This is a genomic window from Mesorhizobium sp. 01N446 (genome assembly GCF_056399285.1).
In genome coordinates this window covers 1,296,240-1,351,716 of record NZ_JBFTRA010000001.1, presented here as the reverse complement: position 1 = coordinate 1,351,716, position 55,477 = coordinate 1,296,240, and the positions used below count along the sequence as shown (strand labels likewise).

54 protein-coding genes and 1 tRNA gene (2 of these 55 only partly in view) are annotated in these 55,477 nt (G+C 64.3%); 30 read left to right on the top strand and 25 right to left on the bottom strand.

All coding sequences use genetic code 11. The annotated features are described in order from the left end of the window. Together acs and AC1DPX_RS06440 are read left to right on the top strand one after the other, a co-directional pair. Positions 1-1,380, top strand: partial view of an acetate--CoA ligase gene (acs, locus tag AC1DPX_RS06445; protein WP_477235312.1) — the 3' portion only. 576 nt of this gene lie to the left of the window's left edge; the window shows 1,380 of its 1,956 coding nt (coding positions 577-1,956); its start codon lies beyond the left edge, outside the window; the stop codon is at positions 1,378-1,380. Further along, complete coding sequence (locus AC1DPX_RS06440) at positions 1,380-2,129, top strand: MOSC domain-containing protein (protein WP_477235310.1); 750 nt, start codon at positions 1,380-1,382, stop codon at positions 2,127-2,129. Before acs ends, AC1DPX_RS06440 begins: the two co-directional genes overlap by 1 nt. Here AC1DPX_RS06440 and AC1DPX_RS06435 read toward each other — a convergent pair whose 3' ends face one another. The 3 genes from AC1DPX_RS06435 to AC1DPX_RS06425 all read right to left on the bottom strand — a co-directional run bounded on the left by AC1DPX_RS06435 (position 2,130) and on the right by AC1DPX_RS06425 (position 6,309). Then, positions 2,130-3,392: a class I SAM-dependent methyltransferase gene (locus tag AC1DPX_RS06435; protein ID WP_477235308.1), complete on the bottom strand. Its 1,263-nt coding sequence runs from the start codon at positions 3,390-3,392 to the stop codon at positions 2,130-2,132. A 374-nt stretch (positions 3,393-3,766) separates the two neighbouring features. Further along, positions 3,767-5,128: a pilus assembly protein TadG-related protein gene (locus AC1DPX_RS06430; protein ID WP_477235306.1), complete on the bottom strand. Its 1,362-nt coding sequence runs from the start codon at positions 5,126-5,128 to the stop codon at positions 3,767-3,769. Positions 5,129-5,439: 311 nt separating this feature from the next. Next, complete coding sequence (locus AC1DPX_RS06425) at positions 5,440-6,309, bottom strand: transglutaminase-like domain-containing protein (RefSeq protein ID WP_202357335.1); 870 nt, start codon at positions 6,307-6,309, stop codon at positions 5,440-5,442. 167 nt (positions 6,310-6,476) lie between these two features. Between AC1DPX_RS06425 and AC1DPX_RS06420 the strand changes: the two genes are divergently transcribed. Further along, positions 6,477-7,142 carry an HAD-IA family hydrolase gene (locus AC1DPX_RS06420; protein ID WP_477235304.1) on the top strand — a complete coding sequence of 222 codons (666 nt, stop codon included), beginning with the start codon at positions 6,477-6,479 and terminating at the stop codon, positions 7,140-7,142. A gap of 189 nt (positions 7,143-7,331) precedes the next feature. On the opposite strand, the gene AC1DPX_RS06415 is transcribed toward AC1DPX_RS06420, so the two are convergent. Beyond that, positions 7,332-7,553: a DUF1674 domain-containing protein gene (locus AC1DPX_RS06415; protein WP_477235302.1), complete on the bottom strand. Its 222-nt coding sequence runs from the start codon at positions 7,551-7,553 to the stop codon at positions 7,332-7,334. A 105-nt stretch (positions 7,554-7,658) separates the two neighbouring features. Between AC1DPX_RS06415 and htpX the strand changes: the two genes are divergently transcribed. Further along, positions 7,659-8,678 carry a zinc metalloprotease HtpX gene (gene htpX / locus AC1DPX_RS06410; RefSeq protein ID WP_477235300.1) on the top strand — a complete coding sequence of 340 codons (1,020 nt, stop codon included), beginning with the start codon at positions 7,659-7,661 and terminating at the stop codon, positions 8,676-8,678. Continuing rightward, positions 8,669-10,054: an RsmB/NOP family class I SAM-dependent RNA methyltransferase gene (locus AC1DPX_RS06405; RefSeq protein WP_477235771.1), complete on the top strand. Its 1,386-nt coding sequence runs from the start codon at positions 8,669-8,671 to the stop codon at positions 10,052-10,054. The genes htpX and AC1DPX_RS06405 overlap by 10 nt, the downstream gene beginning before the upstream one ends. Before the next feature lie 173 nt (positions 10,055-10,227). On the opposite strand, the gene AC1DPX_RS06400 is transcribed toward AC1DPX_RS06405, so the two are convergent. Next, the gene (locus tag AC1DPX_RS06400) at positions 10,228-11,160 is read right to left on the bottom strand and encodes a phytanoyl-CoA dioxygenase family protein (RefSeq protein WP_477235769.1); all 933 of its coding nucleotides are present in this window, start codon (positions 11,158-11,160) and stop codon (positions 10,228-10,230) included. Positions 11,161-11,254: 94 nt separating this feature from the next. Here AC1DPX_RS06400 and AC1DPX_RS06395 point away from each other — a divergent pair, with 94 nt between their 5' ends. From AC1DPX_RS06395 to purH, 3 genes are all read left to right on the top strand, one after another. After that, entirely contained in the window at positions 11,255-12,079 is an 825-nt protein-coding gene (locus tag AC1DPX_RS06395) for a helix-turn-helix domain-containing protein (RefSeq protein WP_477235298.1), read from the top strand. A 138-nt stretch (positions 12,080-12,217) separates the two neighbouring features. Beyond that, positions 12,218-13,942 carry a heparinase II/III family protein gene (locus AC1DPX_RS06390; protein ID WP_202357330.1) on the top strand — a complete coding sequence of 575 codons (1,725 nt, stop codon included), beginning with the start codon at positions 12,218-12,220 and terminating at the stop codon, positions 13,940-13,942. Positions 13,943-14,036: 94 nt separating this feature from the next. Next, a complete protein-coding gene (gene purH, locus AC1DPX_RS06385; RefSeq protein WP_477235296.1) occupies positions 14,037-15,653 on the top strand; it encodes a bifunctional phosphoribosylaminoimidazolecarboxamide formyltransferase/IMP cyclohydrolase in 1,617 nt (538 codons plus the stop codon). Between the two features lie 131 nt (positions 15,654-15,784). Here purH and AC1DPX_RS06380 read toward each other — a convergent pair whose 3' ends face one another. Beyond that, positions 15,785-17,161 (bottom strand): MFS transporter, encoded by a 1,377-nt coding sequence (locus AC1DPX_RS06380; RefSeq protein WP_202357328.1) that lies wholly within the window; start codon positions 17,159-17,161, stop codon positions 15,785-15,787. A 274-nt stretch (positions 17,162-17,435) separates the two neighbouring features. After that, the gene (locus AC1DPX_RS06375) at positions 17,436-22,226 is read right to left on the bottom strand and encodes an NAD-glutamate dehydrogenase (RefSeq protein ID WP_477235294.1); all 4,791 of its coding nucleotides are present in this window, start codon (positions 22,224-22,226) and stop codon (positions 17,436-17,438) included. Between the two features lie 137 nt (positions 22,227-22,363). Here AC1DPX_RS06375 and AC1DPX_RS06370 point away from each other — a divergent pair, with 137 nt between their 5' ends. Both AC1DPX_RS06370 and AC1DPX_RS06365 read left to right on the top strand, forming a co-directional pair. Next, on the top strand, positions 22,364-22,927 hold the full coding sequence (locus tag AC1DPX_RS06370; RefSeq protein ID WP_202357326.1) for a peroxidase-related enzyme: 564 nt from the start codon (positions 22,364-22,366) through the stop codon (positions 22,925-22,927). 132 nt (positions 22,928-23,059) lie between these two features. After that, positions 23,060-23,386, top strand: a complete 327-nt coding sequence (locus AC1DPX_RS06365; protein ID WP_202357325.1) for a YciI family protein — start codon at positions 23,060-23,062, stop codon at positions 23,384-23,386. Positions 23,387-23,395: 9 nt separating this feature from the next. Here the strand turns inward: AC1DPX_RS06365 and AC1DPX_RS06360 are convergent, their stop codons facing one another. Continuing rightward, positions 23,396-24,010: a LysE family translocator gene (locus tag AC1DPX_RS06360; RefSeq protein WP_202357324.1), complete on the bottom strand. Its 615-nt coding sequence runs from the start codon at positions 24,008-24,010 to the stop codon at positions 23,396-23,398. 213 nt (positions 24,011-24,223) lie between these two features. Between AC1DPX_RS06360 and AC1DPX_RS06355 the strand changes: the two genes are divergently transcribed. Together AC1DPX_RS06355 and AC1DPX_RS06350 are read left to right on the top strand one after the other, a co-directional pair. After that, a complete protein-coding gene (locus tag AC1DPX_RS06355; protein WP_477235291.1) occupies positions 24,224-25,009 on the top strand; it encodes an alkaline phosphatase family protein in 786 nt (261 codons plus the stop codon). A gap of 440 nt (positions 25,010-25,449) precedes the next feature. Beyond that, entirely contained in the window at positions 25,450-26,076 is a 627-nt protein-coding gene (locus AC1DPX_RS06350; protein ID WP_202357323.1) for a DUF1062 domain-containing protein, read from the top strand. Positions 26,077-26,136: 60 nt separating this feature from the next. Here AC1DPX_RS06350 and typA read toward each other — a convergent pair whose 3' ends face one another. Then, entirely contained in the window at positions 26,137-27,966 is a 1,830-nt protein-coding gene (gene typA, locus AC1DPX_RS06345; protein ID WP_202357322.1) for a translational GTPase TypA, read from the bottom strand. A 143-nt stretch (positions 27,967-28,109) separates the two neighbouring features. Between typA and AC1DPX_RS06340 the strand changes: the two genes are divergently transcribed. Further along, on the top strand, positions 28,110-28,448 hold the full coding sequence (locus AC1DPX_RS06340) for a hypothetical protein (RefSeq protein ID WP_202357321.1): 339 nt from the start codon (positions 28,110-28,112) through the stop codon (positions 28,446-28,448). 112 nt (positions 28,449-28,560) lie between these two features. Here AC1DPX_RS06340 and AC1DPX_RS06335 read toward each other — a convergent pair whose 3' ends face one another. Next, positions 28,561-29,844 carry an MFS transporter gene (locus AC1DPX_RS06335; RefSeq protein WP_477235289.1) on the bottom strand — a complete coding sequence of 428 codons (1,284 nt, stop codon included), beginning with the start codon at positions 29,842-29,844 and terminating at the stop codon, positions 28,561-28,563. Between the two features lie 74 nt (positions 29,845-29,918). Here AC1DPX_RS06335 and AC1DPX_RS06330 point away from each other — a divergent pair, with 74 nt between their 5' ends. Further along, complete coding sequence (locus AC1DPX_RS06330) at positions 29,919-30,536, top strand: TetR/AcrR family transcriptional regulator (RefSeq protein ID WP_477235287.1); 618 nt, start codon at positions 29,919-29,921, stop codon at positions 30,534-30,536. Between the two features lie 44 nt (positions 30,537-30,580). Then, positions 30,581-31,174, top strand: coding sequence for a hypothetical protein (locus AC1DPX_RS06325; protein WP_202357318.1), 594 nt, complete (start codon positions 30,581-30,583; stop codon positions 31,172-31,174). On the opposite strand, the gene ppa is transcribed toward AC1DPX_RS06325, so the two are convergent. The 6 genes from ppa to AC1DPX_RS06295 all read right to left on the bottom strand — a co-directional run bounded on the left by ppa (position 31,175) and on the right by AC1DPX_RS06295 (position 35,590). Further along, positions 31,175-31,708 (bottom strand): inorganic diphosphatase, encoded by a 534-nt coding sequence (gene ppa / locus AC1DPX_RS06320; protein WP_202357317.1) that lies wholly within the window; start codon positions 31,706-31,708, stop codon positions 31,175-31,177. It abuts the gene before it with no gap. A gap of 200 nt (positions 31,709-31,908) precedes the next feature. Further along, complete coding sequence (locus AC1DPX_RS06315; RefSeq protein ID WP_010912199.1) at positions 31,909-32,415, bottom strand: GNAT family N-acetyltransferase; 507 nt, start codon at positions 32,413-32,415, stop codon at positions 31,909-31,911. A gap of 152 nt (positions 32,416-32,567) precedes the next feature. Beyond that, a complete protein-coding gene (locus AC1DPX_RS06310) occupies positions 32,568-33,206 on the bottom strand; it encodes a TPM domain-containing protein (RefSeq protein ID WP_477235285.1) in 639 nt (212 codons plus the stop codon). A 4-nt stretch (positions 33,207-33,210) separates the two neighbouring features. Continuing rightward, entirely contained in the window at positions 33,211-34,098 is an 888-nt protein-coding gene (locus AC1DPX_RS06305; protein ID WP_477235283.1) for a TPM domain-containing protein, read from the bottom strand. A 4-nt stretch (positions 34,099-34,102) separates the two neighbouring features. After that, positions 34,103-34,924: a TPM domain-containing protein gene (locus AC1DPX_RS06300; protein ID WP_446721204.1), complete on the bottom strand. Its 822-nt coding sequence runs from the start codon at positions 34,922-34,924 to the stop codon at positions 34,103-34,105. A 27-nt stretch (positions 34,925-34,951) separates the two neighbouring features. Beyond that, the gene (locus AC1DPX_RS06295; protein WP_115140015.1) at positions 34,952-35,590 is read right to left on the bottom strand and encodes a LemA family protein; all 639 of its coding nucleotides are present in this window, start codon (positions 35,588-35,590) and stop codon (positions 34,952-34,954) included. A gap of 164 nt (positions 35,591-35,754) precedes the next feature. On the opposite strand from AC1DPX_RS06295, the gene AC1DPX_RS06290 reads away from it, so the two are divergent. From AC1DPX_RS06290 to AC1DPX_RS06265, 6 genes are all read left to right on the top strand, one after another. After that, positions 35,755-36,006, top strand: coding sequence for a hypothetical protein (locus AC1DPX_RS06290; protein WP_202357313.1), 252 nt, complete (start codon positions 35,755-35,757; stop codon positions 36,004-36,006). A 13-nt stretch (positions 36,007-36,019) separates the two neighbouring features. Beyond that, positions 36,020-36,904 (top strand): pyridoxal kinase PdxY, encoded by an 885-nt coding sequence (gene pdxY, locus AC1DPX_RS06285; protein ID WP_477235281.1) that lies wholly within the window; start codon positions 36,020-36,022, stop codon positions 36,902-36,904. Beyond that, positions 36,901-37,671: a DUF429 domain-containing protein gene (locus tag AC1DPX_RS06280; RefSeq protein ID WP_202357311.1), complete on the top strand. Its 771-nt coding sequence runs from the start codon at positions 36,901-36,903 to the stop codon at positions 37,669-37,671. Before pdxY ends, AC1DPX_RS06280 begins: the two co-directional genes overlap by 4 nt. Positions 37,672-37,818: 147 nt before the next feature. Then, the gene (locus tag AC1DPX_RS06275) at positions 37,819-38,463 is read left to right on the top strand and encodes a carbonic anhydrase (RefSeq protein WP_202357310.1); all 645 of its coding nucleotides are present in this window, start codon (positions 37,819-37,821) and stop codon (positions 38,461-38,463) included. After that, complete coding sequence (locus AC1DPX_RS06270) at positions 38,460-38,894, top strand: nuclear transport factor 2 family protein (protein ID WP_202357309.1); 435 nt, start codon at positions 38,460-38,462, stop codon at positions 38,892-38,894. The genes AC1DPX_RS06275 and AC1DPX_RS06270 overlap by 4 nt, the downstream gene beginning before the upstream one ends. Before the next feature lie 91 nt (positions 38,895-38,985). Then, positions 38,986-41,040 (top strand): M3 family metallopeptidase, encoded by a 2,055-nt coding sequence (locus tag AC1DPX_RS06265; protein ID WP_477235279.1) that lies wholly within the window; start codon positions 38,986-38,988, stop codon positions 41,038-41,040. 161 nt (positions 41,041-41,201) lie between these two features. Here the strand turns inward: AC1DPX_RS06265 and AC1DPX_RS06260 are convergent, their stop codons facing one another. The 4 genes from AC1DPX_RS06260 to AC1DPX_RS06245 form a co-directional block, all read right to left on the bottom strand. Next, the gene (locus AC1DPX_RS06260; RefSeq protein ID WP_477235277.1) at positions 41,202-42,674 is read right to left on the bottom strand and encodes a M81 family metallopeptidase; all 1,473 of its coding nucleotides are present in this window, start codon (positions 42,672-42,674) and stop codon (positions 41,202-41,204) included. Positions 42,675-42,696: 22 nt separating this feature from the next. Next, a complete protein-coding gene (locus AC1DPX_RS06255) occupies positions 42,697-43,521 on the bottom strand; it encodes a carbohydrate ABC transporter permease (RefSeq protein ID WP_202357306.1) in 825 nt (274 codons plus the stop codon). Next, positions 43,518-44,387: a carbohydrate ABC transporter permease gene (locus tag AC1DPX_RS06250; protein ID WP_056574965.1), complete on the bottom strand. Its 870-nt coding sequence runs from the start codon at positions 44,385-44,387 to the stop codon at positions 43,518-43,520. The genes AC1DPX_RS06255 and AC1DPX_RS06250 overlap by 4 nt, the downstream gene beginning before the upstream one ends. Before the next feature lie 445 nt (positions 44,388-44,832). Continuing rightward, a complete protein-coding gene (locus AC1DPX_RS06245) occupies positions 44,833-46,065 on the bottom strand; it encodes an ABC transporter substrate-binding protein (protein WP_202357305.1) in 1,233 nt (410 codons plus the stop codon). 181 nt (positions 46,066-46,246) lie between these two features. On the opposite strand from AC1DPX_RS06245, the gene AC1DPX_RS06240 reads away from it, so the two are divergent. Genes AC1DPX_RS06240 through AC1DPX_RS06230 form a run of 3 tightly spaced genes read left to right on the top strand, consistent with a single transcriptional unit; the run spans position 46,247 to position 49,019 of the window. Then, positions 46,247-47,017, top strand: a complete 771-nt coding sequence (locus tag AC1DPX_RS06240) for an SDR family NAD(P)-dependent oxidoreductase (RefSeq protein ID WP_477235275.1) — start codon at positions 46,247-46,249, stop codon at positions 47,015-47,017. Between the two features lie 2 nt (positions 47,018-47,019). Further along, positions 47,020-48,087 carry an ABC transporter ATP-binding protein gene (locus tag AC1DPX_RS06235; RefSeq protein ID WP_477235273.1) on the top strand — a complete coding sequence of 356 codons (1,068 nt, stop codon included), beginning with the start codon at positions 47,020-47,022 and terminating at the stop codon, positions 48,085-48,087. A gap of 50 nt (positions 48,088-48,137) precedes the next feature. Continuing rightward, positions 48,138-49,019 (top strand): MurR/RpiR family transcriptional regulator, encoded by an 882-nt coding sequence (locus AC1DPX_RS06230; RefSeq protein WP_477235271.1) that lies wholly within the window; start codon positions 48,138-48,140, stop codon positions 49,017-49,019. A 199-nt stretch (positions 49,020-49,218) separates the two neighbouring features. Here AC1DPX_RS06230 and AC1DPX_RS06225 read toward each other — a convergent pair whose 3' ends face one another. Continuing rightward, the gene (locus AC1DPX_RS06225) at positions 49,219-49,530 is read right to left on the bottom strand and encodes a DUF167 family protein (RefSeq protein ID WP_477235269.1); all 312 of its coding nucleotides are present in this window, start codon (positions 49,528-49,530) and stop codon (positions 49,219-49,221) included. 13 nt (positions 49,531-49,543) lie between these two features. Continuing rightward, positions 49,544-49,834, bottom strand: a complete 291-nt coding sequence (locus tag AC1DPX_RS06220) for a YggT family protein (protein ID WP_284277297.1) — start codon at positions 49,832-49,834, stop codon at positions 49,544-49,546. A gap of 146 nt (positions 49,835-49,980) precedes the next feature. On the opposite strand from AC1DPX_RS06220, the gene AC1DPX_RS06215 reads away from it, so the two are divergent. From AC1DPX_RS06215 to AC1DPX_RS06190, 6 genes are all read left to right on the top strand, one after another. Further along, a tRNA-Ala gene (locus AC1DPX_RS06215) sits at positions 49,981-50,056 on the top strand. 328 nt (positions 50,057-50,384) lie between these two features. Next, positions 50,385-51,134, top strand: coding sequence for a helix-turn-helix domain-containing protein (locus AC1DPX_RS06210; protein ID WP_477235267.1), 750 nt, complete (start codon positions 50,385-50,387; stop codon positions 51,132-51,134). 514 nt (positions 51,135-51,648) lie between these two features. Next, entirely contained in the window at positions 51,649-52,707 is a 1,059-nt protein-coding gene (locus tag AC1DPX_RS06205) for a SagB/ThcOx family dehydrogenase (RefSeq protein ID WP_477235265.1), read from the top strand. A gap of 67 nt (positions 52,708-52,774) precedes the next feature. Beyond that, positions 52,775-53,020 carry a hypothetical protein gene (locus tag AC1DPX_RS06200; RefSeq protein ID WP_202357298.1) on the top strand — a complete coding sequence of 82 codons (246 nt, stop codon included), beginning with the start codon at positions 52,775-52,777 and terminating at the stop codon, positions 53,018-53,020. A 3-nt stretch (positions 53,021-53,023) separates the two neighbouring features. Then, positions 53,024-53,263, top strand: a complete 240-nt coding sequence (locus AC1DPX_RS06195; protein WP_477235264.1) for a hypothetical protein — start codon at positions 53,024-53,026, stop codon at positions 53,261-53,263. Positions 53,264-53,284: 21 nt separating this feature from the next. Continuing rightward, positions 53,285-53,605 (top strand): hypothetical protein, encoded by a 321-nt coding sequence (locus AC1DPX_RS06190; RefSeq protein WP_477235262.1) that lies wholly within the window; start codon positions 53,285-53,287, stop codon positions 53,603-53,605. 40 nt (positions 53,606-53,645) lie between these two features. Here the strand turns inward: AC1DPX_RS06190 and AC1DPX_RS06185 are convergent, their stop codons facing one another. The 3 genes in view from AC1DPX_RS06185 to exbB are tightly spaced (at most 7 nt apart) and all read right to left on the bottom strand, a layout consistent with a single transcriptional unit that may run on beyond the window. Next, complete coding sequence (locus tag AC1DPX_RS06185) at positions 53,646-54,596, bottom strand: TonB family protein (RefSeq protein ID WP_477235261.1); 951 nt, start codon at positions 54,594-54,596, stop codon at positions 53,646-53,648. Beyond that, entirely contained in the window at positions 54,593-55,060 is a 468-nt protein-coding gene (exbD, locus tag AC1DPX_RS06180) for a TonB system transport protein ExbD (protein WP_477235259.1), read from the bottom strand. The genes AC1DPX_RS06185 and exbD overlap by 4 nt, the downstream gene beginning before the upstream one ends. Positions 55,061-55,067: 7 nt before the next feature. Further along, positions 55,068-55,477 carry the 3' portion of a tonB-system energizer ExbB gene (exbB, locus tag AC1DPX_RS06175; RefSeq protein WP_477235257.1) on the bottom strand. The gene runs 517 nt beyond the window's last position, so the window shows 410 of its 927 coding nt (coding positions 518-927); the start codon falls outside the window, past its right edge — the gene reads right to left on this strand; it ends in the stop codon at positions 55,068-55,070.

Here is a 55,477-nt window from a genome sequence, read left to right as displayed (position 1 = left end):
AAGTCCATCCCGCTGAAGGAGAACACCGACAAGGCGATCGACATCGCCGCGAAGAACTTCGTCATGGTGAAGAATGTCCTCGTCGTGCGCCGCACCGGCGGCAAGATCGGCTGGGCGCCCGGCCGCGACGTCTGGTATCACGACGAAGTCGCGACGGTGAAGGCGGAGTGCAAACCCGAGAAGATGAAGGCGGAAGACCCGCTGTTCATCCTCTACACCTCGGGTTCGACCGGCAAGCCGAAGGGTGTGCTGCACACCACCGCCGGCTATCTCGTCTATGCCTCGATGACGCACCAATATGTCTTCGACTACCATGACGGCGACATCTACTGGTGCACCGCCGATGTCGGCTGGGTCACCGGCCACAGCTACATCGTCTACGGTCCGCTCGCCAACGGCGCAACCACGCTGATGTTCGAGGGCGTGCCGAACTACCCGTCGCAGTCGCGCTTCTGGGAAGTCATCGACAAGCACAAGGTCAACATCTTCTACACCGCGCCGACCGCGCTGCGCGCGCTGATGGGCGCCGGCAACGACCCGGTGAAGAAGACCTCGCGCAAATCGCTGCGCGTGCTGGGTTCGGTCGGCGAGCCGATCAATCCGGAAGCCTGGGAGTGGTATTTCAACGTCGTCGGCAACGGCAAGGTGCCGATCGTCGACACATGGTGGCAGACCGAGACCGGCGGCATCCTGATCACCCCGCTGCCGGGCGCCACCGATCTCAAGGCAGGCTCGGCAACGCGGCCCTTCTTCGGCGTCAAGCCGCAGCTGGTCGACGGCGAAGGCAAGGTGCTGGAAGGGGCGGYCGACGGCAATCTCTGCATCACCGATTCCTGGCCCGGCCAGATGCGCACCGTCTATGGCGATCACGACCGTTTCGTGCAGACCTATTTTTCGACGTACAAGGGCAAGTATTTCACCGGTGACGGCTGCCGTCGCGACGCCGACGGCTATTACTGGATCACCGGCCGCGTCGACGACGTCATCAACGTATCCGGTCACCGCATGGGCACGGCCGAAGTCGAATCGGCGCTGGTCAGCCATGACAAGGTTTCCGAGGCCGCCGTCGTCGGCTATCCACACGACATCAAGGGCCAGGGCATCTACAGCTACGTCACCCTGATGAGGGGAGAGGAGCCGACGGAAGAACTGCGCAAGGAGCTCATCGCCCATGTCCGCAAGGAGATCGGCGCCATCGCTTCGCCCGACAAGATCCAGTTCGCGCCCGGCCTGCCCAAGACGCGCTCCGGCAAGATCATGCGCCGCATCCTGCGCAAGATCGCCGAGGATGATTTTGCAGCCCTTGGCGACACCTCGACGCTCGCCGATCCGGCCGTCGTCGACGACCTCATCGCCAACCGGCAGAACAAGAAGGGCTGATGGCAGGCGAAGCGGCATTGGGCTCTGTCAGCCAGCTCTGGCGTTACCCGGCGAGTTCGCTCGCCGGCGAGCGCCAGGACGCCATCCTGGTCGGACCGGCGGGCATGGCGGGCGACCGCATGTTCGGCCTCGTCGATACCTCGGACAATGAGATCGCGCGGCCCGATCGCGAGGCGAAATGGCACAAGGTGCCGCGCATCCGCACCCGGCTGGCCAATGATCGCGACCTGGAGATCGCCATCCCCGGCGGCGACTGGCTGAGCGCACCCGGCGCCGAATGCGACCGAGCCCTATCGACCTATCTCGGCTTCACCGCCTCGATCCGGCCGTTTGGCCGAGAGAATGCGCCGCCAGCCTATGCCGGCCCCGTCACCGCGGCCCGCTACGCAAAGGCGCCGATCCATCTTCTGACCACGGCCTCGCTGGCGCGGCTGAAAGCGCTGCATCCGGAAGGCGCCGCCGACCCGCGCCGCTTCCGCCCCAACATCGTTGTCGACATGGCAGCGGTCGAAGGCTCGTTTCCCGAAACCGAATGGATCGGCCGCAAGCTCGCCATCGGCGACTTGCTCCTGACGATTTCCGAACCCTGCCGCCGCTGCGGCTTCACCATCATCAGCCAGGACGGCTTCGACCACGATCCCGGTATCCTGCGCAATCTGGTCCGCCACAACGCGCACAACCTTGGCGTCTACTGCACGGTGGACAGGCCGGCCGGCATTAAGGTCGGCGACGCGATGCGCTTTCTGTAGCTACCGATAAAGGTCGGCCCGCGTCGGCGGCAGGCCGCTTGGCCCCCGCGCGCGCTTGGTGACGACGGTCTGGAAAATCTGCGCCGAGCCGCGATCGAAGGTGATCGAACAGCCGGTGAGATAAAGCAGCCATAGCCGTGCCTTGGGCTCGCCGACCTCGGCGATCGCCTCGTCGAAGCGCGCCTGCAGGCGCTCGGCCCACAGCCTGCAGGTGCGGGCATAGTGTTCGCGCAGATTCTCGACGTCGGCGATGACAAAGCCATGCGCCTCGAGATTGCCTGATGTCATGCCGATCGTGTCGACCTCGCCGCCGGGGAAGATGTATTTGACCAACGCCTTGTATTCCGCGCCCTTGCGCAAAGTCTTGCGCGTGCCGCCCTTGCCGCGCCTCGTGATGGCATGATGCAGATAGATGCCGCCTGGCTTCAACAGCCGGTGGACGGTCGAGAAATAGGTGGCGTGATTGGCGAGGCCGACCGCCTCGAACATGCCGATGGACGAGATCTTGTCGTAGCTGCCGTCGAGCTCGGTGTAGGACTTGATGTCGATGGTGATCTTGTCCTCCAGCCCCTCGGCGCGGATGCGCTCGCGCGCCAGCCGGGTCTGCTCCTCCGACAGCGACACACCATGGCCGATGGCGCCATAGTGCTTGGCGGCATGGATCAGCATCGCGCCCCAGCCGCAGCCAATGTCGAGCAGCCGGTCACCCGGCTTCAGCCTCAGCTTGCGGCAGATATGGTCGAGCTTGTCCTTCTGCGCCTGGTCGATGCCGTTGGCGAAATCGGTGAAGTAGGCGCAGGTATAGACCATGCGCTCGTCGAGGAAGAGCCGGTAGAAGGCGTTGGAAATGTCGTAGTGATGTTCGATCGCTTGCTTGTTCGAACCGCTGACAAAGGGGTTGTGCCCGGCAAGATCGGCCCGCTTCGTCATCTGCCGTCGCGAAAACAAGACGGCGGGCAGGTCGCGCAGGATCGCCAGTTTCGGCAGCGCCTTCAGCCTCAGCTTGCCCTGTGACGGCAGGGCGTAGAGATCGAACAGCGAGCCGTCCTCGACGTCGATCGTCCTGGAAATCCACATTTCGAGCAGCGTCGAGAAATTCGGCCGGCGGGCCAGTTGCCGGACGATATCCTGATCGTTGATGGCAAGCACCGGGCCGCCGGCTGGGCCGATCCGTTCCCCGGTCCACAGCCTGACGGCAAAACCCGGCTTCAGCGCCTCGATCACCGTTCGAACGATGCGCGCGGCCCTCTCGGTGGCGTCCATGGTCCCTCCCGTGACCTGATGACGCCATGTTGTCCATTTGAGCCGTGGATCGCAAGCCTAAGCACGCAGACCGGACTGGGCGGCATTTTCCGGCAGGACGCCTTTTTCAGCCCGGCACTTGTCATTTCCCGCGACGCACCCCATCATGTCTGTGTGTTCAACAAATCGAAAGGAGGTGATCCGATGTCGAGTGATTTCGTTTTCCAGAACGTGGCCTCAGCGGATTGCACTTTCGGGAAGCAGTCTTCCCGTTAAGGCGCGAGATGCGCGGCAGGTGACCCGAAGGGGTTGCCGCCACAGGCCGCGCCATGGACGGAAACACGGAAGGCCGCCGGCTTCCAAAGAAGCGGCGGCCTTTTCCTTTGGGCCAAGCCCTATTTCGTCAACGCCAGGGTCTCGATGTTGCGGGCGATGGTCTGAAAGGCCGTATCCAGTTCGACGCCGTCGGCGGCCTGGTAGAAGTGCTTGGCTGAACCCGTATCGGGGCTGGCACAGGTCTGCAGCGTCGTGACCGCATTCGCCTCATCGAGCTTGAAGCCGATCGTGAAGATTTCTATGCCCTTGTCGCGCATGGCGGCACAGAGCTTTGTCGCCGCCGTGCGGGTCGTCTCCTTGCCGGCGTCGTTGTAGACCCCGTCAACGCCGGTGGCGTCGAAATAGGACAGGTTGAATTCGCCGTCCGTCATCAGGATTGCGTACTTGCCGACTTTTTTCGGATCGAACTTGGCTGGCCGCTGCGAAGCGTTGAGCACGCTGCCCCACCTTTCCGAGAGCATATACCAGGTCCACTGGACGCCGATATGGCCGGCGGTACCGCCCGAGGCGACAAGATCCTTGATGACATTCTTGAGTGTGGCAGCGTCGGCTGTCAGAGGCACGAGCGCGGCGACCGGGCAAGCGGCGGTGCCTGTTTTCGTGGCAAAGCCCGACAAAAGATAGTCGCGATTGACCATGCTGGAGTCGGGACCCGCGTCCGAATACTGATCGACCCCCTTGCGTTCGGTGGCGCAATTGTCCGGACGCGGCGACGCCGAGGCAAGCTGAGGGCTCGCATTGCCGGGCGCCTGCTTGCGCTGGCCGGCGTTGGTTTCAACATAGACGCTGCTGGCTGCCAACTGGCCGGCATTGACCGAGTTGGCATAGGGCACGATGGACACCCGCACCCGCGGCCTGTTCGGGTCCTGGCCGCCCAGGAAACTATCCACCGCATTGGCCGCGGCGGTCTTCAGGTCCTGGATTTTCTGACCGGCCATCGATCCCGTCACATCGAGCATCATCGCCACTTCGATGGTCTTGTCCGAATAAAGCGATGTCGTCGACGCGGTGACGCGCTTCGTATTGCCCATGCCGAAAACCGGGAAGAACAGGGCGACATCGACATGGACATCCGCCTGCACCGTTTTGGCGGTCCTGTCGACGACCAGTCTGTCGAGCACGATCTGGTCGGGCTGCAGGATGCCCGCCGTATTGTTGGCCACGAGAAAGTTCTGCACCGCCTTGTTGGCGTCGGCCTCCTTGATGACGCCGGTCGTCAGGTCGCGCGCCGTCGATGTCACCGCGGCGTCGACCACGCCCTGCAGGCTCGACCGGGCGTTGTAGAGCTGCGAGATGTCGACCGAGAAGCCGGCGGCCAGCGCCAGGACCGAGGCAGCGAAGCCGAACAGGATTGTGAAATTTCCACCGCTGTGTCTGGCGAACCCGCCGACCGCGTGAACAAGACCCCCGTAATTTCGCATCCAACAGCCTCCGCATGCCTCGGCCTCGTCGCCGCAACAGGGGCAATGCAGGATTCCAGCCGGAAGCCGCCCGCCGAGCGCCGGAACCGAGCCGTGAACCATCAATCTGTTGTTTTTGTTTGATTTCCCTCTTAACAAGGGTCAACGAACGGTAAACGCGAACAACGTGGCCCCAGTCGCGTTTACGAACCGCTTACCATGCTCAACCTGAAGCAGCCGCTGAGTGTTCCGAGACGTGCTATTGCGGCACAGGCTCTCTGTGCCGAACCGAACCAACTGTCCCGGGATTGCGACACTAACAGCGCGAAGGACTACGCCAACGTCTGTGCGCTGACCGTCCTGTCGATGCCGTGATAGGGCGGATTGAACAGATTGCCCTCCTGCTCATAGGTCCACACCTTGAACAGGCTGAGCCGGTGCGGACCAAAGCTGTGCAGCAAGGGCACGTCGGTGGCGTCGCGGCCGCGCGCGATGACGACGCGGCCGGTCCGAGGCCGGTTGTGGCGCGGATCGAACGTGTACCACTTGCCGTCGAGGAACACTTCCATCCAGGCCGAGAAATCCATCGGCGCCGGATCGAGCGGCACGCCGATGTCGCCGAGATAGCCATTCACATAGCGCGCAGGAATGTTCATGCAGCGGCAGAGCGTGATCGCCAGATGGGCGAAGTCGCGGCAGACGCCGACCCGTTCCTCATGCGCCTGCGCCGCCGTGCGGGTTGAACGCGCGTAGCCATAGCCGAACGACAGCCGGTTGTGGACATAGTCGACGATCGCCTGCACCCGCGCCCAGCCGGAGGGCAGATGGCCAAACAGTTGCCAGGCGAGACTGCTGAGATGATCGGTCTCGCAATAGCGGCTGCCAAGAAGATAGCCAAGCACCTCGTCGGGCAATTCAGCCACCGGCATTTCCCGGGCAAGCGTGTTGACCTCATCCGTCTCGCCGCTGTCCTCGACGACCGCATCGTACAGGATGCGGAAGGTGCCGGCGGGCGCAATGAAGCGGCGGCAGCCATTGCCATGCAGGTCCTGATAGAGCCTCGTCGGCACCGAAGGTGAAGTCAGGACGCGCGTCTGCCGCTTGATGTCGGCTTGCCTGTCCTTGTGGATCTCGAGCAGCGAAATCACCGGAGTGGCCTCGGCGCATTCAATGGCGATTTCGTAGCCGAGCCGGATCAGCATCGCACGTCCCCTTCGATCGTCATGGAAAACAATGCCGTTGCAACGTCGCGAGGTGGCTGTGGTTCCCTGGACCGTCGCAAAATATGCCCCCGTGCCTTTCCAGGTCCGCGCCTTCACGTTACGGTTGCGCCCTCCCTCGACACGCACCCCGGACTTCAAGGAAAATCATGTTTGCTGGCAGAAAATTCGCGGCCTTCCTTTTCGACATGGACGGCACGCTCATCAATTCCATCGCCTCGGCGGAGCGGGTGTGGAGCGACTGGGCGCGCCGCCATGGCCTCGACGTCGCGGCCTTCCTGCCGACGATCCACGGCGTGCGGGCGATCGAGACCATCACCAACCTTGCCCTGCCAGGCGTCGACCCGGCGCATGAGGCCGACCTGCTGCTGAAGGCCGAAGCCGCCGATCTGGACGGCATTGTCCCGATTGCCGGCGCCGTGGCCTTTCTCAAGGCGCTGCCGGGCGAAAGCTGGGCGGTCGTCACCTCGGCGCCGCGCTCCCTGGCGCTGGCACGCATGGAGGCTGCCGGCATTCCTGTCCCGGCGATCATCGTTGCGGCCGAAGACGTTTCCCGCGGCAAGCCGGCCCCCGACTGCTTCCGGCTTGGCGCAGAACGGCTCGGCTTCGATGCGCGCGACTGCCTTGTGTTCGAGGATGCTCCGGCTGGCATCGCAGCAGCCGAGGCCGCGCAAGCCGCGGTCATGGTGATCAGCGCCACGCATTCGCACCCGATGCAAACACCGCATGCCGCGATCGCCGGTTATGACGGCGTCGGCATCACCATCGACGAACGCGGCTGGCTGGCACTTGAGGCTCAGCGCAACGCTGCATAACGATGTGACACGACGTCCGCCTAACGGTGTGTTGAGATTCAGGTCAGGCCGATTCGAAAGCGATGGTTTCCGAGAACGGGAGCGGAGCGTACTAAAGTACGTGAGCTCAGTTCTACTGCGACGCAGTAGAACGGGGAAGCGCAGGGAACCATCGCTTGCAGGCCGGCCTCACCTGAATATCAGCATACCTTAGAAGTCGCTGGTCAGGCCTTTGACTTCCCAGTCGCCGTAGCGGCCGGGTTCCCTGCCGCCGCGCCCGCCGATCTCCTTCGGCAGGGCGGCTTCCTTCTCGCGATACGCGGTGCGTCGAGCCTCGGCCTCGGCCAGCGCTCGGCGGGCCGCCAGCGTCAGCTCTTTTGGCGGCGCATCATCATCCGGGCCGGCAGGCGTTTTACTGGTTTCGTCGGTCATGCGATATTCCACGCGGATTGAAACAGCGGCAGGCGTTTCCCATCATATAGCCATGAACCCACGACAATCGATCCCTCTTCACCATCATCCGGACAGGAGCAGACGATGAACACCATTCGCACCGCCATGCTTCTTGCCGCGATGACGGCGCTGTTCATGGGCGTCGGCTTCCTGATCGGCGGAACGGGCGGCATGATGATCGCTTTGCTGGTCGCCGCCGGCACCAATCTGTTCAGCTACTGGAACGCCGACAAGATGGTGCTGTCGATGAACCGTGCCGTCGAGGTCGACGAGAAGAACGCGCCGGAATATTACGCCATCGTCCAGGCGCTGGCCAAGCAGGCCGGCCTGCCGATGCCGAAAACCTATCTGATCGACAATCCGCAGCCCAACGCCTTCGCCACCGGCCGCAACCCGCAGAACGCGGCGGTCGCCGCCTCTACCGGCCTGTTGCAGCGGCTAACCCATGAAGAGGTCGCGGCGGTGATGGCGCACGAGCTCGCCCACGTCCAGCACCGCGACACGCTGACCATGACCATCGTCGCCACCTTTGCCGGCGCCATCTCGATGCTCGGCAATTTCGCCTTTTTCCTCGGCGGCAACCGCGACAACAACCCGTTCGGCTTTGTCGGCGTGCTGGCGGCGATGATCGTCGCGCCCTTTGCCGCCATGATCGTGCAGATGGCGGTCAGCCGCACCCGCGAATACGAGGCCGACCGGCGCGGCGCCGAAATCTGTGGACACCCGCTGTGGCTGGCTTCCGCCCTTGACAAGATCGCCCGCGGCGCCGAACGCATTCCCAACCCCGATGCGGAGCGCAATCCGGCGATGGCGCATCTCTTCATCATCAATCCCCTGCATGGCGAGCGCATGGACAATCTGTTCTCCACCCACCCGAGCACCGACAACCGCATCGCCGCGTTGCAGGAGATGGCGCGGCAGATGGCAGGCGGCGGCACCCAGGCCGCTTCGCGCCAGGCGCCGGCGTCCCGGCAGGCGGAGCAACAACAGTCGTCCGGCCCGTGGGGCCAGGCCCCGCAAGCGGAACAGCCGGCTGAGCCCGAAAGGCCGAAGGCCAATCCATGGGGTCGCAATCCGACCGGGCCCAAAGGCCGATGGTCGTGAGCGTGGCGGGACCTCGGCGCGCAGGCTCAGGCAGTCAGGATCATGGAGACGGCGAATTCGTCGCCGGTCTCGCCGCCCGCAAGGCGGCGGCACGGCTGCTTGCCGCCGTCATCGATGCCCGGACGCCGCTCGACGGGCTGACCGACCATGAGAACGGCCACCCGCAATACAAGGCGCTCGATTTGCGCGACCGTGGCCTGGTGCGCGCCATCCTGGTCACCGCGCTGCGCTTCCGCATGACCATCACCGGGCTGCTGGCGCGCAGGCTGGAAAAGCCGCTGCCACCCAACGCCACGGCACTGTCGCACATACTGCATGTAGCGGCCGCGCAGATCCTGTTCCTCGACATTCCCGACAGCGCCGCTGTCGACCTCGCGGTCACCCACGCCAAGTCCGATCCGCGCACGCAGCGCTTCTCCGGTCTCGTTAACGGCGTGCTGCGCACGCTGGCGCGGGCCAAGGAAACCGAGCTGCCCGCCGCCCTTGCGGCCACCGATGAAGCGCCAAAATGGTTCTCCGACCGGCTGAAAGCAGCCTACGGCGCCGACAAGGCGAAGCTCATTCTCGCTGCGCACCGTTACGAGGCGCCCGTCGACTTCTCGGTCAAGGCCGATCCCGAACTCTGGGCCGAAAAGCTTGGCGGCATCGTGCTGCCCACCGGCACGGTGCGCGTGGAAAATCTTGCCGGAGCCGTCACCGACCTGCCCGGCTTCGCGGAAGGCGCCTGGTGGGTCCAGGATGCCGCGGCCAGCCTGCCGGCGCGGCTCTTCGGTGACGTCGGGGGATTGCGCATCGCCGACCTCTGCGCCGCGCCCGGCGGCAAGACCGCGCAATTGATCCTGGCCGGCGCCAGGGTCACCGCCGTCGACACCTCGAAGAACCGGCTGGTCCGGCTGGCGCAGAATCTCGACCGCCTCGGCCTGTCGGCCGAGATCGTCCAGGCCGACCTCCTCAAATATGAGCCGAAGGAACTGTTCGACGCCGTGCTGCTCGACGCGCCCTGCTCGTCGACCGGCACGGTGCGCCGGCATCCCGACGTGCCGTGGACCAAGACGGCGGCCGATGTCGAAAAGCTCGCCGACCTGCAAGGGCGGTTGCTTGCCCGCGCCGTCACGCTGGTCAGGCCCGGCGGCCGGATCGTCTTTTCCAACTGTTCGCTCGACCCGCTGGAAGGCGAAGACCTGCATCGTGCCTTTCTCAAGGACACGGCCACGGTCGTCGACGATCCGCTGCGGCAAGGCGAGGTCGCCGGCATCGACCCTTTCCTGACGCCGCAAGGCACGCTGCGCACCACGCCCGCCGACCTCGACCTCGGCACGCCGGAGCGCTCTGGCCTGGACGGCTTCTTCGCCGCCCGCATGCGGCGAGTGGCTTAGCCACGCCCAAGGCGGGCTGAGATTCAGGTCAGGCCGAGTCGAAAATGGTGTCTCCGAGAACCGGAGCGGAGCGTACTCAAGTACGTGAGCACAGTTCTACTGCGAGGCAGTAGAACGGGGAAGCGCAGGAGGCCGCCGTTTGCAGGCCGGCCTCACCTGAATATCAGCCCGCCTTAAAGCATGTCGTCCAGGCTCCAGTGATTGCTCCAGCGCGCATCGATTTCGTCGTCGACATTCTGGTAGCGGATATCGGTCGACAGCCTGATCAGCCCGTTCCTGCTCTGGTTGGTCGTGGAGGCATGGATCATGTAGGGCGAGTGAAGGACGATGTCGCCCGCCTCGAAATCCGCCATCAGCCAGCGCGTGTCGAACCGTTCCGCCATTTCGGGCAGATCTTTCGACACCCAGCCGCCTTCGGTCATGTTGCGGTTGTAGGCACTGATGCGTTCCGCGGGGCTGAGATCGGCATTGTCCCTGGCGAACTGTGTTTCCAGGGCAGCGCCGATGGCATGCGATCCCTCCAGATAGACGAGCCCTCCCATGTCGATCGACGTGTCGCCGATCGGTATCCAGGCCGTCACCACGCGTCTGGTGCCTCCGCGCAGATAGACGAGGTCGTAATGCGCTGGTGTCGTGGTGGAACTGCCTGGCAAGGTGAAGCGCATGATCTTTCGCTTGTGCAGGTAGGACAAGCCACCCGTGAAGGCGTCCATCAGACGCGATAGGCGCGGCTGCGCGCAAAAGCCCTCATAGGCGGTCGAGCGGACCAGCGACATCAAGCGGCGCTCGGCGCGCTGGCGATCAAAGGCACTGTCGGAGGCGATACCGAGCGAAGGGTCGGTCGCCGGCTTCAAAAGTCCGCTCTCGGCAAGATGCGAAAGCACCCAGCCGCGAAAGTCGATCACCTCGCCGCGCGGCAAAAGTCCTTTCAGCCAGACATAGCCTTGAGCCGCATAAAGGCGGCGAATGGCCTCGACGCCGACGGAAGGATCTGTCGGGGAAAGGTACCCCAGCCTGTTCGGCATCGTCGACAGCACCTTGCCGTTGGCTGTCAGCGCAACCGGCGGGGCGCCTGGTAATGCCCTTACATCGGCTGATATCGACATTTCAATCACCTTCATTGCCCCAATCCTGGTAAGGGAATACGCTGCCATCCAGCTTCTTGCCATGGACAGAAAAACTGACCTGGACTTTTCGCTCATGATCGACCGACCCTATGCCTTGTACCGATCGCCGCCGGCTGGCATGGGCGGCCTGTCGGTGACGGGAACAGGCCGGCACCGCGTCGACCGGGCCATCGTCAGGCGAAAGCTCCCGGATTTTGCCGTGGTGCTGGTGGAGGAAGGGCGAGGCTGGCTCGAAACCAAGGCCGCCGGCAGGCAGGCGATCGTCGGGCCTAGCCTTTTCTGGCTGTTTCCCGACAGGATCCATTCCTACGGGCCCGATGAGGCCGGCTGGAGCGAACGTTGGGCGCTCTTCGACGGGGCGTTGACGCGCGATTTTACGCGCATGCGGCTGATCGCCGAGCAGGCCCCGGTCGTTCCGTTGTCCGACCTTGGCGGCATACAGCTTCTGTTCGACCGGCTGCATGCCGAACTGTCCCAGGACACGGCGCTGAGCCAGGCCGAAGCCGCCGCGACCATGCATGCGCTGGTCATGCGAGCCGCCCGGCAGACGGTCGCCCGGAGCAGCGGCGAGAACCACCCCGACTTCCGGTCTGTGATCGACGATTTGCGGCGCCGCGCCGCCGAACCGCTGGACGTCAGCGCATTTGCCGCGAAATTCGGCATGTCGCCGGCAACGCTGCGGCGCAAGTTCGTCCTGCACACCGGGCTGTCGCCGAAGGGATTTCAGCTGCGCATCCGGCTCGATCTCGCCAAGCAATTGCTGGCGGCCACCGATTCGCCTGTCGAGACGGTGGCGTCGACGGTCGGCATCGGCGATGCCTTCTACTTCTCCCGGCTCTTTCGCGACCGCGAAAACTGCTCGCCCAGCGAGTTTCGCCGCCGCCACAAGAGGACATAAGTCGCGGCAGGCGCGACTTTTTTGGGGGCGACCCCGTCCACGGCCGCCTGAAGTGGATCGGTTGGCAGAAATCCGCCTTCGCATAAGTTCTTGAATCATATAAGCTTGCGCTGGGGTAAAGGACGACCAGGAGGGCTTTTGGCACTGGCTGCCAGCAACACGACGCGTCTGTGGACGCTGGTCGCGAAGGAGTTCTGGCGCAAGACGCGCCGGCGCTTGCGCGCCGGGCCGGTCTATCGCTGGCGCTATTCCGGCCGCACGCCCGAACGCGTCCTGATCGCGCCGCCGGACCTGCGGCTGGCCGACCCGCAGATCGCGCTGGAGATCTATTACGGCCGCTATCCCCTGTCGGGGCATCTGGTCGAAACCGGCGGCAAGTCGCCCTTCCAGATCAACGTGCCCAATCACGGCTGGCAAAAGACGCTGCATGGTTTTCGCTGGCTGCGCCACATGCGCGCCGCCGGCACCGAACTTGCCGCCGCCAATGCGCGTGCCCTGGTGTCCGACTGGATCGCCATGCACGGCAACAACATTGCCGGCATCGCCTGGGAGCCGGGGACGACGGCAAAGCGCATCATTGCCTGGTTGCAGCATTCTTCCGTCGTGCTGCAGGGCGCCGAATTCCCCTTCTACCGCGCCTTCCTGAAATCGCTGGCCGTCCAGATCCGCTATCTCAGGTCGATGGCGCGCGAGATGCCCGACGGCAAGGACCGGCTGCGCGCCCGCATAGCCCTTGCCTTCGCCGCGCTTTCCCTGCCCGCGCCGGCTTCGGCGCTGCGCGGCGCCACCCGCAACCTCGCCGAGGAACTCAACCGCCAGATCCTCGCCGATGGCGGCCATATCTCACGCAATCCAATGTCGGTGCTGGAAATCCTCGCCGACCTTTTGCCGCTGCGCCAGACCTACGCCAACCAGGCGGAGACCCCGCCGCAGGCACTGATCGGCGCCATCGACCGCATGCTGCCGGCGCTGCGCTTCTTCCGCCACCAGGATGGCAGCCTCGCCCGTTTCAACGGCATGGGCGCCACCATCCATGACCGCATCGCCACAATATTGCGCCATGACGACACCGCCGGCGCGCCGCTGCTGCACGCCCCGCATTCGGGCTATGAGAGGCTGTCGATGGGGGGCGTCACCGTCATCGCCGACACCGGCCTGCCGCCGCCGGTCGACGTGTCCAACGCAGCACACGCCGGCTGCCTCGCCTTCGAGCTGTCGTCCGGCCGCCAGCATTACATCGTCAATGCAGGCATCGACACCTATGGCGCCGCCGAGTTCCGGCCGCTGGCGCGCGCCACCGCCGCGCACTCGACCGCCACCATCAACGACACCTCGTCGGCACGCTTCAGCCATTCGCTGCGCGTCAACGACCTGCTCGGCTCGCCATTGATCGGCGGCCCGCAGCATGTGCAGTGCAAGCGCACCGACCAGAAGGGCGTCCAGGGTTTTGTCGCCCGCCATGACGGCTATGTCCCGCGCTTCGGCTTCCTGCATGAACGCGAGCTGAAACTGTCGACGAACGGCAATGTGCTGGCCGGCCGGGACCGGTTCCAGCGCCCCGGCGGAGCCGCGATCCGCAACAATGGCCGTGACTTCATCACCGTGCGTTTCCATGTCCACCCCGACATCAACCTTTTGCAGGACGAGCACGACCGCCTGGTGCTGACAGCCGATCAGGCCGACAGCTGGGTGTTCACAGCAGACGAAGTGGTGCCAGAGGTCGAGGAATCGATCTATTTCGCCGGTCTTGGCGGCCCGCGCCGCAGCCGGCAGATCGTGCTTGCCTTCAAGGCCTCCGACGTGTCCGAAGTCCACTGGCAGCTGACGCGCACCAGCATCGCCGGCTATCCGGATAACAACTGACCGCGCCGGCCACCGGCAAGCTTGCCGCTTGATTTCCTGATGTCATGTGCTACGGCGCGGGCTTGCCCCTCCAGCCGTGAAAGGCCGCCAGCCCATGGCCGTCGCCGCCAAGAACATTCCCGCACCCGATCTCGTCCCCGTACGCCGTGCCTTGCTTTCGGTGTTCGACAAGACCGGCCTCATCGATTTCGCCAGGGCATTGGCCGCGGCCGGTGTCGAACTGGTCTCGACCGGCGGCACCGCCAAGGCTCTCGCCGAGGCAGGCCTGGCGGTGCGCGACGTCTCCGAGCTCACCGGCTTTCCCGAGATCATGGACGGCCGCGTCAAGACGTTGCATCCTTCCGTGCATGGCGCGCTGCTTGGCGTGCGCGACGACCCCGAGCATGCGGCGGCGATGCGCAAGCACCACATCGAGCCGATCGACCTCCTCGTCTCCAATCTCTATCCGTTCGAGGAAGTCCGTCGCTCCGGCGCCGACTATGCGGCGATCGTCGAGAACATCGACATTGGCGGCCCGGCAATGATCCGCGCCTCGGCCAAGAACCACGCCTATGTCGCCATCGTCACCGATCCGAGCGACTACGCCTCGGTGCTGAACGCGCTGGAAATGAACATCGGCTCGCTGTCGCTGGATTTCCGCAAGAAGCTGGCGGCCAAGGCCTTTGCCCGCACCGCCAGTTATGACGCCGCGATCTCCGGCTGGTTCGCCGAGGCGCTGGAGATCGAGCATCCGACCTGGCGCGCCTTTGGCGGCAGGCTGACCGAAGTGATGCGCTACGGCGAAAACCCGCACCAGGGCGCCGGCTTCTACGTCAACGGCGACAAGCGCCCTGGCGTCGCCACGGCGCGGCAGCTGCAGGGCAAGCAGCTCTCCTACAACAACATCAACGACACCGACGCCGCCTTCGAACTGGCCGGCGAGTTCGATCCGGCCCGTTCCGCCGCCGTCGCCATCATCAAGCACGCCAATCCGTGCGGCGTCGCCGAGGGCGCGTCGCTGAAATCAGCCTATGCCAAGGCGCTCGCCTGCGATCCGGTATCGGCCTTTGGCGGCATCGTCGCCCTCAACCGCACCCTCGACGCCGAAGCGGCGCAGGAGATCGTGAAAACCTTCACCGAAGTGATCATCGCGCCCGATGCCACGGACGAGGCGGCGGCGATCGTCGCGGCCAAGAAGAACCTGCGCCTGCTGGTCACCGACGGCCTGCCGGACCCGCGTTCGGCGGGGACGACGGTCAAATCCGTGGCCGGCGGCATGCTCGTCCAGGGCCGCGACAACGCCGTGGTCGACGACCTTGAGCTCAAGGTGGTGACGAAGCGTGCGCCGACGCCGGCGGAGATGGCCGATCTCAAATTCGCTTTCCGCGTCGCCAAGCACGTCAAGTCGAACGCCATCGTCTACGCCAAGGACGGCGCCACGGTCGGCATCGGCGCCGGCCAGATGAGCCGCGTCGATTCCTCCCGCATCGCCGCCCGGAAGGCGCTCGACGCGGCCGAGGCTGCCGGCATGGCCGAGCCTCTGACAAAGGGCTCGGTCGTCGCCTCCGACGCCTTCTTCCCCTTCGCCGACGGCCTGCTTGCCGCGGTCGCTGCCGGCGCCACCGCCGTCATCCAGCCGGGCGGCTCGATGAACGACAAGGACGTCATCGCTGCGGCCGATGAGCACGGCATCGCGATGGTGTTTACCGGGGTCAGGCATTTTAGACATTGAGCGCCCTTACCCTCCCCTCGATGGGGAGGGTCGGTGCGCTCGCTTGCGAGCGCGCCGGGGTGGGGTGATGGCGCCACCCCCACCCGCTCCGCTTCGCGGATCGACCCTCCCCACAAAGGGGGAGGGTAAGCTCACTCCGCCGGTCGGTCGGCCGGATAGGGCGTCCTCACCAGGATCGCCATGCCGATCGCCAGGAACAGGATGATCACCGCCATGCCGAGCCGCGCCGAGTCCGAGAGCGCGGTGATCGTCGCGACCAGGAACGGCGCCAGGAAGCTGGTTGCCCGGCCGGCCAGCGCGTAGATGCCGAAATAGCGGCCGGATTCCGCCGCCGTCACGCTGCGCGCCATGTAGGAGCGCGATGACGCCTGCACCGGGCCGAAGGCCAGGCCGATCAACAGGCCGTACAGGATGTAGGCCTTTTCGGCCGCCGTGCCGAACAGCCCGCCGGAATCAGTGGTCGGCAGCTGGATCAGACCGAGCAGCGTGAAGCCCGGGCCGGTCGAGACGACGCCGACGGTGGCGACCGACAGCATGACCAGCGCGATCATGACCACGGCCTTGGAGCCGAGCGCGGTGTCGAGGCGTGCCGCGATCCAGCAGCCGAAGATGGCCACGACATTGAGTATGATGCCGAACATGCCGATCTCGGTGATCGACCAATGGAACATACCGGCCGCGAAGGTGCCGCCGAGCGCCAGCAGCGCGTTGACGCCGTCCTGGTAGATCATGCGGGCGACGAGAAAGCGGAAGATGCCGCCGCGCCTGCGCACCTCGGCCAGTGTCGATTTCAGTTCTGACAGGCCTTCGCGCACCGCCGGTCCGATCGGAATGCCCTTGATGGCGTCCGGCGTGAACAGAAACATCGGCAGGATGAACAGGAAATACCAGCCGGCCGACAGCGGCCCGGTGGCGCGCGCGTCCTCGCCCAAATGCGGATCGAGGCCGAACAGCGGGGTGATGCCGATGATGGTTTTGCCGGTCTCCGGCGAGCCGGCGAGACAAGTGACGACGAAGATCAGCGCGATCATGCCGCCGAGATAGCCGAGCCCCCAAGCCATGTTGGAGATGCGGCCGATCTCGCTCTTCGGCACAAGGCGCGGCATCATCGAATCGTTGAACACGGTGGAGAATTCCGCCGCCACCGAAGCCAGCGAGAACAGCGCCACGACCAGGAACAGGTTCGAGCCGGGGGCGGCGAACCAGAGCAAGGCGAGGCTGGTGATCTTGATCGCGGCGAAGAAGGCGATCCACGGCTTGCGCGGCCCGGTCTGGTCGGCGATCGAGCCGAGGATCGGCGACAGCACGGCAATGACCAGCCCGGCGGCGGCGATGCCATAGCCCCAGACCGCCTGTCCGGTGTTGGGATCGCTCGCCATGCGCGAAACGAAATAGGGACCGAAGATGAAGGTGGTGACGACCGTGAAGAACGGCTGCGCCGCCCAGTCGAAGAACATCCACCCCCAGATGCCGCGCCCGGACGCACGCTGCACTGTTTCTACCGCCATGATGATTCCCCCGGCCGCGCCCGCATCGGGCGCCATGTCTGCATGTTTTCGATGGCCATGCAAATGACAAGCGTCGCGCCGCCCCTCATTGCCCTGCCGGTCATTTCTCCCTGTATAGTAACGGGGAGAAAGACGCTGTCGCGAAGGTTTTCGCCAATTGTCGACGTCGCAGAATGGGCGCCGGCCTTGCGACCAGTTCCCTTCTCCCCGTCACTATACGGGGAGAAGGTGGCGGCAGCCGGATGAGGGGCGGCGCCAACCTTCGCAAGAACCCTCACATCCCCGTCAGATCGCTCATCAGCCCCGACGCCACCGACAGCCGTGACACGGTGATGTCGCCGCCTTCGGTCAGCGCTTGCAGCCGTTCGCGGATGCGTGCCACGCGTTCGCCGCCGGCTTCCAGCCAGGCGGCAACGGGATCGGCGGCCTTGGCGTGGCCGGTGAGCGCGGCGACCGCGATGCCGCGCCGTGCCGCGCCGATCGTATCGGTGGCGCGCGACAGCGCCAGCTGGTCATAGTAGTCCGACGGTGTGATCGAGCGCGCGGCGTCCTCGACTCGCGGAATGCGGAAGGCATCGCTGACCGCGAAGAACGCCTTGGCCGCCGCCACGATGTCGGCATTTGCCATCCGCGCGGTCAGCGCGATGTCGGGGATCAGTTCCGCCACCTCGCTCAGCGCCAGCTGCTCGGCCAGCCTTTCCGGCGCACCGGCCTTGAACAGCCCGTGCCGCTTCTCCTCGATCCGCTCTCGCGAGAAGGCCGGCAGCAGCGAAACCAGTTTCGGTTCCAGCGCCTTGCGCGCGTCCTGCAACTCGGCGATGCGCTGGCCGAGCGGTGCCGTCCCGGCATCGTTCTTGAGATACCAGCCGCTGGTCACGTAGATCAGCCGGCTCACCATCTGGTAGAGATCGAGTTGCACCTGGCCGTCGATCTGGTTGTCGAGCGCGTCGATCTCCCTGTAGAGCGCCGGCAGCACGAAGCCGTCACGCACCACGGCGAAGGTGCGCACCACATCGGCGGCGGTGCGCCCCGTGGCTTCCTGCAGCCGGTTGACGAAGGACGGGCCGCCGCGATTGACCAAATCGTTGGCGACGACACGCGTGATGATCTCGCGGCGCAGCCTGTGGCCGTGGATTTCGGCGGCATATTTCTTCGCCATCCGGTCGGGGAAATAGCCCATCAGGTCACGGTCGAAATGCGCGTCATCAGGCACGTCGCTGGCGACGATATCGGAGAACAGCACGATCTTGGCATAGGCGAGCAGCACGCCGAGCTCGGCCCTGGTCAGCGGCTCGCCGCGCGCCTCGCGCTCGGCAAGGGCCGCCGGTGACGGCAGCGTCTCCACGGCGCGGTCGAGCAGGCCGCGTGCTTCCAGCGCCGACATGAAGCGGGCCTGATGCGCGATGTCGGCGAGGCCACGCTTGCGGGCGATCGAAAGCGCCAGCGTTTGCTGGTAGTTGTTGGACAGGACAAGCCCGCCGACCTCGCCCGTCATCTCGGCCAGCAGCTTGTTGCGGGCCGGGCGCGTCAGCGAACCCTTGCGCATGGCCGACGCCAGCGCGATCTTGATGTTGACCTCGACGTCGGAGCAGTTGACGCCGCCCGAATTGTCGATGGCGTCGGAGTTGCAGCGCCCGCCATTCATGCCGAACTCGATGCGCGCCCTCTGCGTGACGCCGAGATTGGCGCCCTCGCCGATCACCTTGGCGCGCACGTCGAGCGCGGTGATGCGGATGGCGTCATTGGCGCGGTCGCCGACCTCGGCATTGGTTTCGGTGGAGGCTCTCAAATAGGTGCCGATACCGCCGAACCACAGGAGATCGACCGGCGCCTTGAGGATGGCGGTCATGATCTCGGCCGGCGTGGCGGTCGTCTTGGCAAGGCCGATCGCCGCCGCGGCCGCCGCCGGCAAGGTGATCGACTTCTGGCTGCGCGAGACGATGATGCCGCCTTCCGACAGCTTCGACTTGTCGTAGTCCTGCCAGCTCGAACGCGGCAGCGCGAACATGCGCTCGCGCTCGGCCATCGAGGCCGCCATGTCGGGATCGGGATCGATGAAGATGTCGCGATGGTCGAAGGCCGCGATCAGCCTTGTCTGCGGCGACAACAGCATGCCGTTGCCGAACACGTCGCCCGACATGTCGCCGACACCGACAACGGTGAAGGGCGAGGTCTGGATGTCGCGGTTGATCTCGCGGAAGTGCCGCTTGACCGCTTCCCATGCGCCCTTGGCGGTGATGCCCATCTTCTTGTGGTCGTAGCCAGCCGAACCGCCACTGGCGAAGGCGTCGTCGAGCCAGAAGCCATGCTTCTCGGAGATGGCGTTGGCGGTGTCGGAGAAAGTCGCCGTGCCCTTGTCGGCGGCGACGACGAAATAGGGATCGTCCTGGTCGCGCCTGACAACGCCGGCCGGCGGGATGACACCGTCCAGCCCGATATTGTCAGTGATCGACAAAAGGCTGGAAACGAAATTCTTGTAGGCCGAGGTGCCGGCCTCGAAGATCGCGTCGCGGCTGCCGCCAACCGGCAGGCGCTTGGGGAAGAAGCCGCCCTTGGCGCCGACCGGCACGATGACAGCATTCTTGACCTGCTGCGCCTTGACCAGGCCGAGCACCTCGGTGCGGTAGTCCTGGGCGCGATCCGACCAGCGCAGGCCGCCACGCGCCACCGGGCCGAAGYGCAGATGCAGGCCCTCGACCTCGGAACCGTAGACGAAGATCTCGCGCCACGGCCGTGGCGCCGGCAGACCCTCGACCGCCTGCGATTCGAGCTTGATGGCCAGCGACTGGCCTTTCTGCTTCGTATCGGCAACGAAATGATTGGTGCGCAGCGAGGCTTCGATCAGGTTGAGGTAGCGGCGGATGATGGTGTCGTCGTCGATGTTGGGCACATCCTCCAACGCGTCCTTGATCTTGGCCTTGAGGTGCTTTGCCGCCACCACGCCTTCACCCTCGGCCGTCGGGCCAAGCCTTGCGATGAACAGCGCATGCAGGCCGCGCGCGATCTCGGGATAGCGGTTCAATGCCGCGGCGATGAAATCCTGGCTTTGCGGAATGCCGACTTGCTGCAGGTAGCGCCCATAGGCGCGCAGGATGGTGATTTCGCCGGACCACAGGCCGGCGGTCTGGGCAAGGCCATTATAGCCGTCATTGTCGACGTCACCGCGCCACACCGACAGGAAGGCGTCCTCGAACAGCGCGCCGCCGTCGGCAAGGTCGATCGGCTTGCCGTAGGCGTTCTCAAGCTCCATGTCGTGGATGAAGACCATGCCGGACGGGCCGTCGCCGACCTCGAAGGTGCGCTCGCTGATGACGCGGAAGCCGATGTTTTCCAGCACCGGCACGCGCCGCGACAGCGCCACCGGGCTGCCATGGTGATAGATCTTCAGCGCCGCCTGGTGCGGCTTCTGCTCGGCATGGCGATAATAGTCGATGGCGATCGGATTGTCGGCGCTAATCCTGGCGATTCGCCCGGCATCGACCAGCGCCACCGCCGCGCTGAAGGAGTCGCGATAGCTTTCCGGCAGCCTTGCGGCGATGGCCTTCAACGCCTGGTCGCCGCCGCCCGCGTCCGCCGCGTCGGAAAGGGCATCCTCCCAGGTCCGCACGATGTCGCGGATGGCCGCCTCGATCGTCGCCTGCTCCACCTTCGGCGTCTTGCCGCCGGAGCGGCCGATGATGAAATGCACGCGCGCCAGCCCGCCTTCGGGGAAGGCTGGGTAATAGGCCGAGAGCCGGCCCTCGAAGACGGTTTTCAGATAGGCGCCGATCTTCTCGCGCACGACGCTGTCGTAGCGGTCGCGCGGCACGAAGACGAGGATCGAGACGAAGCGGTCGAACTGGTCGGCGCGCACCAGCGCCCGCACGCGCGGCCGCTCGACCAGGCCGAGAATGGCCGCGGCATGCTTGCGCAGGATCGGCACCGGCACCTGGAACAGTTCATCGCGCGGATAGCTTTCCAGCACGTTGATCAGTGCCTTGCCGGAATGGTCGTTCCGGTCGAAGCCGGACTTGGCGATGATGGTTTCGGCCTTGGAGCGCAGATACGGGATCTTCATCACCGAGCGCGTGTAGGCAGTCGAGGTGAACAGGCCGACGATGCGCAGTTCGCCGGCCAGCGCGCCCTTCGGGGTATAGGTCTTGACGCCGATGTAATCGAGATAGATGCGCCGATGCACGGAAGACTTGGCATTGGCCTTGGTGACGATCAGCGGTTCCGGTCCGTGCAGGAAGGCGCGGATTTCGGGCGTCGTCGTCACCGCTTCGGTGCCTCGCCGCAGCACCAGCACATCGGGATCGCTGAGGATGCCGAGGCCGGGCTTGTCGGCGCGCTCCAGATTGCCGCTTTCCTCGCCGCCCGAGTATTTGAACTCGCGCATGCCGAGGAAGGTGAAATTGTCGTCGCGCAGCCATTCCAGGAAGGCGATCGCCTCGGCGACACTGTTCTTGTCGAGCGGCACCGCCGAATAGCGGAACTCGGAGATCGCCTGGTCGAGCCGGGCGAGCATCGGCTTCCAGTCCTTGACGGCGGCGTGGACCTGGCCAAGCATCTTGCGCAGCCTTTCGGTCAGAGCGCTCGCCGCCTCCGCTGTCAGCCGCGGTATGTGGACATGGATGACGCTCAGCCGGTCATGATTGCCGTCGTCCCTGGCGAAATTGCCGTCGCCGAGGATTTCCTCGACACCGTTCTTGCCATGGCGCACGGTGATGACCGGGTGGGTGACAAGGGTCGGTTCGCCCGATGTCTCGGTGATCTCACCCAGGATGGAATCGAACAGGAACGGCATGTTGTCGTTGACGACGGTGATGACCGTGACCGGACGGCCTTCGCGGACGACGCCCGAATCAGCCTCGACGGCGACGACGCACCCGCCCTTCCTGTGGCCGGCGACGGCCTGGCCGGCGAGTTCGGCGGCACGTGCCAGGTCGGTCGCCTCATAGGCGGCGATGTCTTCCGCGGGCGCGCGGGCGAGCAGGTAATCGGCAAGCCTGACTGGCCTTTCCTCGGTCTTTGTCGCTGATGAGGCTTTTTTTTTCGGCTTCGCTGCGGATTTCACGCTGGCCATGACGCTATTCCCTCCCGTCGAATGCTTTTACGACTATCGTAGCAGATGACCGCTGTTTGGCGACAAAGGTTTGACGGCTAGCCTCGATTTATCGGAATTCGATCACAAGGCAGCGCCCGACGAGGAGAAATGACCCCATGACCGGCAAAATATCAGCATTGGATCTGGCCTCGGGAAAGCTGAGCGAGCCGACAAAGGCCTATTTCGCCAAATGCGAGGAGAAGCTCGGCCTCGTTCCCAACGTGCTCAAGGCTTACGCCTTCGACGACAAGAAACTGCGCGCCTTCACCGACATGTACAACGATCTGATGCTGGGTGAATCCGGCCTGTCGAAGCTGGAGCGCGAGATGATCGCGGTCGCCGTCTCCTCGATCAACCATTGCTACTATTGCCTGACCGCGCATGGCGCCGCGGTGCGCCAGCTGTCCGGTGATCCGGCCTTCGGCGAGATGATGGTGATGAATTTCCGCGCCGCCGATCTGTCGCCGAGGCAGGCCGCGATGCTCGAATTCGCCGTCAAGCTGACCGAGGAGCCGGCCAGGATCGTCGAGGCCGACCGGGCCGCGCTTCGGAAGGCCGGCTTCAGCGACCGCGACATCTGGGACATCGCCTCGACCGCGGCCTTCTTCAACATGTCGAACCGGGTGGCGGCGGCGATCGACATGCGGCCGAACGACGAATACCACGCCATGGCGCGATAGGGACCGTCGCTCCCCAACGCCCCGTATATTAGCGATCGCGCATTCTCGTTGCTTGTTTGCCGGTTTGGTCCGATGATCGTCAGGCGGCGTGACCGCATGCCGGTTCGATGCCGCTCATCAAGGGAGGAGAACATGGCGAAGTTTCTCTACGTCTATCACGGCTCGGGCAAGATGCCGACGAGCGAAGCCGAGCGAAAGGCGATGACCGACGCCTGGTCAGGCTGGTTTGGAAAGCTTGGCTCGGCCGTTGTCGATCCGGGCAATCCGGTCGGCATGTCGAAGACCGTCCTGCCCGGCGGCAAGATAGAAAACAACGGCGGCAGCAACCCGACCGGCGGCTACTCCATCATCGAGGCCAGGGATATAAACGATGCCGCGGAGAAGGCCAAGGGCTGCCCGATGCTGGCCATGCCAAACTGCAATGTCGAGATCGCGCCGATCATCAATATGATGGGTTGACGCTTCGTCTCAGGATCGAGCCGCGATCGCCGCGGCAGCGCCGGCCATCGTGGTCGCGCTGACGCGGTTGGCGATCTTCATGGCGCGCTTGCTTTTCAAAAGCTTGCGCGCCTGCGCGGCGGCGAGCACCCAGGCGAGATCGATGGCGATCAGCACCACCGCCATGGTCGCGGTCAGTTCGACCCAGCCGACGATGCTGACCGAAGCGAGGTCGATGATGGTCGGCAGCAGCGCCAGATAAAACATCATGATCTTCGGGTTGCCGAGCGTCACCGCCATGCCGGCGAAGAACAGCTTTACGGCTGAATCCTCGCGCGGCATCTCGCCCTCTTTGGCATCGACAGGCGCCGTCCACATCTTCCAGGCGAGGTAGGCGAGATAGAGGACGCCGACCCATTTCACGACAACAAAGGCGAAGTGAAAGGTCTGCGCCACCACGGCCAGTCCGAACACCGCCAGCGACAGCCAGATGCCCTCGCCGATCCACATGGCGAGCAGGAACGGAAACACGTCGCGGAACCCTTTCGCGATGACGCGCGCCACCAGCGCCGCGATCGACGGACCCGGCGACCCGGCGGCAACGAAGAGAGCGGCGGCGAAAATCAGCAGCGAGGCGAGATGCATGGCGGGGCCTTACAAGCGGTTGAAGGGCGCACAATATCCGATCGACATCACCGCTTGCAATGTCGATAGCAGCAGATCCCAGACCGGCTCCACGTTTGGCCATGCCCTTGACTGTCATGCCCGACTTGCAGTCAGGTCGATCTTGCCGCACAGCCGGGAGGAGGAGTTTTCGTGATTGTGCAAAGTTGGCGCGGGGTCGTTCGACGGTTCTCCATGCTGGCTGTTCTGCTCGCCAACATGGTGCCGAGCCAAGCGCCCCAGGCTGCAGCATCGTCGAGGAAGCCGCCGAAATATGATCACGTCGTTGTCGTGATCATGGAGAACCACACCTTTGAGCAGATTTCTCTGGCGGGACAAACCGCTCCCTATTTGAATAGGCTGGCAAGAGGCGGCGCGCTGTTCGATCGATCCTATGGGGTTGCTCACCCCAGCCAACCCAATTATTTCGCGCTGTTCAGCGGCTTAACACAAGGCGTGCATGACGATGGCATGCACGCCTTTGCTGCGCCGAACCTGGCCGCTCGTCTTCGGGCTCACGGCAAGACATTTACGGGCTACGTCGAGGCCGGGTCGCCGCGAAAACATAATCCCTGGGAATCGTTCGCCGACGCGAAGGGATTTGAGAAGTCTCTTGCCGACCTCCCTCGCGACTACGCGAAGCTACCGTCCCTCAGTTTCGTGATTCCCAATCTCGAAAATGACATGCATGACGGCACAATAGAGACGGCTGACACTTGGTTGAAAAATCACCTTGGAGGTTACGCCGCCTGGACGAAGAAAAACAAAAGCCTTTTGATAGTGACGTTCGATGAAGACGACTACCATACAGAGAACCATATATTCACTGTATTTTACGGATTCGGAATCGATTCAGGACGTTACTCCGAAAAGATCGATCACTATTCCGTCTTGCGGACCATTGAAGACATAGAGGGCATACCCCCCTTGGGCACCAGCGTCGTCAGAAGGGTGATCGCAAGTGGCTGGAGCCGACGGTAATTTCGCGCTGGACATGTCACAAGCATCGATCGCCGGCGTCGCCGCTGGCCACTCCTTCCCGTCGCCTCGACGATCGATCGTCTCCAGACAAGTTTGCCGTCATTCGTTTCAAGCCACTGGCATCCTTGCAGTCCTCATTGGCTACGGCTAGAAGACCCGCCGCGAAACAATTTTGAGCTTCACTTTGCCTCAGTAACCGCCGGTCTCGTCAACTCCCCCGACACACCTGCATGGCGCCGCATCCGCGGTGCCTGTTCATGTTCACGTGTTCCTCTGGGCGGCGGTTCGAGACCGGTTTGGCACTGCTGAACCGCTGTCGCGCGCTTTCCGCCGGCGACTCCTGACTTCACCATCTCCGCAGCCACCCGCCACGCCGCGCCCGCAGGGGCATCTCGATTGTGCCGACCTGATGAACTTCCCGACGGGAAGGGCTTACCGGCATGTCTTCTACTGTGCGTATCCACTGGGCGATCGCGCCCCAAATCGCCCCCAAACCGCTGATCAATTGCAATCGCTGCGGCGGCGTGAAGGCCTATCGCTGCAGCGGAAAATTCCGCGTCAACGCCAACGGCAAGCGCATCGACGTTTGGCTGATCTACCGCTGCGTCGATTGCGACAATTCCTGGAATTTCGGCATTTTCGAACGCTGCAACCGCCGCGACATCGAACCGGCCCTGCTACGGGCGCTCGAGAGCAACGATCCGGGGCTGGCGCGGCGCCATGCCTTCGACATCGTCGCCCTGCGCAACCAGGTGGGGCGCGTCGAGGAGTTTCCCGATGTCGCCGTGCACAAGCGATTGCTCGGCGGCGCCGGGGAAGAAGCGGCGGCCCTGGAGCTCCAGCTTGGGCTGGAAATGCCGACATCGCTGCGGCTTGATCGCCTGCTCGCCGGCGAACTCGGCATTTCGCGCTCGCGGCTGCAGGCGCTGGAGGAACGGCGCCTTCTGGTCGTCGATCCGGACGGCGCCAAAGCCTTACGCAAGCCGGTCCGTCAGGGAATGACGATCCGTATCGACCTGGCCGGCGAGCCGGATCACCAGGCCATCATCCGCGCGGCCGGCGGATAAACGAGAGAGGGGCGGAGCATCTGGTGCTCCGCCCCTCTCGAAAATCGTCGGATGAAAAAATTACGCCGCGCCGACCGCCTTGGACGACTTTTCGAAACGCTTGCGCTCGTTCGGATCGAGATAGAGCTTGCGCAGCCGGATGGTCTTCGGCGTCACCTCGACCAGCTCGTCGTCCTGGATCCAGGCCAGCGCGCGCTCCAGCGTCATGCGGATCGGCGGGGTCAGCTTGACCGCCTCATCCTTGCCGGCGGCGCGGATGTTGGTCAGCTTCTTGCCCTTCAGCACGTTCACTTCGAGGTCGTTGTCCCTGGAATGGATGCCGATGATCATGCCCTGATAGACCTTGACGCCCGGATCGATGACCATCGGGCCGCGATCTTCCAGGTTCCACATGGCGTAGGCGACCGATTCGCCCTGCTCGTTGGAGATCAGCACGCCGTTGGTGCGGCCCGGCAACTCGCCCTTGTAGGGCTCGTAGGCATGGAACAGCCGGTTCATCACGGCGGTGCCGCGCGTGTCGGTCAGAAGTTCCGACTGGTAGCCGATCAGGCCGCGCGTCGGCGCGTGGAAGACGATGCGCTGGCGGTTGCCGCCGGAGGGGCGCAGTTCGACCATCTCGGCCTTGCGCTCCGACATCTTCTGCACGACGACACCGGCATGCTCCTCGTCGACGTCGATGACGACTTCCTCGACCGGCTCCAGCAATTCGCCGTTCTCACCCTTCTGCATGACGACGCGCGGACGCGACACGGCGATTTCAAAGCCTTCGCGGCGCATCGTCTCGATCAGCACGGCGAGCTGCAATTCGCCACGGCCGGAGACGAAGAACGAATCCTTGTCGGGCGATTCCTCGATCTTCAGCGCGACATTGCCTTCGGCCTCGCGCAGCAGGCGGTCGCGGATGACGCGGCTGGTCACCTTGTCGCCTTCGGTGCCGGCGAGCGGGCTGTCATTGACGAGGAAGGACATGGTCACGGTCGGCGGATCGATCGGCTGCGCATGCAGCGCTTCCGTCACCGTCAGATCGCAGAACGTATCGGCCACGGTGCCTTTCGACAGGCCGGCAATGGCGACGATGTCGCCCGCCTGAGCCTCTTCGATCGGCTGGCGCTCGAGGCCGCGGAAAGCCAGGATCTTCGAGATACGGCCGGTTTCGATCTGGGTGCCGTCATGGTGCAGCACCTTGACCGCCTGGTTGGCCTTCAGCGTGCCGGATTCGATACGGCCGGTGATGATGCGGCCGAGGAAGGGGTTGGCTTCCAGGATGGTGCCGATCATGCGGAACGGACCGGGATGAACGGTCGGCGCCGGCACATGCTTGATGACGAGATCGAACAGCGGCGCCAGCTGCTGGTCCTTGGGGCCTTCCGGATTTTCCGAAACCCAGCCGTCGCGGCCAGAACCGTAGAGGATCGGGAAGTCGAGCTGCTCGTCGGTGGCGTCGAGCGCGGCGAACAGGTCGAACACCTCGTTGACCACCTCGACATGCCTGGCGTCCGGACGGTCGATCTTGTTGATGACGACGATCGGCTTCAGGCCGACCTTGAGCGCCTTGCCGACGACGAACTTGGTCTGCGGCATCGGGCCTTCGGCGGCGTCGACCAGCACGATGGCCGAATCCACCATCGACAGGATGCGCTCGACCTCGCCGCCGAAATCGGCGTGGCCGGGTGTGTCGACGATGTTGATGCGGGTGTCCTTCCAGTCGACCGAGGTCGCCTTGGCCAGGATGGTGATGCCGCGTTCCTTTTCGAGGTCGTTGGAATCCATGGCGCGCTCGGCGACGCGCTGATTGTCGCGGAAGGAGCCGGACTGCTTCAAAAGCTGGTCGACAAGGGTGGTCTTTCCATGGTCGACGTGCGCGATGATCGCGATATTACGGAGTTTCATGTTCTGGGTCTCGGAAGCGTTGCAGGCAGCAGGCCAAAGGCGCTGCCTCTTTCGGTTGCGCGGCTCATACAGGGTTTTTCGCAGTTGCGAAAGGGGAAGCGCGACACCAAATACTCATCAAATCTTAAGCATCTGCGTGTGAGATGATTTTGTTAACCAAGGCGGGAACCTTTCAGGGCCCGGGCAGTTCGACCGACATGACCGATAAACTCAACCGATTTTGGCCACTCATCGCCTCCGTGGCGTTTGCCCTGCTGCTGGCGGCCAACGCCGCGCAGTCGGCTGCCGCGACCCAGAAAGGCGCGCGCGCCGTTGCGCAGTCAGACAACCAGACTGCCGAGCAGGCCTTTGCCGATGCGCCCGACGGCGTTGACCCGGTGGTGACCGGCCCGGTCACCGCCGCCTTCAAGCAACGCCAGGACGCGGCCAACTGCGATACCGCCGTGTGGCCGAACATTCCGATGGTCTGCTACCCGGATTGAGTGGTCGGCCCATTTGCCGTCCCAACAACAGCACTCATTTATGCTCTATTAAACGCAAAGGCGACCTGACTGCCGTCAGATCGCCTTCGATCGCAATTTGAGCTAACCCGTCTTAAGCGACTTGCGGCTCCGGGTCGAAAGCCGGCCGGCTCGTGTTGATCAGCAGTGAGATACAGGCCGCCGCGATGGCGGTCATGCCGGCGATCAGGAAGGCCAGTTCGTAATTGCCCTGCAGCTCGCGCATCGTGCCGCCGAAGGCGGCCGCGGTGGCGGCACCAACCTGATGGCCGGCCACGATCCAGCCAAAGACGATCGGGCCGCTGCGGTCGCCGAACGCCTCGTTGGCGAGCCGCAGCGTCGGCGGCACGGTGGCGATCCAGTCGAGACCGTAGAGCACGGCGAAGATGATCAGGCTGGTCGCCGAGAAGCCGGAATAGGGCAGATAGATCAGCGACAGGCCACGGATGGCATAGTAGACGCCGAGCAGCTTGCGCGGATCGAAACGGTCGGTGAGCCAGCCCGACAGCGTCGTGCCGATCAGGTCGAAAATGCCCATCATCGACAGCAGGCCGGCGGCCTGCACCTCGCCGATGCCCATGTCGCCGCAGAAGGCGATCAGATGCGTGCCGACCAGCCCGTTGGTGGTGAAACCGCAAACGAAGAAGGTGGCGAACAGGTACCAGAAGACGCGGGTACCGGCCGCGCGGCGCAATGTGTTGAGCGTATGCGCGAGGAAATTGCCCTGCGATGCGGGCGAAGTCGGTGGCACGTCGTCGGCCTCGGCGCCATAGCGCACCATGCCGATCGAGGCCGGGCGCTCTGGCACCAGCAGCCAGACCAGCGGCAGGAGACAGGCCGTTGCGACCGCGACCGCGATGGCGACCGGCTTCCAGCCGCCCGATTGCGCCAGCGAGGCCAGCAGCGGCAGGAACACCAGCAGGCCGGTGGCGCTGGAGGCCGACATCAATCCCATGACGAGGCCGCGATTGGTCTTGAACCAGCGGTTGACGATGGTGGCGCCAAGCACGCTGGCGACGGCGCCGGAGCCGATGCCCGAGAAGACGCCCCAGGTGATGAAGAGATGCCAGGGCTCGGTCATCAGCAGGCTGAGAGCGGTCGAGCCCGACATCACCACCAGCGATGCGATCAGCGTGCGGCGCAGCCCGATCCGCTCCATCAACGCGGCGGCGAAAGGACCCGTCAGACCATAGAGCAGGATGCCGACGCCGGCGGCCAGCGAGATGATATCGCGCCGCCAGCCAAAACTGTTTTCCAGCGGCAGCATCATGACGGCGGGCGCCGAGCGCAGCCCGGCGGCTATCAGCAGGCAGAGGAAGATGACACCGACCACGACGAAAGCGTAGCGCTGGCCAAACGGACGGGACTGAGCTATCATGTTACTGACCGGTACGTTGCAAGATGGGAGCCTGTATACGTACCGATCGGTAACACTGTCAATCGAGTTCCATGATGCCAGCCGACAAAAATATTGAACTATCCATCAGCGACGATCATGCATCGGCGCCGCCGAAGGCCGCCAAGAAGATCCTCGACGTGGCCTATGACCTGTTCTACCGGCGCGGTATCAGGGCGATCGGCGTCGACGAGATCGTCAAGCGCGCCGGCGTCACCAAGCCCAGCCTCTATCGCAGCTTCCCTTCCAAGGACGAATTGGCCGCTTCCTATCTGCGTCAGTATGACCACGAATTCTGGGAGCGTTTCGACGAGGCGGTCGACGCCCATCCCGGCGACCCGCGCGCCCAGATCGGCGCCTTTCTGACCCGCGTCGGCAAGCGCACGCAAAAGCCCGACTATCGCGGCTGCGGCATGACCAACGCGGCGGTGGAATATCCCGAGCGCGGCCATCCGGCGCGTGTCGTCAGCGAGGCCAACAAGCAGGAGCTGCGCCGCCGCTTGCGCGCCATGGCCGCGGCGATGGGCGCGCAGGACGCCGACACGCTGGGTGATGGGCTGCTGCTTTTGATCGAGGGCGCCTATATCAGCGGCCAGCTGTTCGGCCTTGGCGGTCCCGCGCAGTCGGTGGCGACGAACGCCGATCTGCTGATCGGAGCAAGCTTGAAGAAATAGCGTTTGGCGGTACGTTGCTCCGGCCCGAACCGGAGATTTTCATCATGCGCGCCATTCTGATCCCGCTTGCGTTTGCCGGCCTGTGTCAGGCGGCTCATGCCGGCGACATATCCAGCGCCTACACCGACCTCGATTCGAAGAAGGATTGCGTGACCTACGCGCAGGCCGAACAAGGCGATGGCGACTGGGCCGATCTCGCCTGTTCGGGCTATCGCGGCTACCCCGTGCTCATCGCTTATGACGACGCCCGCGAGTCGCTTTTCTACGGGTTTCCGCCTGGCGGCGACATGACGTCCGCCTGGGAAAGTTTTTCAGGCTTCAATTCATCCGCGGCCAAGGTCGAGTGGCGCATCGAAACCAATGGCGACAAGGCCGTGCCCTTCGCCGTCATCCACCGCCGCACGATCAGCGATGCCGAGGATCAGAACAAATCGACGGACGTGCTGCTCGTCGCCAAGGTCGGCCAGATGGACGCGCGGGAAAGCTGCGCCGTCGGCCTTGTGCTGGCCACCGGCAACCCGCAGGCCAACGACCAGGCGCGCAAACTCGCCGACGAGAAGGCGCGCACTTTCACCTGCGGCAAGGACAGGCACACCGTCATCGGCAAAGTGCCTGCTTTTGGACGGGTGGATAACTGACTACTTGGCCTTTTTCGCCCGTTCGATCGCGTCGACGATCATCTTCTTGGCATATTTGGAATCGTGCCAGCCTTCGATCTTGACCCATTTGCCGGGTTCGAGATCCTTGTAGTGCTCGAAGAAGTGCTGCACCTGCTGGCGCGTGATCTCGGGCAGATGCGTGTATTCGGTGACGTTTTCGTAGCGCAGCGTCAGCTTCGGCGACGGCACGGCGATGACCTTCTCGTCCTGGCCGGCATTGTCTTCCATCACCAGCACGCCGATCGGCCTGACATTGATGACGCAGCCCGGCACCAGCGCGCGGGTGTTGCAGACCAGCACGTCGATCGGATCGCCGTCCCCCGACAGCGTGTGCGGCACGAAGCCGTAATTGCCGGGATAGCGCATAGAGGTGTGCAGGAAGCGGTCGACGAACAGCGTGCCGGCCTCCTTGTCCATCTCATACTTGATCGGCTCGCCACCGATCGGCACTTCGATGATGACGTTGACGTCTTCGGGCGGATTCTTTCCGGTGGCTATGGCTTCAATGCGCATGGATTTGTCCCTCTCTCGGTTGGGAGGAGATAGCGGGCGTCGCACAATGGCGCAATGCGGCGAATGGTGCTCGCGCACGTCAGGCGATACGCGATCGTATCAGACGCGTTCAATCATGAGCACAAGATGTTTCAGCGTCGTGATTTCACCGGGATACGCACCGCCTACCGGCCTTGCTGTGCGCGATCATCCCCCGGCTGTCATTCCCAGACGAAGGCGACCTTCTTCAGAGCCTTCTGCTCGAAGATCTCGACACCTTCGGCGACATCGCGGCCGCCGGCGCCGGCATAGAAGGCCAGCGCGTTCTGATTGTCTTCCAGCGCCCACACCACCATGCCCTTCAGGCCATGGTCGGCAAGACGCGCCCTGGCCGCCGAAAACAGCCGCCGGCCAAGCCCGATGCCTTGATATTCCGGGCGCAGGTACAATTCGTAGATCTCGCCTTGCTGCTTGAGCTCCCGGGCGCGGTTCTTGCCGATCGTCGCATAGCCGGCGATCGTGCCACCGATTTCGACGACCAGAACGGTGGCGGCGCGGCGAATCGCGTTCGCCCACCAGTCGGCGCCGCGGCGGTTGATCATCGACGTCAGCGTGCGGTGCGGAATGATGCCGGAATAGGCGCCGCGCCAAGCTTCCAGATGCACTTCGGCAATGGCGCCTGCATCGCGCGGGTCTGCTTTCCGGATGTCGATCGTCAGCGTATTCATGATTTGTTAACCATAAACCCGCATCGGCCGATTGCAAGAGTCCGGGCGGTCCGCCGGCCGCTTTCTAACAGCGTTCCTGACATTGCTGACATCGGGCAAAAGCCCGTCCGGAAACAGGCCGGATGGGTAAAGTGGTGTCTACCAGCAGGCTCTCATATCTCGATCAGATGGTCGTCGAGCTCGTTGGCATCGCCTGAGGTGACCGGGAAATGCTCGGCCAGCACCGCCCCCACCTGCTCGATCGCCTTGACGAAACCATCGGCAAGCCGGTCGTCGCCGGCATGCGCCGTCAGATCCCGCACCACGCCGTCCCAGACATGCTGGCCGACCTTGGCGTCGATGCCCGAATCGGCGACCACCTCGGCATAGCGCTCGGCGATCGAGACGAAGACCAGCACGCCGGTGCGCGCCGTGGTGCGGTGGACGTTGCGGGCGAGAAACTGCTTGATCGCGTTGGCGTGCGCGGCCTGATAGCGCAGCCGCCGGGGCACCATATGGATGCGCAGCCCGGGAACCGCCCACAACAGGGCCAGCACGCAGGCCAGCGCCAGCAATTGGGCGATGACGAAATGCGGCAGGCGGATGGTCAGCCACCTGGCCTCCAGCCCGTAGGCGACGGCAAGGCTGACGAGCAGCATGCCAAGCGTCGCCATCAAGGCGGCAGGGGCGAAATAGCCGTCGCTGGCATGCGCGACGACGCAGTAGATCTCGCCGTCGGTTTTGGCCTCGGCCGCGCGGATCGCGTCGGCGATGCGCTCATGGTCCTGCGGGCTGATCGGTTGTGTTGCCATTGTCTCACCAGCTTCCTGAAGAACCGCCACCACCGGACGAGCCGCCGCCGCCCGAAAACCCGCCGCCGCTGCTGCTCGACCCGGACGACCAGCCGGAGCTTCCCGACGACCAGCCGCCGCCCGAAGAACCCGATGTCCAGCCGCTGCTGCCCGAGGACCCGCTTGGCCCGCGGCCGTAGCGAAACGTCATGCCGAGCCACCTATACACGCCCGGCGACAGCTTGGTGCCGAACATCGGCGGCAGGAACGCCATCGCCAGCCCGCCGAAGAACATCGTGCCCCACAAGATCAAAAAGATCACGACGATCGGGTCCACGGGGGTGCTGCTGTCGGCCGGATTGCGCTTGCCGCGTGCTTCCAGCTCCTCCGGATTGCCCTCGAGCACCATGACCATGTCGTCGACGGCCTTGCTGATGCCGCCGGAGAAATCGCCGGCGCGGAACGCCGGCACCATGTCGTTTTCGATGATCAGCTTGGTGTGCAGATCGGTCAGCGTGCCTTCCAGACCATAGCCGACCTCGATGCGCATCTTGTGGTCGTTCTTGGCCACCAGCAAAAGCACGCCGTTGTTCTCGCCGGCCTGGCCGAGCTTCCAGAACCGGAACAGCCGGTTGGCATAGGGTTCGATCTCCTCGCCGTCGAGGCTGGGGATCGTCGCCACGACGATCTGGTCGGAGCCCTTTTTCTCGAAATCGGCGAGTTTTTGCGTCAGCGCCGCCTTGGTGCCGGCATCGATGATCCCGGCATTGTCGACGACGCGGCCGGTCAGGGCAGGCAGCTCGGCGGCAAAACCCGCCAGGCAGGACAAAAGCAGCATCAAAGCCGTCAGGACCGCGTTGATCGCCGGGTTGAAATGGCCGGGCCTCGGTAGGCGGATGGTGCGTGCCGTCATGCCGTCACCAGCTTCCCGAAGAGCCGCCGCCGCCGGACGAACCACCGCCGCCGGAAAAGCCGCCACCGCCGCCACCCGAAGACCAGCCGCCGCCGGAACTGCCGGAAGACCAGCCGCCGGATGAGGAGCGCCGCCCGGGCTCGAACGTCATGCCGAGCCAGCGATAGCGTCCGGGCCCGAGCTTCTGGCCGAAGATCGGCGGCAGGATGGAGGCCGCGATGCTGCCGAAGAAGATGATCGCCCAGATGCTGATGAAAATGGCGAAGAACAGGTCGTCGGAATTGAACGGCGCCTCCTGGTTGCGCTGGCCACGCGCCTCCAGTTCCTCCGGATTGCCCTCCAGCACCATGATCATGTCGTCGACGGCCTTGGAGATGCCGCCGGAAAAATCGCCGGCGCGGAAGGCCGGCACCATGTCATTTTCGATGATCAGCTTGGTGTGCAGGTCGGTCAGCGTGCCTTCCAGCCCGTAGCCGACCTCGATGCGCATCTTGCGGTCGTTCGGCGCGACCAGCAGAAGCACGCCGTTGTTCTCCTTGGCCTGGCCGAGTTTCCAGAAGCGGAACAGCCGGTTGGCGTAAGGTTCGATCTCCTCGCCGTCGAGGCTGGGGATGGTGGCGACGACGATCTGGTCGGAGCCCTTGGTCTCGAAATCGGCGAGTTTCTGCGTCAGCGCCGCTCTGGTGCCGGCGTCGAGAATGCCGGCATTGTCGACGACGCGGCCGGTGAGCGCCGGCAGGTCCGCGGCGAAGGCCGCGAACGGAAGCGCCAGGACGAAGAGCACAATGGCGGCAAGGCGGCCCAGACGCCGTCCCTCATCGGCCAGCAAGATCACGGCGTTTGACCCCGGCTGTTACCCGCCCTGCTTCGTGCCGAAATCGACCTTCGGCGGCTGCATCTTGTCTTCGTCGACGGTGAAGTTGGCGAAGGGCTCGTTGCTGCGGAACCAGAAGGTCGCCCACAGCACCGACGGGAAGGTCTTCAGCGTCAGATTATAATCCCTGACCGCCTGGATGTAGTCGCGCCGTGCCACCGCGATGCGGTTCTCGGTGCCTTCGAGCTGCGCCTGCAGCGCGAGAAAATTCTGGTTGGCCTTAAGGTCGGGATAGGCCTCCGACACCGCGATCAGCCGCGACAGCGCGCTGGTCAGCCCGGCCTGGGCATCCTGGAACTTCTTGAGCGCTTCGGGATCCTTCAGCGTTTCCGGCGTCACCGTGATCTGCGTCGCCTTGGCGCGCGCCTCGACGACCGCATCGAGCGTGTCCTTTTCATGCGAGGCGTAGCCTTTGACCGTCTCGACCAGATTGGGGATGAGATCGGCGCGGCGCTGATACTGGTTCAGCACCTCGCTCCAAGCCGCCTTGGCGTTTTCCTCCGCCGTCGGGATCGTGTTGTAGCCGCAGCCGGCAAGCAGCGGCAGCACGATTGCCATCATCAGGAAGGCGGGCAGCGTGCGGAATGTCGATGGTCGAGCAAGGCGCTGGGCAAGCATGATGGGGTCCCTCGGTAGAAGTTGCAAGCGAAGCATTACCACAATCAGCGCGCAAGAAAACGGCCTCGGCCCTCTGGACCGGGCCGGCCATCCATCGCCTTGCCGCAAGCCCCTGTGATTGGCCGCGCGAACGCGATAAGGTCCGGTCAAAACGGGACATCATCATGGCAGGGCGCCAGGACAGCGACAGGGAATCGCGCCGCATCCTCGAGCGCGTCGCGCAGGAGACCGATCCGGCCGGGAATTCCTTCGTGGCGCGGACGACGAAGGGCATGCGCGACCATGTCGCCGCCGCCGATGCCGACCGCACCGACCCGATCGAGGTCTGGGGCACGCGCATTGGCCGGATACTCGGCCTGCTTCTGGCGCTGGGCCTGATGGTCTGGCTCGTGCTTTTCCTCACCCGGGGCAGCTAGGAATCAAAAAACAATGAGCGCCGAAAAACCCGACGCGCCGCGTGCGGTCATCGTCATTTCCAGCCATGTCGCCCGGGGTTCTGTCGGCAATCGCGCCGCCGTCTTTGCTCTGGAGACACTGGGCTTTCCGGTCTGGGCGGTGCCGACAGTCATCCTGCCCTGGCATCCCGGCCATGGGCGGGCGACGCGCATCGTTCCGCCGCTCGATCAGTTCAAGGCGCTGATGGCCGATCTCGAGCGCGCGCCATGGCTGGGCGAGGTCGGCGCGGTTCTATCAGGCTATCTCGGCGAGTCCGGCCAGGCCGAGGCCGTCGCCTCGCTGGTATCGGCGGTGAAGGCCAGGACGCCGGATGCCGTCTATATCTGCGATCCGGTGATGGGCGATTCCGGCGGGCTCTACGTGCCCGAGCCCACTGCCGCCGCCATGCGCGACCGGCTGATGCCGATCGCCGACATCGCCACGCCCAACCGCTACGAGCTGGAATGGATGGCCGGCGCGCCGCTGCCGGACCTGAAATCGGTGATCGCGGCAGCGCTCCACGCCGGACCGCCGACCATGCTGGTCACCTCGGCACAGTCGATGATGATCGGCGGCACCGGCAATCTGCTGCTCGACGGCACCCAGGCGCTGCTCGCCGAGCATCGCCTGATCGACAAGCCGCCGAACGGCCTGGGCGATCTGACGGCCGCCGTCTATCTCGCCCGCATCCTTTCCGGCCAGCCGCCGATCAAGGCGCTGCAGTCGACCACGGCGGCGGTCTACGAGATCCTGGCGCGCACGGCAAAACGCGGCGGCGACGAGCTGCAGCTGGAAACCGACGCGCAGAGCCTGTCGCACCCGATGGCCATGGTGCAGTTGCGCCATCTCACGCATCCGGGGCGGGACCGCCGGGCGTGACTTCGGCTGGGGTCGTGCTGGTCGGCGCCGACGGCTGCAAGGCCGGCTGGATCGCCGTGCGGCGCGAGCCCGGTTCATTACCCTCGGTCGAAATCTTCGCCAGTTTCGCGGCGCTGCTTGCGGCAAATCCTGGCGATGCGGTTGTCGCCGTCGACATGCCGATCGGCCTGCCGGAGTTCTCCAGCAAAGGCGGGCGAGGCCCGGAGGCGCTGGTCAGGCCGCTGCTCGGGGCACGCCAATCCAGTGTCTTCTCGATCCCGTCGCGCGCCGCGCTCTATGCCGACACCAGCGACTTCACCACGATCGAAGCCTGGTATGCCGCGCATCGCAGGGCAAGCGAGGTGGCAAGGGCGACATCCGATCCGCCGCGCGGCGTTTCCATCCAGGCCTTCGGTATCTTTTCGAAGATCCGCGAGATCGACGCCTTGTTGATCGCGCGGCCCGATCTGCGCGGCCGTATCTTCGAATCGCATCCGGAAGTCGCCTTCTGCCGCCTGAATGGCGACCGGGCGATGCAGCTGCCCAAGAAGATCAAGGGCAGCGTCAATCCGGCCGGCATGGCGGAGCGCAAGGCGCTGCTGTACCGGCACGGCTGTGGCATCGACTTCCTCGACCAGGCGCCACCACGCGGTGCGGCCGCCGACGATTTCCTCGATGCGGCCGTCATGATGCTGATCGCCGGCCGCATCGCCAGCGGCAAGGCGAGGCCGTTTCCCAACCCGCCACTCGCTGACGGTTTTGGCATACCGGTCGCCATCTGGGCATGACAATGTCGGCGGGCGTCCCGCTTATGTGCATGGCGTTTATGGCCAGACCCCACAATTCTGCATTGCTCGTGACGGGCTTTTACCGTTAGAGGCTTTCTCGACCGCAACGAGCTGCCGCCTCCAACCCCGGAAAGGCCTTAGCCGCCCATGCCTCATCTTCCTGACCACCTCCTCGCCGGCTACCGCAATTTCATGAATGGCCGCTACCTCACCGAGAGCGGCCGCTACCGCGAGCTCGCCCGGGAGGGGCAGGCACCCGAGACGATGATCGTCGCCTGCTGCGATTCCCGTTCGGCCCCCGAAGCGATCTTCGACGCCGGACCGGGCGAACTCTTCGTGCTGCGCAATGTCGGTAATCTGGTGCCACCTTACGAACCGGACGGTGAGTTCCATTCGACCTCGGCCGCGCTCGAATTCGCGGTGCAGAGCCTCAAGGTCAAGAACATCGTCGTCATGGGCCACGGCCGTTGCGGCGGCATCCGCGCGGCGCTCGACCCGAATTCCGCGCCGCTGTCGCCCGGCGACTTTATCGGCAAGTGGATGAGCCTGATCGCGCCGGCCGCCGAAACGGTGTCCTCCAGCACTTTCATGACGGCGGCGGAACGCCAGACGGCGCTTGAACGCATCTCGATCCGCTATTCCATCGCCAACCTCCGGACCTTTCCCTGCGTCTCGATCCTTGAAGGCAAGGGCCGGCTGTCGCTGCACGGAGCCTGGTTCGACATATCGACCGGCGAGCTCTGGGTGATGAACAAGGAGACCGGCGATTTCGAACGGCCGGTGCTGGAATGAACGGCACGGCGCGCCAGGTGAGGAACGTCCGGTCGGCCGTTTTCACCGCCGCCGCCCTGCTGATAGCGATCGCTGCCGCGCGCGCCGATGACGGCTTCATCATCAACCGCTGGTATTCAGCGCTGCTGGTCGCCGACCGCACCGAACTTGCCGACCTGCTTGCCGACGACGTCCGCATCAAGCTCGAAGACCTCGGTGTGGTCCAGAGCAAGCAGGAGTTCATCGCCTCGCTCGACGAGTGGAAAGGTGCCGTCGCGGGCGCCGCGATCCGCCACCGCATCGAGAAGAGCGAAGGCGGCGTCACCACGGTGATCGCCTGCTACGATTTCCCCGACAATGACATGCTGATGCAGGAAACCTTCGCGGTGGCCGACAACCGCATCACCGCCAGCTCGCAAGCCGCGATCGCCGAAAACTGCGAAGCCTATTGAGGCGGATCGGCCAGCTGCCATATTGCGGGCCCGTCGGCCGCGCCCTACATCGGTGACACCCCTCCTCCTCGATGCCAGCGAAAGACCCTCCATGCCCTCAACCAAAGCCGTCGACCTCGCCGCCCATCCGCTGACCGCGTGGCAAGGGCCGCTCGGCCTGCCCGACTTTGCCCAGATCGGCGACGGCGATTTCTCCCCAGTCTTCGACGCCGCGCTGAAGGCGCATGAGGCCGAGATTGATGCGATCGCCGGCAACGAGGATGCGCCGACCATCGAGAACACGCTTGAAGCGCTGGAACTCGGCGGCGAGGCGCTCGATCAAGTCTCGTCGATCTTCTGGTGCCGCGCCGGCGCCCACACCAACGAGACCATCCAGGCGCTGGAGCGAGACATCTCGCCGAAAATGTCGAGGCATTTTTCGGCGATCTCGATGAACGAGAAGCTGTTTGCCCGCATCGACGACCTTTATCAGCGCCGCGAGAGCCTTGGCCTCGACGCCGAGACGCTTCGGGTGCTGGAGAAGACCTGGAAAGGCTTCGTCCGTTCTGGCGCCAAGCTCGATGCCGAGGGCAAGAAGCGGCTGGCCAGGATCAATGAGGAGCTGTCGTCGCTCGGCACGACTTTCGGCCAGAACGTGCTGGCCGACGAGCGTGACTGGGCGCTGTTCCTCGACGTATCAGATCTTGCCGGCCTGCCGGATTTCGTCCGCAGCTCGATGGCCGAGGCCGCCGAGATGCGCGGCCAGAAGGGCCGCTACGCCGTTACTTTGTCGCGCTCGATCTACGAGCCGTTCGCGACCTTCTCGGAACGCCGCGACCTGCGCGAGGTCGCCTTCCGTGCCTTCACCATGCGCGGCCAGAACGGTGGCGCCTCCGACAACACGTCGGTCGTGCGCGACATGCTGAAACTGCGGGCCGAAAAGGCCAAGCTGCTCGGCTACGCCTCCTTCGCCGCGCTGAAGCTCGACGACACCATGGCCAAGACGCCGAAGGCAGTGCACGACCTGCTCGACCCCGTCTGGGAAAAGGCGCTGGAAAAGGCCGCTGCCGACCAGAAGGAGTTGGAGCGGCTGGCGGCGGAAGCCGGCAGCAACGAGAAATTCGCCGCCTGGGACTGGCGCTTCTACCAGGAGAAGCTGCGCGCGGAAAAATTCGCGTTCGATGAGGCGGAGCTGAAGCCCTATCTGCAGCTCGACCGCGTCATCGACGCCTGCTTCGATGTCGCGACAAGACTGTTCGGCATCACCTTCGAGGAGAAGAAGGGCATCGCCGCCTGGCACCCCGACGCGCGCGTCTTCGCGGTGAAAAATGCCGATGGCAGCGAGCGCGGCCTGTTCCTCGCCGATTATTTCGCACGGCCTTCGAAGCGTTCCGGCGCCTGGATGAGCGCGCTGAAGTCCGGCTATAGGCTCGGCCACGGCTCGAAGCCGGTGATCTACAACATCATGAACTTCGCCAAGCCGCCGGCAGGCGAGCCGGCACTGCTGTCGGTCGACGAGGCGAAGACGCTGTTCCACGAATTCGGCCATGCGCTGCACGGCATGCTGACCGACGTCACCTGGCCGTCGGTTGCGGGCACCTCGGTCAGCCGCGATTTCGTCGAACTGCCCTCGCAGCTCTACGAACACTGGCTGACCGTGCCGGCGGTGCTGGAAAAGCACGCGCTGCACGTCAAGACCGGCAAGCCGATGCCCAAGGCGCTGCTCGACAAGATGCTGGCCACGCGCACCTTCGGCGCCGGCTTCGCCACGGTGGAATTCACGTCTTCCGCCTTGATGGACATGGCCTATCACGCCCGGCCCGATGCCCCGGCCGAGCCGCTTCGTTTCGAAGCCGAAACGTTGGCAGAACTCGACATGCCCGACACCATTGCGATGCGCCATCGCACCCCGCATTTCGGCCATGTCTTCTCGGGCGACGGCTATTCGGCCGGCTACTATTCCTACATGTGGTCGGAAGTGCTCGACGCCGATGCCTTCTCCGCCTTCGAAGAGACGGGCGATCCCTTCAATCCGGCATTGGCCGAGCGGCTGAGGAAGAACATCTACGCCGCCGGCGGCTCGAAGGACCCGGAAGAACTTTACACGGCCTTCCGCGGCAAGATGCCGTCGCCGGAGGCGATGATGGTGAAGCGCGGGCTGGTGTAGCGCTGGTAATCTCCCCCCTTGAGGGGGAGATGGCCGCAAAGCGGCCAGAGGGGGTCGGTCCGACTGGACTCAACCTCCTGCGGCGGAGGAGGCTAGCGCTCTACGTTAGGCGACCCCCTCTGTCGCCTTCGGCGACATCTCCCCCTCAAGGGGGGAGATTATCAACGCCACGGGTCCTTCACCCTCGGCCACACCGGCCGCTTCAGCTTCCTGTAATCCGTCACCGCCGGATTGCTGGGATAAGAACTCGGCGCCGTGACATAGATGATCTCGGCGGCTATCGGCTCGAAGCCGGCGTAGAAATGGTTGGTCGACTTGATCAGCAGCATGTCCTTGCCCAGCGGATCGACTCCGATATTGGAGAAGATATCCGGTTCGAAAGTCTGGGTGCGGTTGGTGTTGAGGATGATGTCGACCTCGGTGCCTTCGATGCGGATCAGCGCGGTCGGCCCGAGCGTCACCCGGCTTGGTCCGAAACTCTGCCAGCCCTCGGCGACGGCCTTCAGCACCGTGACGCGCGCGTCGATCGGCTCGCCCGCCTGCGGCCCGGCCTTGCCGCCGAAACGCAGGTCGATGACGGCGCCCTCTCCCGCCGCCAGGCAGAAGGTCACCGCGATCGGGTCCCAGATCGTCGCCACGCCGAATCTGTCTAGCCCACGCGCCAACATCTCGCGCAGCACGAAGGTGCCGTCGCCGGGAACGCCGCCACCGGGATTGTCCCAGACGTCGGCGATGACCACGGGTTTGGCGGGGTTCATGGCGCGCACCGCCAGCGCCCGGTCGATGCCGTCGGCGGTATCAAGCATCGTCATCGCCGTCTTTTCGCGCAGTTCGTAGAGCTCGCGTCCCAGCCGCTCCGCCAGCGCGTCGCCCTTGGCCTTGTCATTGTCGGTGACGACGAGGATGCGCGTGCCCATTTCCGGCACGTCGGCCGCCATGAAGCCGTGGATGACGGAGACCGACAGCACCCCGTCCTTGCCGTGAAGCGCCTTGATGCGGTCGACGAAGGAGCGCATCGGTTCGCGGCTGGTCGGCAGCACCTGGATCATGCGGCAGTCGAAGGTCGAAATGACCGGCTTGATCTCGCCGCGCGCGGCCGCCAGCCCGAGTTCCACGACATGCTCGCCGCGCTCGTAAAAATCGGTGTGCGGGAATTCGAGGAAATAGGCCATGATGTCGGACGCCGCCACGCGCTTGGGCGTCAGATGGCTGTGCGGATCGAACTCCGAGGCGATCACCACATCGGGCCCGACAATCCCGCGCACACGTTCCAGCAGATCGCCTTCGCAATCGTCATAGCCCTGCGCCACCATGGCGCCATGCAGGCCGAGAATGACGGCGTCGACCGGCAAAGCCGCCTTCAACTGGTCGAGGATTTCGTCGCGCAGCGCTTCGAAAGTCTGCCGCTGTAACAGGCCGCCGGGCTCGGCCCAGGTGGCGGTGCCTTCGATCACGGTCAGCCCTTCTTTTGCCGCGCGCCGGCGCAAGGCGACGATCGGGGAGGAGCACAAAGTCGGCGTCTCCGGATGGTTTCCCGGCCCGGCATAGAAGGCCATCTCGAACGAGGCCCGGTCCGTCGGCACCGGCGAAAAGGTGTTGGTTTCCGTCGCCAGCGAGGCGGTGAAGATGCGCATGTAAGCTCCGTGGAATGCAACTCTATTTGACGGCCCCGAGCGCCAGCCCGCGCACCAGGTAGCGCTGCAGCCAGATGAACAGGATCGCCACCGGCAAGGTCGCCAGCAGTGTCGCCGCCATCACGTGATGCCACTCGATCGTGTAGCGCCCGGCGACGAGCGAAAAGACCTGGATCGGTAGCGTGTAGCTCTCCTGGCTGCGCAGCATGGTCAGCGCCACGACGAACTCGTTCCAGGCGTTGATGAAGGTGAAGATGGCGGTGACCGCGATCGCCGGCAGGCAGAGCGGCAGGAACACTTTTCGCAGCGTCAGCCAGCGGCCGGCGCCTTCCATCCAGGCCGCCTCCTCTAGATCGCGCGGGATGGTGTCGAAATAGCTCTGCAGCATCCACACGGTGAAGGCGACGTTGAAGGCCATGTAGATGAAGCCGAGCGCCGTGGTCGATTCGACCAGCCCCCAGGCCGCCATCAGCCGGAACAGGCCGAGCACCAGCACGATCGGCGAGATCATCTGCGAGATCAGCAGGAACTGGCGGAAGGCGCCGTAGCCCGCAAAGCGAAACCGCGACATGGCATAGGCAGCGGGAACGGAGATGAGGATGGCGCCGACCGTGGCGATCACCGAGACATAGAGTGAATTGGCCAGCGCCTGGCCGAAGCCCGTCGCCACCCACATGTCGGAGAAGTTGGACCAGCGGAACTCGCTCGGCCACCATGTCGGCGACAGCACCTCCTGCCTTGGCTTGACCGCGGTGAGGAACATCACCGCGAAGGGAAAGAGCGTCACCACGATCAAGGGGGCCAACAACAGCCAGGCGATGATTGTGCGTTTCAGCTTGCTGTTCATGCCCGCTGCTCCCGCATGGCCAACCGCACATAGATCATGGTGAAGACCAGCAAAATGGCGAACATCACCAGGGAGACCGCCGAGGCTTCGCCCAGTTTGCCGATGCGGAAGGCGAGCTTGTAGAGGTGGGTGACCAGGATATCGGTCGAGTTGGCCGGCCCGCCCTGCGTCATCACCCAGATGATCGGGAAGGAATTGAAGACGTAGATGGTGTTGAGCACGATGGCGATGTTGATGAACGGTTTCAAGAGCGGAAAGGTGATCTCGCGGAACTGCTGCAGCGGCGTTGCGCCTTCGAGCGCCGCCGCCTCGTAGAGATCGTCCGGGATCGAGGACAGGCCGCCGAGGAAGATCGTCGTGGTGAACGGCACCGTCACCAATATGCCGATCAGCACCTGCATCGGGAACGCCGTCTCGGCGCTGGCCAGCCACTGGATGTTGTGGTCAATCAGGCCAAGGCCAAGCAGCGCCGAATTCAGCATGCCGCTTTCGCCGCTCAGTGCCCAGCGCCAGACCACCGCCGTCATGGTCAGCGACACCGCCCAGGGCAGCATGATGATGACGCGTGCGAGGCCACGGCCATAAAAATCGGTGTTGAGGATCATCGCCACCGGCACCGACAGGAGCAGCGCGCCGCCGACCACCAGCACGGTCCACAGCCCCGTGCGCCAGAGCGCCGCTACGAAATCGGGATCGGCCGCAAGGGCGGCGAAATTGGCAAGGCCGCTGAACTCGCGCAACTGGCCGAAACGGTTGACGTCATGCGTCGAGATCTGGATCAGGTCCCAGACCGGCCAGAAGATGACCACCGCCGCCAGGAACAGGCTGGGCAAGGTCAGGAGATAGGGCAGGAAACGATTTTGCATCGGCTGGTTCGTACCGCGTTGCGAGGCATCCGTAGTGCTGGCTTGCCAGCCTGGCTAATACTCACTTGTTCTTTTTAGGCGCTCAGTTTCAACTCTTTCCCGGCGTTTGCGCCGCCCCTCACCTGCCTGCCGGCACCCTCTCCCCGTATAGTGACGGGGAGAGGGGCGCTTCCATCGCTGCCTTCGCCAATCGCCAGCGTGCCAAGAAGGGCGCCGGGGTCGCGGCCAGCCCTTTCTCCCCGTCACTATACAGGGAGAAATGCCCGGCAGGGCGATGAGGGGCGGCGCTGACGTTGGCGATTTATCCTTTTATCCGGAGTGATTGCCTTGTCGGCCTTCTCCATTCTCGTGGGAGCCGCTGCATGCTTCATCCAAGGGAGTGGCGCGCCCCGCCTGAGTCTGGGGCGCGCCACGGGGCGCAGGGAGATACGCCCTATTTGTCGAGCTACTTCTTCAGCACGGCGTTGGCCTTGGCCGCCGCGTCCTTCAGGCCTGCCTCGGGGTCGCCGCCGAGATAGATCTTCTGCATTGCGTCAGACGTGATCTGGGCAACTTCTTCCCAGCCTGGAATGACCGGCGCGAAGCGGGCGTCGGGCAACAGCGCGGTGAAGGCGGCGAGATCCGCATTGTTGACGTAGTAATCCATCTTGGCCTCTTCCTTGTTCACCGGCAGGAAGCCTTCGCCTTGCGTGAACTTGGCGCGCTGTTCCGTGGTGAACAGGAAGTCCATCAGCTTCCAGGCCTCATCCTTGTTCTTGGAATTCTTGAACATGATCATGGAATCGGTGACGCCATAGGTACCGCGCGCCCCGGTCGGGCCAGCCGGAATGGCCGCCACGCCGTATTTCAGTTTCGGCGCCTCGTCCTTGATCTGGTTGGACAGGAAGGGCGCGGTGATCATCATGCCGACCTTGCCCTGCTTGAACAGGTTCTGCACGTCCTCGCGGTTGTTGGAGGTCACACCGGGCTCGGTCAGCCCTTCGTCGATCATCGACTTGTAGAGCTTGGCGGCTTCGAGCGCGCCCGGCGTGCCGAGGCCCGACGTGCCGTCCTTGTTGAGGATTTCGGTGCCTTGCGACCACATGGCGTAGTAATAATAGACGTCGGTCTCGATCTCCTTGCCTTGCAGGCCGAAGCCGAAGGCGCCGGTTCCCAGCGCCTTGATCTTGCGCGCATCGTCCTGCAACTCGGTCCAGGTTGCCGGCGGCTTGGCGATACCGGCCTTCTCGAACAGCTCCTTGTTGTAGTACATGGCGCGCGCCGAGGCGGCGATCGGCAGGCCGTAGGTCTTGCCGCTCATGATCGAGGGCGACAGGAAGGTGTCGATGAAGCGGCCCTTGAATTCCGGCGTGATATAGCCGTCCAGCGGTTCGGCGACATCCTGCTGGACGAAGTCGATCAGCCAGCGTGTACCGATGATCGACAGATCCGCATTGGTGCCGGCGGTGATGTCGGTGGTCAGCTTCTGCAACAGCACGTCCCACGGCACGACTTCGAACTTGACGGTGATGCCGGGATTCTTCGCCTCGAATTCCTTTTTGACCTCCTCGAAATACGGACCGGTCTTGGCGCTGTATTCGGCGACTGTGACGCGCACTTCACCCGCATTCGCCTGCGCCGCGAAGGCCAGCATGCTCATTCCGGCCATCAGGCCGACAGTCCATTTGGCTAGGCTCATCTGATCTCTCCCATTGTTTCGCGCATTTGCGCTCCCTGCGCCGATGGCTGGCACAAGATTTATGTGACTTTCCTACATTATCGAGGAATTCAGCGCATGCAAGTGGATTATCATGTTGCTTAATTACATTCCTTTCAGTAGCCTGCCGGCATCTGCCTGACCTGTGGGAGGAGCAAGCGCCGTGGTTTCGAAAGCCGAATTCGAAGGCCGCACTGTCGTCGTCACCGGTGCCGGCGGCGGCCTTGGCTCGGCGATCGTCGCATTGCTGGCTGGGAGGGGCGCTCGGGTGGTCGGCTGCGACCAGTCGCAGGAGGCGCTGGCAAGCCCGCACCTTGCCTCGCGCCATGTCTTCAACCTTCTCGACCGGGCTTCGATCGAGGCCGGGATCGCCGCCGTGCTGGACAAGGACGGCGTGCCCGACATCCTGATCAACAATGCCGGCTGGACGCGCGCCGAGACGATGTCCGCGCTCAGTGCCGACAAGATCGAGCACGAGATCGACCTCAATCTGACCGGGGTGATGACTTTCGCCGACCCACTTGTGAAGGCGATGGCCGCGCGCGGTTCAGGCAGCGTCGTCTTCATCTCCTCGGTCAACGCCATCGCGCATTTCGGCAATCCGGCCTATGCCGCCGCCAAGGCCGGCATCAACGCCTATGCCAAATCGATCGCCGTCGAGCTCGGCCGCAGCGGCGTGCGCGCCAATGTCGTCTGCCCCGGATCGATCCGCACCGCCGCCTGGGACCATCGCCTCGCCAAGGATCCGGAAATCCTGGGCAAGCTCAAGCGGCTCTACCCGCTCGGCCGCATCGTCGACGCCACGGAAGTGGCCGAAGCCGTGGCTTTCCTTGCCTCGGACCGCGCCTCGGGCGTAACAGGCGTGGTGATGCCCGTGGATGCCGGGCTGACCGCCGGCTGCCTGCCGTTCATCGACGACATATTGGGAGCGTGACCATGACCGACGTCCTGTTTCGCAACCTGTCGAAATCCTTTGGCCAGCATAAAATCCTCGAGGACATCAACCTCGACATCAAGACCGGCGAGTTCGTCGTGCTGGTCGGCCCGTCCGGCTGCGGCAAGTCGACCTTGCTGCGCATGCTGGCCGGCCTGGAGACGATCAGCTCGGGCGATCTTCTCATCGGCGGCACACGCGCCAACGATTTGCCGCCGCAGCAGCGCAACATCGCCATGGTGTTCCAGTCCTATGCGCTGTTCCCGCACTTGAAGGCGGCGGACAATATCGGCTTCGGCCCGAAGATCCGTGGCGAGAACCGCGCCGCGATCGATGACAAGGTCAAGAAGGCCTCAGGCGTGCTCAACCTCTTCTCCTATCTCGACCGCTATCCCCGCCAGCTTTCGGGCGGCCAGCGCCAGCGTGTTGCCATGGGCCGCGCCATCGTGCGCGAACCCTCGGTGTTCCTGTTCGACGAACCGCTCAGCAATCTCGACGCGCAGTTGCGCGTGCAGATGCGCACCGAGATCAAGGCGCTGCACCAGCGGCTGAAATCGACCATCGTCTATGTCACACATGACCAGATCGAAGCCATGACCATGGCCGACCGCATCGTCGTGATGGACCGTGGCCGGATCCAGCAGGTCGGCGCGCCGCTCGAGCTCTATGACCGGCCGGCCAACAAGTTCGTCGCCGGCTTCCTCGGCTCGCCGTCGATGAGCTTTGTCTCCGGGGCTCTCAAGTCGACGCCCGGGAAAAGCTGGTTCGAATCGGCCGGCGGCGGCCGGCTTGCACTTACCGGCAAGGCGGTGCCGGCGGACGGCGCCGTGGAGGCCGGCATCCGGCCCGAGCACTTCATCATCGGCGAGGCCGCCGACGCCATGGCGCTCAAGGTGGATGTCGTCGAGCCGACCGGCTCCGAGACCCATGTCTATGGCGCGATCGGCTCCGATACGGTACGCGCCGTGTTCCGCGACCGGGTGCCGGTCAGGCCGGGCGACCTGTTGCCGGTCTCCGTCGATCCCGGCAACATCCATCTGTTCGACAAGGCGACGGGCCTGCCGTTGTGAAGCGACCGAGATGAAGACCGAGGCGCAAGCATGAGGACGAAAACACGGGCATGAAGACGCCGGCCGACATCATCACGCGGCTGCAGCTGATGTCGCAGGACGGCACCAAGTCGGACCGCCGGCTGGCCGGCCTTGTGCTGTCCGATCTCGATTTCGCTTCCAAGGCGGCCATCTCCGAGATCGCCGCGCGCGTCGGCGTCAGCGAACCGACGGTGACCCGCTTCTGCCGCAACCTCGGCTGCGAGGGCCTGCGCGACTTCAAATTCTACCTGGCCCAGGCCATCGCCATTGGCGGCCAGTATCTGTCGCCCGAACCGCTGAGCCGCGACGCCCGCGAACAGCGCATCGCGTCGGCCATCACCGAAGCGGCGATCTCGGCCATCCAGCGCGCCAGCGAGAACCTCGACATGACGACGCTGGTCGCCGTCGCCGAGCGGCTGGCGACGTCGGGCAATGTGCTGTGCATCGGCTCCGGCGGCATCTCATCGATGATGGCGACCGAGATGCAGAACCGGATGTTCCGGCTCGGCCTGCCGGTGTTGGCGCAGATCGATGGCCAGTTGCAGCGCATGTACGCCGCCGTCGCCACGCCGGAAACCACGCTGGTCGCCTTTTCCGTCTCCGGCTATGCCCGCTCGGTCATCGAGGCGGTGCAGGTCGCCCAGCAATATGGCGCCACCACGGTCGCCATCACCGCGCCCGATTCGGCCCTGGCCAAAGCCGCCGACACGGTCATTCATCTGCAGCCGCTCGAGGACGGCAACATCTACAAGCCGACATCCTCGCGCTACGCGCTGCTGGCGATCGTCGACATGATCGTGACGTCGGTGGCCGAAACGCGCGGCCCGAAGGTGCTGGAGAAGCTGCGCCGCATCAAGCAGAGCGTGAACACGCTGAAGGTCGACGATCCTAGGCTGCCCCTCGGGGACTGAGGGCGGACGGGGATGATCACGGGCAGCTGCCCCCTCACCCGGATTGCCAACCGAATTGCGAAGGGCAATTCGGGACAATCCGACCTCTCCCCGAGGGGGAGAGGAGCCAGTCAGCGCCGACGCTTTTCTCTTCTCCCCCTTGGGGAGAAGGTGGCCGCGAAGCGGCCGGATGAGGGGGACGCCCTCAACGATCCTGGCGCTACGGGCCGAGCGCCTCAACGCGCTGCACCAGCGCCTCCGGATCACCCACGATGCGCACAGTCTTCAGCCGGCTTGTGCCGCCGGCGACCACCGAAACAGCCGACGCCGCCACGCCCAGCGTCTTGGCAACCAGTCTCTCCAGCGCTTGATTGGCGGCGCCGTTTTCCGGCACGGCGCGCACCCGCGCCTTCAAATGGCTGCGTCCGTCCGCGGCCGTTTCGACGCCTTCGACCCTGTCCACGGAAGATTTTGGCGTCAGCCGCACGAACAGGTCGATGCCGTTCCCGCGGATGCGGAGCGGCGCGCTCATGCGATCGCCAGGCTTACAGCACCAGCGGTGCCACCGTCGTGAGAATGAACTGCCTGATGAAGAACAGCAGCAGCAACAGGATGATCGGCGAGATGTCGATGCCGCCAAGGTCCGGCATGAAGCGGCGGATCGGCCGCAGCGCCGGCTCGGTCAGCCGGTAGAGCATGTTGCCGATGCTGCCGACGAACTGGTTGCGCGAATTGACGACATTGAAGGCGTAGAGCCAGGAAAAGATCGCCGAGGCGATGATGATCCACCAATAGAGGTCAAGCGCCATGACGATGGTTTGAATGAGGGCGAGCATGCCGGTCTCCAATTGTTGCCGACATGTAGCCATTGCGCGCCAAACCGGCAAGGGCCGCCGGCCGGCGCGCCAGGCAATGAGGATTTCGGCAAAACGCCGCCTTGACAGAAATCCGCCACGCCCGATAAATGCGCCATCCGTTGGACGGGGCTGTAGCTCAGCTGGGAGAGCGCGTCGTTCGCAATGACGAGGTCAGGAGTTCGATCCTCCTCAGCTCCACCAGCGGAATTTCCGGTTTCCACTTTTCTACGCGCCAACAAGACGCGGGCACCATGCGGTAAATCGCGTTAAGCGGCTCGCCGCGCCAATGTCCCCCCAACAAAAGCCACAGCCGTTTCGCGCGATCTCGGGGCAAGGCAATTGTCAATTGGACTTATGGCGATGGCCGTTGCCGAATCGCCGCTATTTTTTTTGGAAGTCGCCCCGTTAGAGTGGCGTTATCAAATCAGTTTTTTCTGTGTGTTGTGACAAGGCGTTTCGGCGGGGGCGACCGAAGGCGCTATATGGATTCCTGAGTCGAAATGAAGAATTCGCCTGCGAAAGCATAGACGTGTCCATTCGCGAGAACCTCGCTGCAAATCTCAGACGGCTCTGCAAGGACCATGCCTCCGTTAGCGCGGTGTGCCGTGAGTTGGGTATCAACCGCACGCAATTCGAGCGTTACCTGCAAGGGCAGACCGTTCCGAACAAGGCCACGGCCAAGCTGATCTGCGACTACTTTCGCATCGACGAAGCGCAACTCTACCAGGACCCCGGCGCCCCCGAGCACAGGGACCCCGGCCTGCCGCCGATTTCCGAAAGCCTGTTCAATCAGATGATCCGCCCGCCCGCCCCGTCGATCGCGGGCGGCACCTATTTCACCTACTTTTCGATCCCCACCCGCCCCGACCTCTTGATGCGGTCGGTAACCTTCGTGCGTCGCGAAGCCGAACTGGTCACATTCCGCCGGGTCACCGGATGGTCGGAGCGCCGTGGCTCGACATGGGCGCGGGCGCGCGGCAACCACTATGGCGTGGCCATCTCGCGCCTGAACTGGATCTATTTCAGCGGCGTCAACCGTCGCCAGACCGGCGAACCGTCGCTGATCTCCGTGCAGTGGGCTCCCATCTCCGAACCGGTGCTGACGGGCAAGGCCATGCTTCTGACCGAGGCCGGGCCGGCATTCGTATCGGTCATCATGCGGCAGGATATGTCCGGTATCCGGCCACGCCATGCGATCCGCATGGCGCATGTCGTCAGGCTCGACGATCCGGGCATCGATCAACTCGTCGTCAGCCTCGCTCGGGATGGGCTGGGCTGAAGCCCGCAGCGGCGCGAAGGGTGCGACGACGCGCTTCAGGTCTTTGTCTTGATGCATGTCGTCCCCCAAAAGCCGCAGGCCCCTTTGGGCGGCATGCTTTGGCCGCTCGCTTACGCTAAATAAGAATAAGAATATCCCGAAAAAGCGTATGTTAGCGATTGCCTACTCCATATTTGAGCAAAATCGATATTTTAGACTTTACCGCCAAGAAAGATATTTTAGACCACGTTGGCTTTACTACAATTTTAACAAACCATTAACTCTTTCGACCTTACCTTTCTTCATGCGGATCCCGCTGTGGGGATCTTTCAACAGATCCCATTGGGGGTCGGGAAAGGGACGAAAATGGCCAAGAAAGTGGACAATGCCCCGAAGCTGACGGTCGCTGCAGGCACGCAGACCGTCTTCTTCTCGCAGGGCATGCACTACAACAAGCGCTGAACCCGTTCGGCGCCGACGGGCTGTTCGCCTGTCGGCGCCTCACATTCGCAGAACGGCATTCAGCATCATGAAAATGCGCTCTTCAAAAACGCTTGTCTTCTATCCCGGGACCAACAAGGTCACGGCCTGCAATTTCCTGACCAGAAGCGTCTTCGAATGCAGCCCGGAGGTGATCGGCCTTCTTGCATCCTGGGGCGAATGGGCCTCAACGGCGGAAATCGCCCGCGCCCATGGATGGTCGAAGTCCGAACTCAACGCTGTCGTCCCGCAATTGCTGGATTTTTCGGCCCTTGTCACCGCCGGCTCGCCACTGGACGAGCAGGAAACGAAATTCTCCGGACAGTGGAACTGGGGCATCCCGACCGCGCTGATGCACTTCTGCGTCCAGGACTCGGAGTTCATCACCATTGAACAGGCCGAGGCACGCCAGATCGAACGCGCCGGCCATGTCGCGCAGCCCGACCTCCTGCTCAGGAATGCCGCCGGCGCCATTCAGTTGCCGAACGCACTCGACGACAACGAGCTTCTGACGCTGATGGCGCGGCGCCGCACCAACCGCACCGCGGCCGCGCCAACCATCACCGCGCAGCAGCTCGCCGACTGCCTGTTCGCGGGCATGGGCATCACCGGCGAGACCAGCAACTGCGTCGGCGCCCTGCCGCTGGGCATGACCCCTTCGGGCGGCGCACGCAACCCCTACGAGGCCTATGTGGTTGCGCTTGGCGTCGAGGGCCTGGAGCCCGGCGTCTATCACTATTCCGCCGCCGATCACGACCTCGGCAGGATCTCGGCCAACCATCTGCCGAAGATCTCCGAACTGGTCGGCGGGCAGGAATGGGCCGATGCCATGCCTTGCCTGATCCTGCTTTGCGCCCGGCTCGACCGCACCATGTGGAAATATGAGGATGCCAACGCCTATCGCGTCGTGCTGATCGAGGCCGGCCATATCGGCCAGAACATGATGCTGGCGGCGACCAGACATGGTTTGTCGGCTTGCCCCACGGCAGCGCTCAGCCATTCGGCGATCAAGCGTCTTCTCGGCCTCGACCGCCTCACCGATGCACCCATCTATGCGTTGACCCTCTCGATCCCGGAGCGAAGCCCGCATTCGGCGGGCCAGTCGATTAATTAGCCGTCTCAGTATGTCCGTTGTAGCCAGTACGCGTTCCCTGAGTTCAACCAATTGACAGGAGAAGCTCGTGGCAAATCAGTCCCTACGTCAATCAGAGATCGATAGCCTTCAATATATCGCGACGATGACCAATGAGCTCGTGCAGATGGCCGAAGCAAGCCGTTTTCCCATGATCTCCTACCTGCTCGGCATGGCCTATGCCGAAGCCTTCGATGTCCTGCGCGGCGCACGGCCGGCAAGGCATGCGCAGCTCAGCGGCAACCCGATGCATCCCAAGCCGAAGGACAACCACGCTCAGCCAAGGAGAGCGTAGCGGATGCAACCGTCAGCCTTGTGCGCGCCGGCGGGCTCTGTGCCGAGCCGGTGGGAGACACTGTGTGCGCTGCAAAGCCTGCTGCCGCTCCTGAAAAGGGCCGCGGCCGAGCTTGACCGCCCCGACATGGTCTACTGGTTCGAGCAGGCCGACGCGGAGCTTGCCAACAGGTGCCGGCCATCCGACGCCGTCGCGATCCCCGCCCTGATCGCCCGCAGCCCGCAAATGGACTTAATGCATTAGAGATTCGAGGGGGACCCGCCAATGAACATGATCGCACCCATCAGAAGCGCCGACGCCAGGGAGAGCGTCTTCGGCCGGCTCCACACCCTGATCGCCGGCCGGCCGGCATCGCCGGATGCCGCACGCGCGGAGGCCCGGCAATTGATTTCCATGGCGATGACCGACACCTGGCAGGCCGACAGCCTGTGGGGCGCGGCGGACGCCTTTCACGCCCATTTCGACTTCATGATGCAGACCATCCAAATCAACGGCGCCGACGATCCGAACCTCAGGACTTTGCGCACGAAATGCCGCTTCTACCTGGAAGAGGTCGAAGCGCTGTGCCAGTCGATGAGCCATTGATCGAAGGCACACCAGCGTCCGATCGAGCCGCATCCCGTGTTCAGTCGCGCAAATTGAACACGAACGGCGCCGTGCGGCTGACGCGCGCGCCGAGTTCCGGCGGCGGCGCCGGCACCGTCGCGCCCTGCAGCACGGCGAGCGCGGCGCGGTCGAGGTCGGGATCGCCCGAAGAACGGGCCACGCGGGCCGACGTCACCCGGCCGGACACGTCCACAGTGAAGGTCACGTTGACATTTCCCTGCGCGCGCCTGGATTTCGCAGCACTCGGATAACGCTTGTGCCGATTGATCCATGCCGCCAGCCGGGATTCCCACTTGGCGGGGCTTATTCCTGAAACGCCTGCCGCCGATTTCGGCGCGGCCGCCCTGACCGCCGGCTTTGTCTGCGCGCTGGCGGTGGCAATGCTCTTTACCGGCTCGGCCTTTTCCTTCCTTGGCCGCGGCCTGGGCTTCTCGACCGGCTTCTTCGCCTTGGCCTGGACCGGCTTCTTTTCCCTGGGCTCCTCGACCGGCTTGGGCTGCGGCAGCGGAACGACGACCTCTGGCTTCACCGCCTCGACGACGTCGGGAATGACCTCATCCGGCGGCGGCTGATCGACCGGTTCGGCCTCGGCTGTCTCGGTCGGCACGGCCTCGTCGGGCGGCACCGTTTCCGCATGCTCGACGGTCGGCTCGGCCTGTTCGGTCACCTTCTCCGGCTCGGCTTTCGCGACCTTTTCGGTCTCTTCGACAGGCTCGGCCTGGTCAGGCACCGCCGCATCGAGCATCGCGGCCTGTTCAGGCACGGCCGGCATCACCACCATCGGCGCCATTTCGATCACCGGGGCGGGCGCCGGCCCGCCATCCATCTCGATCGGACTGATGCTCTGCACGGCATAGGCGACCGCGACATGAGCGCCGAGCACGAAGGCTGCCGCACCTGTCCACAAGCCGAGATCGCGCCAGCCGAAGCGCGACAGCTGTACCGTGGGCAAGGCGGCGGCCCGTGTCATGGCGCGGCCGGTCCCGCTGGAGCGGGTGCCGAGGCGTCGGCAGTGGGCGCCGTCTCCAGCCCGACAAGGGCGATCTTCAGATAGCCCGCGCCGCGCAGCAGGTTCATCGCCTCCATCAGGTCGCCATAGGCGACCGCCTTGTCGGCGCGCAGGAAGATGCGTGTCTGCTTGTCGCCCCTGGTCTTGGCTTCCAGCGTCGCCGCAAAGGCCGGGCGCGGCACGGTGTCGTTGCCGATCGCCAGCGTGAGATCATCCTTCAGGGTCAGGAACAGCGGCGTTTCGGGCCGGGGAGCGGGCGTCGCGGTCGAGCCCGGCAAATCGACATTGACGTCCACCGTCGCCAGCGGTGCCGCGACCATGAAGATGATCAGCAGCACCAGGATGACGTCGATGAAGGGCGTGACGTTGATCTCGTGGCTCTCCTCGAGATCGTCGTCCATGCTCTGACGGATTCGGCTTCCCATGGCGTCGCTACTCCGCCGCCAGCGCCGTCGCCGGCGCGACCGTGCGGAAGTCCAGGTCGCGGCTGACCAGCCTCTCCACGCCCGCCGAGGCGTCCGCGAGGATCTGCCGGTAGCCGGCTATCGAGCGGGCGAAGACGTTGTAGATGACGACGGCCGGTATCGCCGCGACGAGGCCCATCGCCGTGGCCAGCAGCGCCTCGGCGATGCCCGGCGCGACCACGGCGAGATTGGTGGTCTGCGCCTGCGAAATGCCGATGAAGGCGTTCATGATGCCCCAGACGGTGCCGAACAGGCCGACGAAAGGTGCTGTGGAACCGATCGTCGCCAGCACGCCGGTGCCGCGCGACATGCGCCGCGACGCCGCCGCTTCGATGCGCGACAGGCGCGAGGCGACCCTTTCCTTCAGCCCGTCGCCGC

Excerpts from the sequence above, each read along its gene's own strand:
- AC1DPX_RS06305 (WP_477235283.1), bottom strand. The coding sequence starts at position 34,098 with ATGACGGCACGCACCATCCGCCTACCGAGGCCCGGCCATTTCAACCCG.
- AC1DPX_RS06260 (WP_477235277.1), bottom strand. The coding sequence starts at position 42,674 with ATGCGCATCTTCACCGCCTCGCTGGCGACGGAAACCAACACCTTTTCG.
- AC1DPX_RS06190 (WP_477235262.1), top strand. The coding sequence starts at position 53,285 with ATGAACATGATCGCACCCATCAGAAGCGCCGACGCCAGGGAGAGCGTC.
- AC1DPX_RS06365 (WP_202357325.1), top strand. The coding sequence starts at position 23,060 with ATGGCGAAGTTTCTCTACGTCTATCACGGCTCGGGCAAGATGCCGACG.
- AC1DPX_RS06225 (WP_477235269.1), bottom strand. The coding sequence starts at position 49,530 with ATGAGCGCGCCGCTCCGCATCCGCGGGAACGGCATCGACCTGTTCGTG.
- AC1DPX_RS06270 (WP_202357309.1), top strand. The coding sequence starts at position 38,460 with ATGAACGGCACGGCGCGCCAGGTGAGGAACGTCCGGTCGGCCGTTTTC.
- AC1DPX_RS06400 (WP_477235769.1), bottom strand. The coding sequence starts at position 11,160 with ATGTCGATATCAGCCGATGTAAGGGCATTACCAGGCGCCCCGCCGGTT.
- AC1DPX_RS06380 (WP_202357328.1), bottom strand. The coding sequence starts at position 17,161 with ATGGCGGTAGAAACAGTGCAGCGTGCGTCCGGGCGCGGCATCTGGGGG.
- AC1DPX_RS06330 (WP_477235287.1), top strand. The coding sequence starts at position 29,919 with ATGCCAGCCGACAAAAATATTGAACTATCCATCAGCGACGATCATGCA.
- exbD (WP_477235259.1), bottom strand. The coding sequence starts at position 55,060 with ATGGGAAGCCGAATCCGTCAGAGCATGGACGACGATCTCGAGGAGAGC.
- AC1DPX_RS06255 (WP_202357306.1), bottom strand. The coding sequence starts at position 43,521 with ATGAACAGCAAGCTGAAACGCACAATCATCGCCTGGCTGTTGTTGGCC.
- AC1DPX_RS06415 (WP_477235302.1), bottom strand. The coding sequence starts at position 7,553 with ATGACCGACGAAACCAGTAAAACGCCTGCCGGCCCGGATGATGATGCG.
- AC1DPX_RS06425 (WP_202357335.1), bottom strand. The coding sequence starts at position 6,309 with ATGCTGATCCGGCTCGGCTACGAAATCGCCATTGAATGCGCCGAGGCC.
- AC1DPX_RS06335 (WP_477235289.1), bottom strand. The coding sequence starts at position 29,844 with ATGATAGCTCAGTCCCGTCCGTTTGGCCAGCGCTACGCTTTCGTCGTG.
- pdxY (WP_477235281.1), top strand. The coding sequence starts at position 36,020 with ATGAGCGCCGAAAAACCCGACGCGCCGCGTGCGGTCATCGTCATTTCC.
- AC1DPX_RS06205 (WP_477235265.1), top strand. The coding sequence starts at position 51,649 with ATGCGCTCTTCAAAAACGCTTGTCTTCTATCCCGGGACCAACAAGGTC.
- AC1DPX_RS06355 (WP_477235291.1), top strand. The coding sequence starts at position 24,224 with ATGCTGGCTGTTCTGCTCGCCAACATGGTGCCGAGCCAAGCGCCCCAG.
- ppa (WP_202357317.1), bottom strand. The coding sequence starts at position 31,708 with ATGCGCATTGAAGCCATAGCCACCGGAAAGAATCCGCCCGAAGACGTC.
- AC1DPX_RS06245 (WP_202357305.1), bottom strand. The coding sequence starts at position 46,065 with ATGAGCCTAGCCAAATGGACTGTCGGCCTGATGGCCGGAATGAGCATG.
- purH (WP_477235296.1), top strand. The coding sequence starts at position 14,037 with ATGGCCGTCGCCGCCAAGAACATTCCCGCACCCGATCTCGTCCCCGTA.
- AC1DPX_RS06310 (WP_477235285.1), bottom strand. The coding sequence starts at position 33,206 with ATGGCAACACAACCGATCAGCCCGCAGGACCATGAGCGCATCGCCGAC.
- AC1DPX_RS06265 (WP_477235279.1), top strand. The coding sequence starts at position 38,986 with ATGCCCTCAACCAAAGCCGTCGACCTCGCCGCCCATCCGCTGACCGCG.
- AC1DPX_RS06435 (WP_477235308.1), bottom strand. The coding sequence starts at position 3,392 with ATGGACGCCACCGAGAGGGCCGCGCGCATCGTTCGAACGGTGATCGAG.
- AC1DPX_RS06360 (WP_202357324.1), bottom strand. The coding sequence starts at position 24,010 with ATGCATCTCGCCTCGCTGCTGATTTTCGCCGCCGCTCTCTTCGTTGCC.
- AC1DPX_RS06325 (WP_202357318.1), top strand. The coding sequence starts at position 30,581 with ATGCGCGCCATTCTGATCCCGCTTGCGTTTGCCGGCCTGTGTCAGGCG.
- AC1DPX_RS06395 (WP_477235298.1), top strand. The coding sequence starts at position 11,255 with ATGATCGACCGACCCTATGCCTTGTACCGATCGCCGCCGGCTGGCATG.
- AC1DPX_RS06275 (WP_202357310.1), top strand. The coding sequence starts at position 37,819 with ATGCCTCATCTTCCTGACCACCTCCTCGCCGGCTACCGCAATTTCATG.
- AC1DPX_RS06220 (WP_284277297.1), bottom strand. The coding sequence starts at position 49,834 with ATGCTCGCCCTCATTCAAACCATCGTCATGGCGCTTGACCTCTATTGG.
- AC1DPX_RS06185 (WP_477235261.1), bottom strand. The coding sequence starts at position 54,596 with ATGACACGGGCCGCCGCCTTGCCCACGGTACAGCTGTCGCGCTTCGGC.
- AC1DPX_RS06290 (WP_202357313.1), top strand. The coding sequence starts at position 35,755 with ATGGCAGGGCGCCAGGACAGCGACAGGGAATCGCGCCGCATCCTCGAG.
- AC1DPX_RS06295 (WP_115140015.1), bottom strand. The coding sequence starts at position 35,590 with ATGCTTGCCCAGCGCCTTGCTCGACCATCGACATTCCGCACGCTGCCC.
- AC1DPX_RS06350 (WP_202357323.1), top strand. The coding sequence starts at position 25,450 with ATGTCTTCTACTGTGCGTATCCACTGGGCGATCGCGCCCCAAATCGCC.
- AC1DPX_RS06430 (WP_477235306.1), bottom strand. The coding sequence starts at position 5,128 with ATGCGAAATTACGGGGGTCTTGTTCACGCGGTCGGCGGGTTCGCCAGA.
- AC1DPX_RS06370 (WP_202357326.1), top strand. The coding sequence starts at position 22,364 with ATGACCGGCAAAATATCAGCATTGGATCTGGCCTCGGGAAAGCTGAGC.
- AC1DPX_RS06420 (WP_477235304.1), top strand. The coding sequence starts at position 6,477 with ATGTTTGCTGGCAGAAAATTCGCGGCCTTCCTTTTCGACATGGACGGC.
- AC1DPX_RS06315 (WP_010912199.1), bottom strand. The coding sequence starts at position 32,415 with ATGAATACGCTGACGATCGACATCCGGAAAGCAGACCCGCGCGATGCA.
- AC1DPX_RS06235 (WP_477235273.1), top strand. The coding sequence starts at position 47,020 with ATGACCGACGTCCTGTTTCGCAACCTGTCGAAATCCTTTGGCCAGCAT.
- AC1DPX_RS06440 (WP_477235310.1), top strand. The coding sequence starts at position 1,380 with ATGGCAGGCGAAGCGGCATTGGGCTCTGTCAGCCAGCTCTGGCGTTAC.
- AC1DPX_RS06340 (WP_202357321.1), top strand. The coding sequence starts at position 28,110 with ATGATTTTGTTAACCAAGGCGGGAACCTTTCAGGGCCCGGGCAGTTCG.
- AC1DPX_RS06195 (WP_477235264.1), top strand. The coding sequence starts at position 53,024 with ATGCAACCGTCAGCCTTGTGCGCGCCGGCGGGCTCTGTGCCGAGCCGG.
- AC1DPX_RS06250 (WP_056574965.1), bottom strand. The coding sequence starts at position 44,387 with ATGCAAAATCGTTTCCTGCCCTATCTCCTGACCTTGCCCAGCCTGTTC.
- AC1DPX_RS06405 (WP_477235771.1), top strand. The coding sequence starts at position 8,669 with ATGGTCGTGAGCGTGGCGGGACCTCGGCGCGCAGGCTCAGGCAGTCAG.
- AC1DPX_RS06230 (WP_477235271.1), top strand. The coding sequence starts at position 48,138 with ATGAAGACGCCGGCCGACATCATCACGCGGCTGCAGCTGATGTCGCAG.
- htpX (WP_477235300.1), top strand. The coding sequence starts at position 7,659 with ATGAACACCATTCGCACCGCCATGCTTCTTGCCGCGATGACGGCGCTG.
- typA (WP_202357322.1), bottom strand. The coding sequence starts at position 27,966 with ATGAAACTCCGTAATATCGCGATCATCGCGCACGTCGACCATGGAAAG.